Annotated in this window: 26 protein-coding genes (1 of these 26 running past the window's edge); 7 read left to right on the plus strand and 19 right to left on the minus strand. The window is 42.5% G+C overall.

Going from position 1 to position 41,091, the window contains the following annotated elements; all coding sequences use genetic code 11:
* The 16 genes from IFO66_RS11280 to IFO66_RS11360 form a co-directional block, all read right to left on the minus strand.
* Positions 1-537: the start of a hypothetical protein gene (locus tag IFO66_RS11280; RefSeq protein ID WP_192025238.1), read on the minus strand. The gene continues 894 nt to the left of window position 1, outside the view; the window shows 537 of its 1,431 coding nt (coding positions 1-537); it begins with the start codon at positions 535-537; its stop codon lies off the left edge, out of view.
* 56 nt (positions 538-593) lie between these two features.
* Positions 594-3,272 carry a PKD domain-containing protein gene (locus IFO66_RS11285; RefSeq protein WP_192025239.1) on the minus strand — a complete coding sequence of 893 codons (2,679 nt, stop codon included), beginning with the start codon at positions 3,270-3,272 and terminating at the stop codon, positions 594-596.
* Positions 3,273-3,287: 15 nt separating this feature from the next.
* Positions 3,288-3,674, minus strand: a complete 387-nt coding sequence (locus IFO66_RS11290) for a Low copy number virion structural protein (protein ID WP_192025240.1) — start codon at positions 3,672-3,674, stop codon at positions 3,288-3,290.
* Positions 3,675-3,677: 3 nt separating this feature from the next.
* Positions 3,678-4,097, minus strand: coding sequence for a hypothetical protein (locus tag IFO66_RS11295; protein WP_192025241.1), 420 nt, complete (start codon positions 4,095-4,097; stop codon positions 3,678-3,680).
* 93 nt (positions 4,098-4,190) lie between these two features.
* Complete coding sequence (locus IFO66_RS11300) at positions 4,191-7,664, minus strand: peptidoglycan DD-metalloendopeptidase family protein (protein ID WP_192025242.1); 3,474 nt, start codon at positions 7,662-7,664, stop codon at positions 4,191-4,193.
* Positions 7,665-7,676: 12 nt separating this feature from the next.
* Positions 7,677-8,720 (minus strand): hypothetical protein, encoded by a 1,044-nt coding sequence (locus IFO66_RS11305; RefSeq protein WP_192025243.1) that lies wholly within the window; start codon positions 8,718-8,720, stop codon positions 7,677-7,679.
* A 1-nt stretch (position 8,721) separates the two neighbouring features.
* Positions 8,722-9,339: an S-layer homology domain-containing protein gene (locus tag IFO66_RS11310; protein WP_192025244.1), complete on the minus strand. Its 618-nt coding sequence runs from the start codon at positions 9,337-9,339 to the stop codon at positions 8,722-8,724.
* 58 nt (positions 9,340-9,397) lie between these two features.
* Positions 9,398-14,548 (minus strand): hypothetical protein, encoded by a 5,151-nt coding sequence (locus IFO66_RS11315; RefSeq protein WP_192025245.1) that lies wholly within the window; start codon positions 14,546-14,548, stop codon positions 9,398-9,400.
* Between the two features lie 71 nt (positions 14,549-14,619).
* Entirely contained in the window at positions 14,620-14,841 is a 222-nt protein-coding gene (locus IFO66_RS11320) for a hypothetical protein (RefSeq protein WP_337912908.1), read from the minus strand.
* A 101-nt stretch (positions 14,842-14,942) separates the two neighbouring features.
* Positions 14,943-15,410, minus strand: coding sequence for a DNA polymerase III subunit gamma/tau (locus IFO66_RS11325; protein WP_192025247.1), 468 nt, complete (start codon positions 15,408-15,410; stop codon positions 14,943-14,945).
* A gap of 166 nt (positions 15,411-15,576) precedes the next feature.
* Entirely contained in the window at positions 15,577-16,629 is a 1,053-nt protein-coding gene (locus IFO66_RS11330) for a hypothetical protein (RefSeq protein ID WP_192025248.1), read from the minus strand.
* A 14-nt stretch (positions 16,630-16,643) separates the two neighbouring features.
* Positions 16,644-17,096, minus strand: a complete 453-nt coding sequence (locus tag IFO66_RS11335; RefSeq protein ID WP_192025249.1) for a hypothetical protein — start codon at positions 17,094-17,096, stop codon at positions 16,644-16,646.
* A 4-nt stretch (positions 17,097-17,100) separates the two neighbouring features.
* The gene (locus tag IFO66_RS11340; RefSeq protein ID WP_192025250.1) at positions 17,101-17,718 is read right to left on the minus strand and encodes a hypothetical protein; all 618 of its coding nucleotides are present in this window, start codon (positions 17,716-17,718) and stop codon (positions 17,101-17,103) included.
* Positions 17,719-17,722: 4 nt separating this feature from the next.
* Positions 17,723-18,028 (minus strand): hypothetical protein, encoded by a 306-nt coding sequence (locus IFO66_RS11345; protein WP_192025251.1) that lies wholly within the window; start codon positions 18,026-18,028, stop codon positions 17,723-17,725.
* 838 nt (positions 18,029-18,866) lie between these two features.
* Positions 18,867-19,103, minus strand: coding sequence for a hypothetical protein (locus tag IFO66_RS11355; protein ID WP_192025253.1), 237 nt, complete (start codon positions 19,101-19,103; stop codon positions 18,867-18,869).
* 145 nt (positions 19,104-19,248) lie between these two features.
* Positions 19,249-19,833 carry a hypothetical protein gene (locus IFO66_RS11360; protein ID WP_192025254.1) on the minus strand — a complete coding sequence of 195 codons (585 nt, stop codon included), beginning with the start codon at positions 19,831-19,833 and terminating at the stop codon, positions 19,249-19,251.
* Positions 19,834-20,296: 463 nt separating this feature from the next.
* On the opposite strand from IFO66_RS11360, the gene IFO66_RS11365 reads away from it, so the two are divergent.
* Positions 20,297-21,730, plus strand: coding sequence for an aldehyde dehydrogenase family protein (locus IFO66_RS11365; protein ID WP_225445679.1), 1,434 nt, complete (start codon positions 20,297-20,299; stop codon positions 21,728-21,730).
* Positions 21,731-21,773: 43 nt separating this feature from the next.
* A complete protein-coding gene (locus IFO66_RS11370; protein ID WP_192025256.1) occupies positions 21,774-22,508 on the plus strand; it encodes a pentapeptide repeat-containing protein in 735 nt (244 codons plus the stop codon).
* A gap of 69 nt (positions 22,509-22,577) precedes the next feature.
* Here IFO66_RS11370 and IFO66_RS11375 read toward each other — a convergent pair whose 3' ends face one another.
* From IFO66_RS11375 to IFO66_RS11385, 3 genes are all read right to left on the minus strand, one after another.
* Complete coding sequence (locus IFO66_RS11375) at positions 22,578-26,162, minus strand: FG-GAP-like repeat-containing protein (protein ID WP_192025257.1); 3,585 nt, start codon at positions 26,160-26,162, stop codon at positions 22,578-22,580.
* 339 nt (positions 26,163-26,501) lie between these two features.
* Positions 26,502-30,101, minus strand: a complete 3,600-nt coding sequence (locus IFO66_RS11380; RefSeq protein WP_192025258.1) for an FG-GAP-like repeat-containing protein — start codon at positions 30,099-30,101, stop codon at positions 26,502-26,504.
* A 297-nt stretch (positions 30,102-30,398) separates the two neighbouring features.
* Positions 30,399-33,917: an FG-GAP-like repeat-containing protein gene (locus IFO66_RS11385; RefSeq protein WP_192025259.1), complete on the minus strand. Its 3,519-nt coding sequence runs from the start codon at positions 33,915-33,917 to the stop codon at positions 30,399-30,401.
* A gap of 569 nt (positions 33,918-34,486) precedes the next feature.
* On the opposite strand from IFO66_RS11385, the gene IFO66_RS11390 reads away from it, so the two are divergent.
* The 5 genes from IFO66_RS11390 (at position 34,487) to IFO66_RS11410 (ending at position 40,198) form a co-directional block, all read left to right on the plus strand.
* Positions 34,487-36,187 (plus strand): peptide ABC transporter substrate-binding protein, encoded by a 1,701-nt coding sequence (locus tag IFO66_RS11390; protein WP_192025260.1) that lies wholly within the window; start codon positions 34,487-34,489, stop codon positions 36,185-36,187.
* A 124-nt stretch (positions 36,188-36,311) separates the two neighbouring features.
* Positions 36,312-37,250, plus strand: a complete 939-nt coding sequence (locus tag IFO66_RS11395; protein WP_192025276.1) for an ABC transporter permease — start codon at positions 36,312-36,314, stop codon at positions 37,248-37,250.
* Positions 37,247-38,197 (plus strand): ABC transporter permease, encoded by a 951-nt coding sequence (locus IFO66_RS11400; RefSeq protein WP_192025261.1) that lies wholly within the window; start codon positions 37,247-37,249, stop codon positions 38,195-38,197. Before IFO66_RS11395 ends, IFO66_RS11400 begins: the two co-directional genes overlap by 4 nt.
* A 16-nt stretch (positions 38,198-38,213) precedes the next feature.
* Positions 38,214-39,239 (plus strand): ABC transporter ATP-binding protein, encoded by a 1,026-nt coding sequence (locus IFO66_RS11405; RefSeq protein ID WP_192025262.1) that lies wholly within the window; start codon positions 38,214-38,216, stop codon positions 39,237-39,239.
* The gene (locus tag IFO66_RS11410) at positions 39,236-40,198 is read left to right on the plus strand and encodes an ABC transporter ATP-binding protein (RefSeq protein ID WP_192025263.1); all 963 of its coding nucleotides are present in this window, start codon (positions 39,236-39,238) and stop codon (positions 40,196-40,198) included. The genes IFO66_RS11405 and IFO66_RS11410 overlap by 4 nt, the downstream gene beginning before the upstream one ends.
* Positions 40,199-41,091: the final 893 nt, after the last annotated feature.

A 41,091-nucleotide genomic window follows, 5' to 3' on the forward strand; every position in this document is an offset into this window, starting at 1 on the left:
AGCTAATGTAAAGATAGGAGCTCCCGATCCTTTTTGCCACACGGACTCCTCCACTTCAATATCTAATGCGGCTCGTAACTGAGCATCTGGTGAATCATCCTCCCAAGCAAGTAGGATATCAGGATAATTAGGAGTGAGCCCCTTTAGTTCTTCTACCATATATACAAATAGTGTCTGCGGTGAACGATACTTACGAAATTCATTTGTGCACCATTCTGAAAATGGTTTCATAGAGTCTTTTTCAGGACGAGCACCGTACTCAAGAAGCTTTGGATTCCATGTGCCAGCAATAGCCAAACCAAACATTTTATTTTCTGTATTCGCATAAATAAAATGCTCAGCCACTGTAATACGATAATTACTAATTTCAATTTTAGGAGTATTCGGATTCGTTAGTCTTGCATCAAAAACCACCTTCTTAAAGTTAGCCACAACTTTCCAACCCTCTGTTTCTAGAAGATTACCTAAGCGCGGCTGCAAGTCCGCTTCCGTTACTTTCGGTGTATATGTTGCAGGTGTTGTATCAATAAACGGCATTTAATTCGCACCCCTTTTACTTTTCTATGAATTTGTCAGTTGAAATGAATCACCTTTTAAACAGGGCAATGAACTAGATACTCCCAAGCAGTATGCGATTCACTAGAAGTAACTGTGACTTTGATCTGCGTTTCACCACCAACTGGAATATAACGAAACGTAATTGACCCCTTATGCTGAACCTCACCATGTGTCGATCCAAGTAGTTGATTCTGATAGTAAACTTCTAGTCGATCAGGATAACCGTACATGTCATAATCGATGCGAACCATTCCGGCTTTAGATCCTAATTCATGATGTTTCTGTGTAAAACTTCCTCCGCCAGATTCCGTCATCTGACCGCACTGCATTGTATTTGGCGGCGGCGGCGGTGGTGGTGGCGGTGGTGGTGGTGGCGGCTGATTAACAACAATCGATGCTGTTGCTGAAGCTGACTGACCAAGCTCATTCCATATCGTTAGTTTCACTTGATAAATTCCAGCTGTCCGGAAAGTAAACATTGCCTCATCTACCGTATAATCACCTTTGTTAACTCCACTTTTCACCGACCAGCGGAAGTGGGCGATTGGAGAATGATTGCTATATGTTGATGTATATCTGATACTTGTTCCAGCATCTATCGTTGACGAACTAGGATCGATAGATAGCAACAACTCCGGTGGCGGTGGTGGCGGTGGCGGAATTTCGGGGAGTTCATACCCCACTTTCAAAATTCCTAGTCCAGCCGGCCGGAATGGAGTACCAGGTCGCTTCGTCAATGGCGAATTTCCTTCTACAAGGTAGTACGCGTACACCTCGTATTTATCCAACTCATTGCAATGGTTCTTTACTGCTTTTAGCTCGTCACCGTTCATTATAGATAAGGGACTAACCAAAATAACATTTCGCAGCGTACCGAACGTACCGTCTTCAGGATGAATGAGCAGCGCTCTAGATGAGTGTGCCTTATCGCTATAACGAGATGGATTGAACTGATATTTATAGGTCGCATGTTCATAGTTGTTCCATGCTCGTGGGTGCTTGTGACCATCTGCATTCTCTCTCCGTGGAGGCATCATATTAGGCGGCACATTCCACGAGAGATAATGAGCCTGATATTTAGCACCCTGTTTATTGCGCTTCACCATGACGGAATCGATACCATTACTCGGATAATGCGGATACTCTTTCATAATAGGTAGAAGGATTTCTTGCTTGATTTCCACATCGTCATAATCAAACTTTGCCGACTGCTTCAAAGCAGGCTCAAGATCGATGCCTTCTTTGTAATAAGCAGTGCCTGAAAATAAAGCAGCCGGATAATTACCAGTAGCTTGAGCCGTGTGGGCAGCAATTTCGACCCACATTCTTGACGATATCGGCGTATGACCATTAACTAAGGATGTACTCGATGCTTCAATATCAAATGAGATTTTTCCCTCAATACCCGTAAGAGGAAATTCACCCATAAGTTCAGCATCTTCTTTATGGAGAACAGGCGGCCCCGGACTAGCCGTTTTAAATTTACCAATGACTTGTCCAGCTATCGTAAGTGTTATGGCCTCATCTCCTGTATCGCTGTCGTTATCCCCTGAAAGCCACACTCGAACTTTGGAATTTTTATTCGTCATTGGCTTACTTGAGAGAATAGGTGCACTTCTTTTCTGGGCTCCTTGAAATTCAAACGGAATTAGTCGAGAAACTACTTCTTCTTCAACACCGTCTTCATCAAAATCTCCCATATATAACGGAACTGCGGGAACTGCATTCCTATCCCATACAGGTACTGTATCCGCAAGCAAAATAAGCATTAACGACTTGCCATCCACAAAGCCCTTTACATGTACTTTGCTGTCATTCCACCAGTTCGTGTACTTAATGTCTGTAAAGCCTTTGCGCTCAATATGTTCCAGCTGAGGAACTCTCATCCGTGATGTGACGATTGGAGACTGAAAGTTTTGCGGATATTTATGTGTAATCTTAGACTGCAGAGCATTTGTATCATTCTGCAGCCCCCACATCGTCGTCTGTATTTCTACATCCAATGCAAGCCGCTTGAATTCATCATAGTTATTCCAGCCCGCTAACCACTGACCACCATCGATAAACTTCTCCAATTGATAGAAATAAATCGTGCCTCGATCATACAAGTTATCTTCTTCCGCCTTCTGAATAGCCCATGAAAAAATACTCGTATCTTGAGGACGCAATTGAGTACCAAAATCATTGTGCGGCGGTGGATCAGGATCATAAATCGCAAATGGGACTTTACAACCTGTATTCGAAAGCTGCTCTCTAAACTGAGCTAACATCGCCATGCCATATAAATGCCCCGAAGTATTTTTTACAACATAATGCTTGGCTACAAAGAAAGGAAACTCGTTAGTACCTAACAAGTCACTGTAATAAATAGCTACCTGACCATGAACGGCAGGAGCAAATTCAATAATTGTCTTTCCCGTACTGTAGTCTTTTTCAGCCGTATAAAAAGTAGTCGGGCAAGGCTCGCCATTTAAATAAACGTAGAAATCCTCTTCATGCAGCATATAAGGTAGCTCAATAACTGGGTTGGCCAAAGGTAAATAGAATCTTTTAATAGACGGCCTAGTAAGTGTTTCTGCATATACTAGCTTTGTAAACTCTCCTACTTTCGTCCATCCATTGTTCGTACATATACCTACTAAATCTCCTAGTAAGTGCTCCTCATTAATGATGTTCTCGATCCAAGGCGTTGGCTGGTAAGAAGTATCCGCCATGCAATCACCTTCTTTCTATTTCAACATTTGGTAGTTTACCCATATGAATTTGGGCTTTCCTCCTTCGTTGAAGTACTCAAAGTTCAAAATAGTGCCTGCCGGACAGGGAATGATCGCTGTAAAATTCATACCCTCTGGCAAATCTTTCGTATAAATATTGCGACACACCAACGCATTGCCTACATATAGGTTCCAATAGTCTTTTGGTTCATAATCCGATACACCTACAGCTACAGATAGAAGCTCACAATCTTCCTGAATCTTAAGCTCATCCTTCCACTTTCCCGAACCGTTTGAAGGAACCATAACCCCTTCAATGTAAGGAGTCGTCTTGGTAGGCATGAACGGAGGATCAAATCTTCCTCCCACTACATAACTCGCGAAATTGGCTCCACTGGACAACCACTACACCGCCTTCGTATATTGGAGTACTACATTTTTGAACAACCCATTCTCTCGAATAATTGTTCCTTGAATGGATGAGAAAGATTGAATATCCGTCTCCTCCTCTATCTGTTCATTGACTTTGGAAGGATGTTCAATCTCAATAAGGAACCCTGTAACGATCAGTGACTCATCCCGTTCAAGCATTAGCCTCTCAATTGTTCCGCTATCATACGTATAAATAACAGAAGTAACTAACGTTGGCGAACTGGTTAGCTCTCGCAGAACTTCAACGTTAATGACATTCGGCTCTAGTCTACTCTTTAGCACAACAGATTGGTTATTGCCTGAGGAATACAATCCTTCGCGTGCCATTTCCCTTCGTATTAGATCGAGTACAGGGAACACGTCATTCACATTTAGAAAGTTACGATTATCCATGGATTTACTCACCTCCCCTTTCGAAGGCATTATAAGAAAAGAAAAAGGACAATTATCGTCATTAACGTAATTGTCCCTATTCGCTAAATCTTATTAAGTTAACAGCTGCCAGGTTAATTCAAGATAACTGACTATTCCTTTATTACTGCCGACAAGTCGATGCCCCTTCACAATATAGTGATTGGCCGTATACGTACTTTCATTATGTACATAGACCGTATCCAACAGTTCGATGAGAGGATTTCCTTTGACAACCACATTTTTCGTTCTAGCTTGGCGTTTAATATCAAAAAACACTTTATTTGCAATTTCCTGCTTCAATCCACGCATAGAGGCCCCATCTACTTCATCAAGCCAGTTTAGATTCATACCCGCTGTACGTATATTGCCTTTCGTGGCAATAATGAGTGACTTATCAAAAAAGTGTTCAACCAAACCGGATGTACCTGAAATCATCAAATGATTTCGAACACGCGAATAGTCCGTAGAGGAGTTCAGCTCAAATAAATTTTCATCACCGGTAAATTCCCACTTCGTCCCCTGCTTGACCAGCCAATCTGGATCATCCAAGAAATCCATCCGTTTCATCATAAACGTCCCGTAACGGTTACAGAACACTCGATAGGGCATGTCCTGAATCAATGAATGAATCGCATCAGAAGATCTAGTGCCGACCGGGAACGTTACCGATGCTACAAATGGATTTTCCCAACCACCAACCTTTTTTATCGCCTCTTGTGAAACAGCATCAAGCTCTCCCGTTGATTTATTAAACTTCATAAATGTGCCTTCACTCTTATTCACATCAATATAGACCGTGTCATCGATATCATAGTCAGGATAAGCAAAGTCTTCTGCATGCACCTTCCACGTCGTTATTCCTGACTCCACTGCAATATCTTCTACAATACTAGACTTAATCCATGCGAATGCCCCTCCATCGGAGCCAAGTGTATCTTCTGGCGGATAAGATTTAGGCCTGTAAAGTACATGCTCTTCAATCATGTCAAATCGATCTACACAGCTAAAGGATATCGTTCTCTCCTTGGCATTCTCTTCGATTTCGCCCTTGATCATTCCAGTGAATACCCTTACTAATTCATTGCCAAAGCCAGCATAGATTCGAATAGGCGTCCCTTCTGAAATAACATGGCATAGTTCCCCACCTTCCCAGAAGGATAGAGGTGGAGCTTTCTTTTTATACGTACTCGGAAAATCAGCATTCCGCTGCCACATAGGAGAGTAGATGCCTTCTCCGTTATCAAGCGTAATTCGAGCAGTCGATGACGAGGTATCCATATGCGCATTGACTTCCCACGAGATAACATCTTTATCGACCGTAAACATCTCTTCGAATTCAAAGTCGCCTACTTCATACCATTTCTCACTATACATATCTCCGATCCTCGTTGCGAACTGTTCGATTGCATAGTTATTAAATGCATATTTCACATCGTCAATAAACATCGTACCCTTACTAACGACCAGCAGTATCTGGTTCGCATTGTGCGAATAACTGGTACCTCTAACATCTGTGTTCACCCATTCCTCGTTACGCCTTACATACACATCCATGTCTGTGTCATCATGGCAAACAATCGTATACTCGACAAAGTCAGACTGGTTATCAATACTGTATGCTCCTCCACCCTGAGCAGAAATACCATCAGGCCGGATCGTCACCATAAATCCTTTTTTCCCGTTACTAAGATAAACACGCCCTATTGTGTCAGTAGCTACCTTCACTCGCAAGTTCATCGTAAATGGAAATTTGGTAATTTTCTTGGAACGCTCAATGCCTGCTTCTCCACCTTTTGTGGAGATTGCTTGATAATCGCCTTTATCCTTCAGGCTCACATTGCCGTTCGCGGTCCATTTACTTGAACTATTCATATTATCTACAAACGACCATAACTGCTTAGCCTCTATAGTCTCAACATCGAACTCTTTCGCCTTTAACCACAGTAAACCAAATCTTCCCGAAGAAGCATTTGCCGAGTTGGCAAATGAAAATACCACCTTATGCTTCCCTTTAGGTACTGGTATGGAAGGTGGATAAGCAACCCCATTTTTGGCACTAGCTCCACTGATTTGAACGATCGGATAATCATCAACCCTAACCGTGATAACATCATGAATACCAAGCTCAGCATTGTACGCCCAAGAGAGATTACCTGCATTGATCCATTCATGCTCAAACACAATTTTCTTCGTATGGCCAGCACTATTTGTTTTCCTGAATCCGAGAACATTGTGCATTTTACTCTTTGTCTCATTCATCAGAAATTGCTCTGCCCCTTCTAGTATTGGATATTTTTTAGGAGGCAAAGTCGTTCTTTTCGCCGTGAAATCTTTGGAGTAAGTCTGTTTCGACGTCGTCCGATTCACTTGATAAGTGACTATTTCTTTACCATAATCTCCTGTCAAGGTACGCTCCTTACCATCGCCCCATGATTGTACTCGGATCACTACATCTTTTCTACCAAATGTATATGCCTTCTGAGTCGTTTCCATAAGAATATCGATACGATTCCCCTTAATATCTCCCCCGATATCATCGGCATCATAAATGCCCCATGACACGCCTTCTACGATCAATTCAACTTTGCTTTTAAGTGGAATAAGAGAAGGATCTACCGCGATAATTTTCCATCCCTCCCACTTTCGAACATCGGTGCCACCCTTCGTTATGCCCGTACAACCTTTGCATGTTGCTGTATAGGCAGTAGCCTCCACATGATATTCCACGTAACCACCTGAAATTGGTGCAGGTGGAGGCGTAGTTGCTGTAGTTTTGGGTGTTTTAGAAGCCAACTGAATACTCTTCTGTCTCCTAAGGAAGGGCTCTGGGTTTAAATCTGTACCATTAAGTCTAACTTCGAAATGTAGATGAGTCCCATCTCCACCTTGACTTGAAATGGATAATCCCGTATTCCCCCCCAATCCGATGATATCTCCAGCTGACACCTGCTCACCTCGATTGACAGAAATACTGTTTAGATGGGCGTATCTTGTCTGCCAGCCATTCCCATGATCGATGTAGACTACCTTACCATATCCATTCATTGCTCTAGCTTCTGTAACTCTTCCTGCCCAGACCGCATGTACAGGGTCGTTCATAACCAAATCAAAATCGATGCCATTATGATTTTTGCGAGAGCATCTAGGATCACTATCATGCCAATCTGTAATGAACATTCCTTGTATTGTGCGAGAACTATTGCTCTTCCCTCGCAGCGTACTACTGAAAATGATAGGCATAGACATGGTGACATTCTGAAGCTCCGTCGGTGTGTTATTCCATACTTCAGGCGGAGGGGGAGTGCCTGGTACATGAGTACCGGGAATATATTCCGTCAACTTCTCGGCTTTATCTATGGATAACAAGTCAGAAACTACACTTTCTTGCACATACTTTACTGCATCATACTTCCTTCTAAGCCCACTAACATACGTCATTTTATCAAGTTCTATCACTACTCTAGGCTCATGGCCAGCAGCATCTATTTTATTCTGTATCCCTTCTAGCAATCGACTTGAAGGGTGATTATAGTCAGATACATACATGACATTCCCTCCTTATCTGAATTTCTCAATCGCCCATTCTATAAATCGATTCAAATAGGTTACGGCTTCTGCTCGTGTCACACACTCTTCTGGCTCAAATTTACCATCCTCGTAAAGAGGGAACACATAGCAGCCATCCATATATCTCTCATCTAGCGTTGCTGCTACATCAGCCCCATACCAGCGTCTAATCCATTCATCCTTATCTGTAATTGGTCGCTTCGGCGATGGATTATGCTGATAGCTGTGGTCCGTAAATCGATTATATAGATTTGCTCGCATTCTAGAGATCAAAGTGAAAAACTCCGATCTGCGCAATCTGGTAGATGGGAAAAACCTGTCATTGTATTTAACACAAGGAGATTCTACAATAACCGTTTCTACTGTATAACGAACCGCTCCCTTGCCGTAATAGTTGTATCCGATCTTAGCCGGGAAGCCATCGTACTTCGCAGGTAAATATACTCTTCCTTTATGAACGACAAATATATCCCGCTTGAAGCCGATAGCTTGTGTAATTTTTTTATCTGGATCTTCCCCTGCTTTCACTTCAACAAGCCTCTTCTTCAGTTTTACTCCTAGAACGGTACACGTCTCTGTACGGTATTTTAAGTTTGCTTGATAGTTAGCTTTATGCTTCAAATCAGCGTGAGGAGCTACATCTTGTGAACAACCTGTATCCGGTCTTTTCACACAACCCTCTTGTCTATAGGCGACTTTTCCATAAGCGATGCACACGACTTCCATTCCTGCAGACAATGGAGCAGATAGAATGACTTTTCCATCCTGAACCTCTTCTGGAACTACATCAATACCATTTATACACACATACATCGGATTATCAGCATGGTACTTATAATTAGGAATGAGAAACTCTTTTTGATTTTCTACCGTGATAAATCTCTTAACGATTCTTTCATATCCTCTTTCAAACATGTTGTAGCTAATGCCATCTACGATTGAATAGTTTTCCGTTTCATCTGTAAACAACCTGTCTATCTCCAGTACATCCCGATAAAACCAATCAAGCGGGTCAACATCAATCCAACGTTTCATCTTACTGCCCCCTCAATATTTTCTCTATATGTCGATACGTCCTCATCAAAAAGGAAACTCCTTCAGCTCGAACAAGCGCATCATCTGGTCGAAAGTTTGCAATGGCTTCCCCGTCCGAATAGTTGGTAGAAATCAAGCCTCTCTGCTCCATTTCGTTGATATATCCTTTTGCCCAATGATTATCTATATCAATAAATTGCGTGCGATATCGATATTCGAACTCTTGTTTACGTATAAGAGTCAGCCCAATCGAAACGATATATTTCGTCTCCATTTCAGCTGTAGAAACATTGGGTTCTCCTGTAACAATACCAACGTAAATCGTTCCTTTTTCATCGTAATACTTATGAGACGCTCCTATAAATTGCAGCCAATCTGCATACTCTTTTTTTGAATAGAACAATAGGGTTAATGTCGCACTGTAGTGAGAAGTACCATGTTGGACGAGTCCTGCTGAGGAAGCAATCGTTTGGTTCACGCTTGATTTCAACACAGGTGTTGGCGGTTTATATTCCGTAATGATCTTCGCCTTTACTTCCGTATAGCGAAGCCCGTTGTCATAAAACAATTTCTTCTTGTACACATGATCTTCTGAAAAAAACATATTTTGCTGGGTCATCTTTCAACCTCCTTATATAAAATTGCCCCACCTTATTATAAGGAGGGGCAATCGAAAACTAATATTTGCGACGGTAATTGCTTGGATTCATTAACATTTGATTGCGCCAGCCGCCTACACGACCGTTGGCCAACCCTTGTCCGAGCTGAGAACCAATCGTATGCAGCTGTGATTGCGTGACTCCATTTGTTACATTAGGAAGCGTAATATGGACTGAAACATCGCCCATTCCGAGCGTCGTAGATTGATGGGTTCCACCTCGCGTTAAATACTCATACCGAGACATTGGCGTAACGCCATCCGGTAAATTGAATGTACCAGCAGTCCCCTTCACTTCATCATAAATACCGAGCTGCGTCTGATACATCAGCTTCGTCAAATCACGTATTTCTTGCTGAATTTTCTCCGCTTCTTCCGCTTGAGCACCCGGCAATTTTTTACGCCAGATATCAATCAGCTCCTTTGTCTCCCTTACTTCTGTCTTGGCGTTCGCGATCTTTTTGTTTCTAACTACAGGAGACGAGTCATCTGGATTGCCCATGCGCACTTTAAGTGCCAGCAGCTCATTCTCTCGATCCGAGCTTCGCTCGTTCAGCTTTTCTCTAGGTATACCGATAGCAGCCAGCTTATACTCTTTTAACTTCATTTTTTCGGAGTCAATGGCGTTCTGCTGCGTTAGAATTTGATTTTTCAACTCTTCCGATTGATCGCCAGTAGCCTGAATACCTTTCAGTCTTCCAAGCTCGTCCCTCATCTGTTGAATGCGACCTTTCGTAATACCTTCCATCGCATCTAGATAAGCTTGTGAACCTGTATCCATCGTATAAGCTGCAGCTAGTTCTTTAGCTTGCGCAAGCAGATCAATACGTTGAAAATTACGTTGGGATTTACTCATGCTATTTTGGATATTAGTTTGTGCTTCGTTATTTCTCTCAGGTATAATAGCTGCATCCCTTGCAGATATGATCTTTTCACCTAATTTTGTATAACTGTTTAAATATTTCTGAGCATCCTGATGATCTTGAGAATCAGCAGGAACACTCTTAATCATCTCTTCCATTTTTGTTCTATATTTATTAATTTCACTAAGCTTTTCGTTGTAAACATTTTCTATTTTATCTATTTGAGTCTTTCTCAACTCTGCATAATCTACAGAATCTGTTGCCATTCCGCCAGCAATTGCTTCTGAGAGTGCAATATTATGTTTGCTCTTTAATGAATTCACTTCCGACTGGATGCCAGACATTGTCTCCTCGGTATCAAAATTAGCAAACTTGAGTTTACCCGCTGATCTTTCTTCCTCATAGGCTTGCTTTCCAATTTCTTGTAACGTTCTATTATCCAAGGATTTATTCTGGTTAGCTTTATAGTCTTCTATTGCAATTTCCTGCCTACTTTTCTGTACCGCTTCTGTTTGTCCTGTATCGTTAGCCCACTGAGCAACTAATTCTTCAGGATTAATATTATTATTTCTAAAATACACTGATAAATCTAAGAACGGGTTTACTTCATGTCCCTTGGATTTTAAATATTCCCTCAATTCACTTTCCATTTGCATAATCTGAGGATACCCAAGATACTGGGCATCAGTACCAATAAAGTTTCCACCCAAGAAATTCCCACCCGTAGCAAGAGTATGAGAAATTTCCCTTACCATGAGAAAATCAAGAACGTCAATTTCCTTTCTCTCTTGTAAGTGATTTGCAAACTTGGTTTTTAGCATCTCCGTATCGTCAAGTGTATTGAGCTTTTTTTGGTTATCCGTTAACGTATATTCTTCAGCAAGATTTTTAGTGATTTCACCTAGAGCCATTACACCAATAATTTCAGCCGCCAAACCAGCAATACCTTTGGCTAACCCCATTATGGACATACCCGTTCCTTTTACCAAATTCGGAATATCAGTCAAGAACTTTGTAAATCCATTCTTTAATTTATCGGTCCTTGATATTTCATCATTCATACCTCGTACTGCATGTGATAAACTCACAAAAGTAGGACTCGATTCTCTACTTGATTTGTCTGCATCATTCATTGCTTTATCATACTCATCTAATGCTCTCGAGAGTTCACCTAGAGTGTTAATTGCTGGTGAACCATTACGATTCATCTCTCCAAGGTGCTTTTCAAACCCATCGAATTCACTCTGTGTCATTCTAGACATTCTATCTGACACACTAGCAAATTCGGTGTTTGCTCGATACCCTTCAAAATCTGCACTACTATTCACCATATGCCCAATATTACCCATCAATGAAGCGTTCAGCATCTGGGGAGCCACAGTGGAGGTACTTAATCGATTGTTATAAGCTTTGAATTTATTGTATTTCTCGTCACTAGACAACTCTTTACGCTCTTCCCAAGACTTAGATTCTTCCATGGCAGAAAATAAGGTAGGAAGGTCTTTAATATTTATTTGCTTCTCAGCAACATACTTTCTAAAATGATCTTGCTGCTGCTGCGACATCCCATGCAATTCTTGAATATATCGGTCAACTTCAGGTAATTTCTGATATCTTCCAATTTCTTTTGGAGTCAATGCTCTAACTCCATTATCAATTAAATGACCAGTCTCACCTGTCCCAAAGGCTTTTACAGTATCTTGTAATGTTGTACGCCTGCGAAGTATTTCTGCATTTCCATTTATACTAGTAACGCCTCCTCTCATTCCCTTCCATACCAACATACCTAACAGTGCAGTAGATAGAACGTTAGCTAATTTAGCAAACAATTGTGCATTTTCAGAAATATAATTAGACATATTTAACAACGCATAAGATACCGTATTAATCGCTGGAGTCAGCTCTTGAATAACAGAATCAAGCGCAATCGTCCACCCTTGAGAGGCTCTATTTACATTAACTAGCGGATTATCAAGAGATTCTGTGATCATTTTTACGTATTCTGTTTCTTTAAAGCTTTCCAGTTTCTTTTCGAAATCTATCGCTCTATCCAAATAAATGTGCATATTGCCAACTTCTTTGTTGGTCATAGGCGTACCATCTTTAGAGGATTTTGTTCCAAAAATAGCTTGATTATAATCCCTAACTTTATCAGGGTCTTTTTCGTTGGCCATCTTTTTTACATAATCACTTAGTACGTCCTTTGCTTCTCGTTCTACTTCTTTATTATTGATCTTATCATTAACTTTTCTATTAATTTCTAACTCTTCTAGCTTCTTAGCTGCATTTGGAGACATGATTTTATCAAGAATTTTAAAGTAGGAGCCGTAATCTGCAGGCGGCTTCTCATTAGCGTGAAGTGCTGTACCTTGGAATACTAATGCTGATCGAAAATCTAGATTATCTATAGCCCCTCTATCGCTTGTGGGTGTAACAGCAGCTAACATAGCCTCAATTCCTATATCTGTCCCTTTGTTCATAGCAGCTACGGGAATCACTACTTCATCCCTTATTTTAGCCATATCAATACCATACTGCTCTTTGATATTCTCTAGATGATTTGCAACTTTTAAAGGATCAGCACCTGGATCAAGCACCTTAAGCTCAGCTACCAATTGAATGAACTCTTTCATCTCAGCCTCGGTATTCAGCATTGTTGTACTGAGACCAGCTACTTGATAAAGTTGATGATAGTCGGTACCGTAATACGTCGATTGCTGGCGAACAAAAGATTGCAGGTTTGACAACATCGCTTGCACCTTAGTCATGTCCGGACCCTTTGTCGGATCTTTTACATCTTTAAGATTATCTGACTTCGTCATCAGATTTTGCATCATCTTAATTTGTTCGAGCTGCACGACCTTAAACGTCTCCGTTGCCTGATAAAGAATGTTCATTGGGACATTTGATAAGGATCCAGCAAGTGCATTTCTTAATGAAGATTCAAGAGCTTCTTTAAATTGTCCTAGTTGAGTTTTAGCCGCTGCTGCTGCATCATTACCCGAATGAATTGTATTTACTTGATTGCTGTTTCCAACAGTATCCTGCCTGCCGACTCCATTAGTTGCTATATAGTTGCCGTTCAATCGTCCCGGTGTAGTCCGTATCTCAGCAATGTCTTGCAGTAAAGACTGGACTTGGACGTTAAGCTGCTCTCTGATTTTCTCTACTAATTTGTTGTTAATACGATTAATTTGATTAGCGATATGAACTTTAAGCCTCGGTGATAACCTAACCTCGACTTCAGAAATATGCCTTACAATCTCTGTTACCTCATCTTGAATACTTGTATTAAGTTTTTTGTCTAACACTTTAGATACGCGTTCAAATTCTGATTTCAATTGATAACTACGTATCGAGCCTGAGTCAATAGAGCCAAGCTGCTGCAAGTCTTTAACAGATGATCCGAGTTCTTTGGCAATGATTCGCTTCATCTCTCTACTAATTTGATCGAGAGGAATTTCTGCTTTTCCCTTCATAACACCATTGATGCCAGCTACCGTCTTAGTGATGTATTCGTGTAGACTTTCTTCTATTTCTTTAGGAATAAGCTTCAATTTATTACTTATTTCATTACCGTCCAGTTTGCCTGCATCACCTACATCTACTGATAAAGCTGCCAACAACCTGGATTTTATTGTCCCCATTGCTTTCTGCAAATCTTCATTCGTTATTTTAAGCTCAGATACTTCGGCGATGTCAGGTCTTTGAATCTTGGTAATGATCGCCTGCTTAATTTGCTTTACAATTTCCGTTATCGTGCTTTTCTCAATCTCTAATTCAATTCCATTCAGACCACCTGGGCGAATAAGATTACTACCGTTGAGAGAGGTCATCAATCCCTCTACCTGATTCTGAATCACATTCGCACATTGTTTGATCAGTTTGTTTATTGATTCATCATCAATCTCGATTCGCTGACCGTTCGCATAGTTGGGATTTACTTCGACATTCATGTTTCGTACAATTTTTTTCAATTCTACGTTCAATGCCATTTCTAATTTAGCAAGCAACTGCTGCATAGATTCTTTATCAATTTTAATAGACTTATCTCCTGATCCAGCTAGAGCGATCCCCTTTTGAGAGATTCCGGCATTGATTTCACGATCTAACTGCTGTTGAAGATTAGTACCTCCACCCTTGTTCATTTGTGTAAACAAAGCACTCATGGAAGAACGCAATGCATTAACACGTTGGTCCAAGCGTCCAAATCGATCATCAAGAGACTCCATCTCTTGACCAAAGCGAGTCATATTATCAATGGACTTTTGAAATTCTAAAATAATATCCGTTTGGATCTGATTCACGGTCTCACCGCCTCCATAAAATATAAAACCCCTGCCCCTCCAACACAGGAGCAGACAGGAGTTCGTATTCGTTACAAAATACTAGAAAGCCAATTCATATCTTCCTCAGTTGCTACTTGATAATCATCCTTGTTGGAACTACTCGACGAACTGCTAGACTCTGATCCTGTACCTGAAACAGCTCCTCCGAACAATCCTCCTAAGGACATACTGGAAACTTTGATCGTAAATTCAATATGCTCATGACACTGCTCTAAATAGTAACCTAGCTGAGGAAGCGTAAGTTGCCACACTCGGGTTTTATCTAGATTGCAATAATGCGCCAACTTGAAGAAGACATTCGCCCAATCTACCGGCGGCTTATTATCATATTCTTCTTCCTCTTCTTCAGTGGTTACAGTGACTTTTTTAAGCCGTTCAAACCAATCATGCTATCGATTATCTTCTTCGCCGTATCCAAGTCTACGTATTCTTCCAAATGACTTGCTGTTATTTCTTTGTAGTACGGCTTGAATGCCATAAGCAAGACATCCATAAGTTCATGGAATCGATCTTCGCCATCATCTCCATCAGGAATGAGATTCGCGATGATGACCCCAGAATCGATTGAGTTCAATTTCTTCATTAATTGGCGTGCATCTTTAAGTCCGAGCGGTGGAATGGAATACGTCTTGCCGTCACGAAGGCGTACTTTCTCATCTTCTTCAAAAAATACTTTTTCACGCACATCTGCTTCTTCTTGAGATAGCATCTGCTTAGGTGTCTCCGTATCTTTCGATTGCTCAGTCTGATCTTGCTTGACCTTCGCTTCATTTCCTTCTGTACCAGCAGCTCTTGGAATAGCTAGTTCTCGTTCACTCATTGATTACATCCCCCAATTATTAATTCCCCCCCAAGCAAAGTACCTTGCAAAGTGACAGCAAGCTGGGGGAGTATATTCTCACTGCCACTTCGATCTCATTCTAAGGAGAGCGAATATGTTTTTAACCATTGTTATGAAATAAGCCCCTCCGAAGAGGGGCCTTTGATTAGCACTTGATACCAGCGCTTTCAATTTCATAACGTTTAATGCTGCCAAGACGGTTATCTATACGCTCCGGATCGATAACAGTCAATGTTACACTGTGTGTGGATGCTGTTTGACGTTGAGCATCTAGCGTGAAGTTGGACTTCACTCGGCATTGGTACAACTCCACTTGATAGCCTTGAATGCTGCCGTCCTTCTGCTCGAACTGACCATCATGGACAACATGTACCGTCAATGGCATATCTTTTGTCGTAATATCAAGGATATCCACAACTTCATTACGCTTGTAGTTAACGTAGACAGATACATCTTTAAGTGCAGAGTTGAATTTCAACTTGCCACCAACAACGATATACTGCTCTTCGTTTGGTGTGCCTGTAGCAATACGTTTAAGAAGCTTATTACCTTTGATCGTACGAACAGAAATTTGAGGGTCTTTGTGCATGGAGGAGCCAAATACAAGATCCACTTCAAAGTCTGTGCCGTTTTGCTGTACCGCATGTTTCTCTTCCAATACCCATACAAAGCCATCCTCATCCTGGCTTACACCCGCAGCACCAATTGCGTATACGATAACAACTGTTCGGCCAGCAAGTGCCGCATCAAAAGCAGCATTATCACCAGTCACCACAACTTCTGTAGATAGGTCACGACCACCTACAACACCTTCAAATGCCTTAGGAGCTGGAGTGGTTAGAGGTGTATGAGCCAATTTATGTTGGAACGGTGCAACACCTGGTACGACTACGGATTCTTCAATCATCTTATAGGCCGCGCCAGATACACCTTCCCGAAGCTTAGCTCCCAACATAAGGCGAACGAGATTCAAATCAAACTTTGCATCCTCTGCTGTAATGTCGATCGTTTTCTTACGAAGCAAAGAGTCCAATGCTACAGAGCTGTCTCCACCCTCGATATCCTGCATATCAAGCTGAACATCCAGACGCATGTTATTCAACGTTCCGATTGTGATCAGATCATCACAGTTCGGAATTTTCGCCATAAACTTACCTGCACCTTTAATAATCATTTTCTTATTTTTCGTTGTTGCCATTTAGATAGCCTCCCTTAGCCATTTTCATCAATCCCAATTGTGAGACCGATTTGAGTAAAGTACTTGTACGTGTTTGCAAGATCTGTGTCATCCTCGGCACTCGTGATGTACTGGCCTTTGAACACACTGCCCTGCTTCAAACCCAAAAACTTGTCATCAAACAAGCTTACGACTCGATCTGCTATATTTGTCGCCAACTCCACATTACCTTGGGTATAGATATCAAAGTCCACGATAAATCTATATTCAAGATAGTTGTCGCCTCTAGAGCCTGGATTTTTGTAAAAAGATAGAATCGGAAAATGCTCGACAGCGAGCTTTTCAGGCTTCTTTCTTTTTTGAATCTTCAATTGCCAGTCTGCAGGAGTTGACTGCTGTGATAGCCCCAACATAGCCTGAATCTCAGAGTCATTACGAAGGGTCTGCTCAATACAAGCGTAGATAGCGGAAATATTTATTTTCCCCACTCCATCACATCCTCTTCGTCATGTCTCGTAGTTTAATATAAGAACCAGGTGGTACTTTCTTAACAGCAGCGCGTACAGCATCGTAGAACATTAAAATACTTTCAAGCATTACTCTTCTAAACCAAAACTGAGCCAGTATTTCTTCACCAAATGGCTTGGTCTGATTCTGCTTGGTAGATTGCCTCGCTCTCCCTAATGGAGCAGCATAAGCTTCACGATCTACCCACGATCCTGAAGATCTTACATAGACATCACGACCTTTACGTGCCATGTTCCAGTCGTCTCTACCTAAGGAACCAGCCAATTGATAAGTAGAAGAGTTCTTCATTTGCTTCGAACCATATTCATAATAAACAACGAGAAAGCTAGGTTCGTCCTTGCTCACTTCTCCACCTGCACCAAAGCTTGCAACGAACCGCGTAGCACTTTCAACAATTGAGCTTCGAATAGACTCCTGCATGATTGTTCTATACTTCGCATCTGTTTTGCGCAACTGCAGTGTATCAAAGCTGTTATTTAGGTTTTGTAAAATGATAGGTTCCATCAGAAGTAACTGTACGGTAATCGCCTTTTGCACCTCTCGCATGTACTGCTTCTGATCGAATTGTATAAACCGCCCCATCGTCTTATTTGACCTCTAAAATAGATACAACCGGCTCACTCCCGGTCGCGAAGAAAAGTTTTGCAACCCCATTAAAGATACGCTGTTCTTTAAAGAGCAACCGCTGCTGTTCATTTCCAATTTCGACGTTCGGCGCATCACTTACATACACATCGCCAAATCCTAGATTCTCGACAACAACTGCTGCATCTGCATGAAAAATGCTATAGATAAGCTGTGAATGACTTAACAATTGATGTGTCGTCTCTCGCACAACTTCGCTAGGCTGCACAATTGCAGAGGTTTTTTCTTTCTTTTTACGAGCTGCCATTTCCCCTTCTCCCTTCGCTTTAACTTTCAATCAATAGCGTTCATCTCTATGAAACGAAGTAACGCTGGAGCTATTATAAGCAGGGAGTATAGCATTTTTAACAAATGCTTTTTACATGCGTAGAATAAAAGAGTTACCGATTCTTTTTCATACACGGCCTGCAATTTGCTATTGTTCGAGGCATAGCAGCCATTCTCTTATTAGATGCTTCTAGCTCAGCTGGATAGACTAAGTAACCGTAATCATTTATAACTTTTTGAGTAAGTTCACCAATACAAGTGAGGCAGATAACTGACTCCCCGGGCAGGCCTTCCACTTCGAAGTTCTCCTTGGCTTTCTTCGTTACATACCTAAACCCGCATCTCACACATTTCATTGCGTCAATCATTCATATCCCACCTAATCTCTTCACTTGGATTTTTACTGTGATAATCCTAGCAAACGCGCCCTTAGCTCTCGTTTTTTATTATGTTGTGCACATGTTCTACAATCATAAATCCCCATATATCTATCCAATAATTCCTGATAGGATACATTCGTACTTGCAGCTAAACAATGAATGCATTGCCCCGTTTCGGCACGATAGACGGCTGCTAATGCCCTTGCTTGCTTTGTTATGTATTTCCCACATATACATTTCATAAAGATCACCTCATCTTGAATATAGGGAATGTACGGCGCACCGGAACAAAAAATACGAACCATACGATTTTTTCGAGAAAAATACATCACATATATAAATAGTTGTTACTTAAATAGAATAAAGACATAAAAAAAGATCGCCTATACCGATATAAGCGATCTTCTTTCACTATTGTTTTATCAACTATATTTGACATTAAAAAGCCACTTCCTCAAGAAATACCCGAAGTTCTTCCATGTTATGAAGTAGCACGGTCACTGGCAACTCGTTATCAAGATAACTGGTAAACACAACTAAAAAACCATTTTTTACATTTTTATCCTCATAATTATCAATCATTACAATGCCACGACTACACTTAAAAGATAGTCCCATAAAACATACGCTATTCCCATACTGCTCATTCATTTTGAAAATAAGCTCATCCAGCATTATGTTTACCTCCTATTCCTACATTCCTAGCTCAATATAAGAACAAAAGATGAGAAATTAACATTTGCAGGAATAAAAACGAAGTTAACGAACTATTATTAGGATTTGTCAATCGACCCACTTATTAATTAGCTAGGACATACTTCTATTGCAAAGCTTTATTTAAACGAGTTACCTGATAATTCACATATGCCTCGTATTTCTTTATATCTTTCGTTAATTTATCTCGTTCCGCTTCAACCACACGAAGACGCTCTTCCAGATTGAATTGCAGTACTTCGATTTCTTGTTCATAGCGTTTAATTTGGTTGGACATCTCATCAAATTGCTGCTGCTGCGCATTGTATTTTCGATACATCTCTAAAAACAACTGCATCGCATCATGCATTACATATTCTCCACAAGCTTGCTTGTCCTTTTCCGTTGAATCCAACGATTTCCCCTGACTTACAAATGATGGATTGACTGCTCGGCCTGCTTTAAGCGTATCTAGACTTGCCAACACATAGTTATACAAAGAACCTTCTTCACGCTGTACCGACTGAGACAAACTACGGTCGCTATCCGGCATACGTTTCGCAACAAATTGTTGAATAGGATTCAGATCGTATTCAGACACGTTCTTTTCAACGAATTGTTGAATCACTTGTGATAGGGTTGCATCATACTGCATTTCTCCAAATGATTGACTATTCAGTTCCAATGTTTTTTTATTCAATCTCAGCTCCATAGACAAAATCCTCCCCGCTCCCGATGTACTTCTCGATGCATTTGCATAGTAACTGAAATTTTTATTTGTTGTATGGTCTCCCAAACGATGTAAACAGACCTCCTCCAAGGCTGCTTACTTTTTAAAACCTACTAAATCCCTTGCTTCATTTATAAAATTTTGAAAAAGTTATATGGATAACTCGATAGGTATCTACTTGAAAATAGAAATTAATAGGTTGACACTCGCTCTATCCATTTGAGATACACTATAAGTTAAATCAAAAAGTGTGACTTTTGTCCTATTAATCAATATCTTATTACCCATTTATTAATGTTATCATGAACTTTCAAATATGTAATGTTTATTTTTGTATTTTTTTAATTTTTCTTTCGTTATATTTAACCATCAACGCTTGATTGCCATGAAGAGCAAACGATATGATAAACATAATTTCAATTAATAGATGAAGGAGGCTTTCACCTTGACCCATTTGACGAAGCACCTCTGGATCAACGGACAATGGAAAGAAACGAAAGCGTACTATGAACTTCATGCACCCTATGATCAAAAGTTAATTGCCAAGGTAGCTAAAGCGACTCCCTCACATGTGAAGGAAGCAATGGATGGCGCACATACTGCTGCATCTATAATGCGGGCAATGCCTGCCTTTGAGCGTGCGGGCATTTTAGCGAAAGTCGCGCTGCTGCTGCAAGACCGCAGAGAAGAACTGGCGAAGCTATGCGCCACAGAAGCTGGCAAGCCTATACGCGCAGCGCGTGCGGAAATTGATCGCACAGTTACGACATATCAGTTCGCCGCCGAGGAAGCGAAGCGCATCTACGGCGAGACGATTCCGATGGATGCAGCGCCTGGCGGCAGCAATCGGCTTGGCATGACGTGGCGCGAGCCGCTCGGGATTGTTGTGGCGATTACGCCATTCAATTTCCCGTTCAATCTTGTCGCGCATAAGCTTGGCCCTGCTTTTGCGGCAGGCAATACAGTGGTGCTTAAGCCTGCCAATCAGACTCCGCTCAGCGCGCTCGCTATCGCGGAGCTGTTTCACGAAGCGGGCCTGCCTGCTGGTGCATTGCAAGTACTCACTGGTAGCGGCCGTGAGCTAAGTGATGAGCTGCTGCGTGATGAACGAGTGCGCAAAGTGACCTTTACAGGCAGCCCCGAGGTAGGCAAGGCAATTAAAGCAAAAGCTGGCTTGCGCAAAGTTACGCTTGAACTTGGTTCCAATTCGGCCCTCATTGTAGAGCCTGATACGAACATCCCTAACCTTATCGAGCGTTGTGTCGAAGGGGCCTTTTCTTATGCAGGGCAAGTTTGCATTTCACTTCAACGCATCTATGTGCACGAGCAGGTATATGAGGCGTTCTGCGAGCTATTTATTACGCAAACAGCGAAGCTTCGTGTCGGGAATCCACTAGAGGAGCAAACAGATATTAGCGCGATGATACATGCTGATGAATTAGAGCGCATCGAAGCGTGGGTACAGGAAGCGGTTGCTCAAGGCGCTCGAATCGGTTATGGCGGTCAGCGGGACGGTTCGACATGGGAACCAACCGTTCTGCTCAATGTTACCCCAGATATGAATGTATCCTGCAAGGAGACATTTGCTCCAGTTGTATCGATTGTGAAGTACCGTGATCTGGATGAAGCCATAGCGCTGACCAACAACTCAGCCTTTGGACTTAATATCGGTATTTATACGAACAATATCGACCGTGCTTTCTATGCAGCAAGAGCATTAGAGGCGGGCGCTGTTATTATTAACGACATCCCTACCTTTAGGCTGGATCATATGCCTTATGGCGGTGTCAAGGATAGTGGTTATGGTCGGGAAGGCGTAAAATACGCGGTCGAGGAAATGACTGAGCTTAAATTTGTCTCTATTCGTCTAAACACGTAGACCACTTTTACATCAATGCGGAGATAGGGAGGAAACACGAAGTATGGCTTCCAAACCTGATAATTATAAGCTCAACACGACCGGAACAATTAAAAACCAAGACAAGAACAAACTCAAAAATAAAGTTAAGGGTAGTACTCAGCATAAACGCACAGTGCCAAAGCTACCTCAGGTGCTTGATTGCCTGCCCGCTTCTGACCTATGGCTGGACGATGAGCAAACACACTCTTATGCACTTTATCAAGACGGGATCATTGAACACCAGAACGCTACCAGCGTTTCTTTTGATAAGGTCATTTTTCAAAATGTGACGTTCCGTGATGTGTCACTGCCCAAGCTTGAGCTGACAGATGTTCGCTTCGATAACTGCGACTTATCCAATGTTGACTTTAACGGTGTCATCGCCCATCGCGTCGAATTCCGCAATTGCAAGTTGATGGGTATCGACTTATTAAGCTCTACGCTGCGCCATCTATCTTTTCAACGATGTTTAGGCGACTATGCTACCTTTCGTTTCGCCAACATCAAGCATACCGAATTCATTGAGAGTTCTCTCGTGAAGTCAGATTTCTACCACTGCGTATTATCTGATATTTATTTCCGGGAAACAAATATCGATCAGTCCCAGTTTTCTAGCACCAGATTAGAAGGAATTGATATTAGCGGCTGTCACTTCTATAACTTAGGCGTCACCTTGGAAGATTTAAAGGGGTGCGTCATCTCTCCTGCACAAGCGATAGCACTCTCGAAAATATTTGGCTTACTTATTAAAGAATAAGCCTATAAACATAAAAAACGGCAGCCCTTCCCCTTCTAATTAGGGAACGAGCTGCCGTTCTAAAACTTATCATTCGGTAATTGTAATTCGCTTCGTGTTACTCCACTTCTCATCATCAATCCACTGAGGACGGACAACAGGCAGATCTTTCAATGGTGGTTTTACAAGTAATTCCATAGGTATTACTATAATCGTTTCAATAGGTTCGTCGGCGTTAAACGGCTGCGGCAGCTTCACACAAGTCTGTACTGTCACACAAGTCTGCAAAGGCCAACTTACCAGACCTTTCTTATCCTTTGCTCTTACTTGTAAGCGGTACGACTTGCCTGGAGTCAGCCCAACCGACCACGTATAGGAATTAATATTTCCTGCAACCGTTACAGAAGCTAAGGCCCCACTCCGCTCCACGATTTCATAAGACTCAATGCCGTCCAAGTCAATTGCACTCGGCCACGAAAGGGTAAATGAATGGTACGTTACATCGCTCACGGACAACTGTGCTCCAACAGGCCATGTAGGAGCTACCTTATCATCGTCACGAATGGTAATTTCCAACTGACGATGAGTACCTAACGTAGCACCCCGAGTTGGGGATTTCAGCTTCACTTTAAACAAACGCTCCTGATCCGACTTGTCATTATTAAGTAGTGGAATCAAAACAGTCTTCTCCGTTTCTCCGTCTACGAATGTCAACGTGCCCGTCGAAGCCACATAATCTACCCCAGCCAGCCCAGTTCCGTCTTCCGTTCCATATACAACACTTGTGACTCCACTGCGATCACCGACACGTTTCACTTTCACTTGTGCATAGCCCGAATGCTCCCACACTTGCTGTGAAGCATGATTGAACTGTAAGCTTCCAGACACGAGAAGATTATCATAGATCGTTATGCCTCCTCTATCTTGATACCTGTTCGCAAGATCGTCTTTTCCGTCGCCATTGAAGTCACCAATTAAATATTGCGAAAGGAACCAGAACATGTCGCCATCATACGATCCTTGTAGTTGGAAGCCACCGCTCCCGTCATTCACAACTGCTTCTACCCCTAGCCAATAAACAAACACGAAGTCTTTATAGTTATCACCATTCAAATCGGCAAGATGAATCTCTCGTATCCACTCTGCCGTGGGAATACGATGAGTTCCATTGAAAATTCCTTGCGCGTCACCATGATAAACGACAACTTCTTGCTGCGTATTAGATCCATGAAATACCACAAGATCCGTATAGCCATCACCATTAAAATCTGCTGCCTGCGGGTGCCATGCATGTTCAATAACTTTCAGCTTCTCAAACGTTCGGTTTCCGTTGTTTTTGTACACATGCAATTTCATATTTTGTTCTGTTCCCTCATAAGCAGCGATATCTAAGTGACCATCACCATTCCAATCTCCACTTAATAAACGGTAAGCAGTGTGAGTCAACGGTTGTCTCATTACTTCAGTAAACGTGTAATTCCCGCTGCCTTGTAAAATTATGAGTTGATTACCACTTTCATAAGCAATATCGTTAATCCCATCCTTTGTGAAATCACCGACTTGATAGTCATAATGCGACCCTAGATGGATTTGTGCTACTTGCTCATAGCCACCATGCGCATTCTCGCTGGTGACACAAATTCCACCACCTCCTGGTCCCAACCACTCTTCTTTCCCATCCTGATTCAAATCAACACGATATCGAACTTGCCCACAGCCTTCTATCGGTAGTCTACCATGTAACTGCCACGTATTATCAGACAGAAGCTTGACAACATTGGCTCGTCCCGATCCATCACGCACGATAAATTCATCAAAGCCATCACCATTGCCGTCCCCCTTATACAGGACGTGTTTTCCCGCCGGCAAATCCCTAAAGCTCACACTATTTTTCTGATAAGAAGAAATAACGGGCGCTTCACCTACCTTCGGCAGCGTTACATACCCGGACAAAGCTTTGCTTCGTTCGCCGGTGGCATTTTTCGCGGTTACCTGAACCTGATAGGTTTTCCCTGGTGTAAGCCCAGTCAACGTCTGACTATAAACGTCCTTCGTCACCGTAACAGGAGTAAACGCTTGATTCGTTTCCTTAATCTCATACGATTCAATTCCTGCATGGTCTTGAGCTTTTGGCCAAGCTACAGTCATCGAGTATGGTGTAGCATCTGCAATATCCACAACTGCACCAGTTGGCCAATGTGGAACGGATGGATTAGATCTAATATGGATATCCATTTTCCGATTGTGGCCTAACGCGACACCACTGGTCGGGTATTTTAATCGAACCGAAAATGTACGAGCGCCTTCAAAGCCACCTATTGTTGTTATTGGCACCGTTATCGTTTTAACAGTTTCGCCGTCGTGAAATGTTAAAAAGCCTGCTGTTCTCTTATAATCAGTTCCAGCCTTAGCTGTTCCATCCTGAGTATCGTAATCCACAACGGTGTAACCAGAACTCCCTCCTGTACGGTGTACTTCCACTTGCACCGTATCTGCATGCGAAGCTGCTTCTTGTTCTGTTTGCTTAAAATGCACCTCTCCGGTCACAGGGACGTTTATCGCTACTCTTAACGCATTATAATGATAGCTAGGATAGGAAACCGCGTCCTCTCTTCCATCTCCATTAAAGTCCACCTTTTGATCAGGTAAGACAATGTCGTTCATTTCTTCAGGCATGCTGAACTTCCCTTTTCGATTCCATAATACATATCTAAAATAAGTATCCCAATCGTCGTAGAGAATGAGTTCAGGAAACCCGTCCGCATTCACATCCGTAGTGAGCATTTTATAACCCTGGGTGACAAAATCAATCTCGGATTTGCGAGTAAATTGCGTTCCTTCGTCACCATAGTGAACTTCAATTTTCCCACCTCTACCAATAATGTCTGTAAATCCGTCTTGATTGACGTCTGCAACTTCAAAGCCACTTCCCAACGCAAGTGTCTTTGCCTGTGTGAATCCTAACTGTCCGTTCCCATTAAATAAAATAATTGGTTGCTGGTATAACTGATACGCGAAATCCAAATGCCCATCCTTATTCCAATCGCCTGTCCTAACATTAGCGTGGCGGTACAGTGCATCCGACTGATGGGTATAGCTGCCTACTTCCGTATACGTTAAATTTGCTGATCCACGTAGGAAGTGTACCTTTGTCGAGGTAACAAGAATGATATCCTTTACTCCGTCCTTATCAAAATCAGCAATGGCCTGTTCCAAATAGGGGGCTAGCGGAATTGTACTTTTCAATTCATAGGAGCCTGCTGTATTGCGGCCGAATATTTCGACCTGAGATGAGCCAAATGCCAGTACCTCACCAAATTGGTCGCCATCCAAATCTTCAATATGTACTCGCTCTAAGGTTGAATCTGCTTGCTTGGCCGCTATCGGTTGACGAGTAAGTGTACCATCTGAAGCGATAAAATAAAGGACAAGTAAATACTTATCTGTTATCACGGCAAGATCGGCGTTTCCTTCGTTGTTCAAATTCCCAACATAGTTATGGCGTGTGTGATCACTAAGTGTAAACTCATTCCACCTGTAGTTGCTGTTTCTTTTATTGTCCACTGGTGGAGCTGCCTGTGCAACGAACGAAGTAGGAAACATAGAAACAACCAACAATACAGTAAGCATTCGCGCAATACTCTGTTTAACAGAAATACCCCATTTGATTTTCATACAAAATTCTCCTCTACCAGATTAGTAAAAGCGTCTGCATGACAAGGATGGTTTGATGTTCATTTGTGTAGGAAGTGTGGCGTAGTACGGTAATTCATGTCGAATACGAGGGAGTGACAATGGAGTAGTACACCTGCAATAAAGGTTCTATTTTGCAAAAATGAAGAAATATGTCTATCTGTCTGTATCGTAGCACATTTATGAGCCCAAACAACTGATCTGGCAAAACTAGTGAAATTGTTACAGCAACCTCCATTTTCTCTACCGTTTCGAGCTTGCCTCTCCTATTTGCACAAAAAAAAGAAGCCTGCTCCATTACAGAAGCAAGGCTGTCTCTATTCATGATACGTTTATGAAATTACGCGATCTATTCCGTACCGCTAAACTCAGTCTTTCATCGCCTAGCCACTGAGGAAGTACGTATGGAAGATCGATCAAAGACGGCTCAATAGGTAGTTCACTTGGTAATTCTATCGGCACATCAATGGGTTCTGTAGAATGTAACAGCTTCGGCAGCTTCACGCAAGTCTGCACAGTCACACATGTCTGAAGCGGCCAACTAGTCAGTCCCTTCTTGTCCCTCGCCCTTACTTGCAGCCGATACGACTTGCCTGGGGTCAACCCTGATGACCACGTATAAGCATTTACATGCCCAGCCACACTCACAGGAGCTAACGCTCCATCTCGCTCTACAATTTCATAAGATGCGATGCCATCCAAGTCAATTGCGTTCGGCCATGTTATCGTAAAGGAACGATACGTTACATCGCTTACAGTCAGCTTCGCACTAACAGGCCATGTAGGTGAAATATTGACGTCCTTAGTAATGTTTACTTCTAACTCATGATGTTGTCCTAGCTTGGCACCGCGAGTTGGTGATTCCAGCTTCACTTTAAACGTCCGATTTGCATGCGACGTGCTGTTCTTGATTAGTGGAATCTTCACCGTTTTCTCCGTCTCACCATCTGCAAATCTCAGTGTTCCCGTAGAGGCAGCGTAATCTACACCTGCCAAAGCGGTTCCATCTTCCGTTCCGTAAACAACACTCGTAACTCCGTGACGATCACCTACGCGTTTCACCTTCACTTGTACGAACTCCGCTGTCTCTTGAACATTTTGTGAAGCATTGCTGAACTGCAAAGATCCCGAAGTCAACATGTTATCGTACAAAGTGAACCCGCTATAATCTTCTCGCCTGTAACCAATATCATCTTTGCCATCGCCATTGAAGTCACCCATTAAATAACGAGAACCTAGCCACATCATCTCATCATATAGTCCTTGCGGTTGGAAAGTGCCCTTCCCTTGATTCACAACTGCTTCTACTCCAGAAAAATAGACGAGCACGAAATCTTTATTGGAATCATTGTTCAAATCTGCCAGATGAATTTCATACACTCCATACGGAGGAGTGTAACGATAAGGCGTATTATCAAAGGATCCCTGCGCATCTCCATAATAAACAAACACATCTGATCCCCAATGAGAAGTAACGATGTCATCATACCCGTCCCCATTGAAGTCTGCTGCTTGAGGGGTTGTCGGGTTGTAAATTTCTTTTATTTTCTCAAACGTGTTATTCCCTTTATTTTTGTACAGATGCAAATGCCCATCATAAGCAGCTACATCCGTCAAACCATCACCGTTCCAATCCCCCGTTAACAACTTCACCCCGTGATGAGAAAGTTGTTGTCTGGACAGTTCTGTATACTTATAATCACCCGTGCCTTTAAGAATGATTAGCTTCGCATTTTGATTCATGTACACGATATCGACAATGCCATCATTGGTGAAGTCAGCGACCTTATAGTCGTAGTGTGGCTCCAGCAACACTTCAGCTGCTTGTTCATAATCTAAAGTCGCACCTTCGCCTATAATGCGGATACCTGTTCCACTTGGGGCTAGCCACTCTTCTTTGCGATCCCCATTCAAATCAGCACGATAATTGACTTCTCCCCATTGTCCAGTAGGCAGTTTTCCGTTGAACAGCCACGCCTGATTGGAAATGGGTTTCATCATCATCGTGACAGCAGAGTCATACACAATCAATTCATCGACCCCATCGCCGTTACTATCGACTGCATTCATATTGTACTGCCTTGGAAGATTATTGAAATTAACGGCATTCACTCGAAAAGATGGATCGGTCGGTACGGTGTTGTGAATCGGAATCGTAATATGTCCCGCCAACGTCTGACTTAGCTTGTCGTTCACATTTTTCGCAGTCACTTGAATCTGATACGTTTTCCCAGGTACAAGACCCGAATTCCAGGTGTAGCTGTACACATCATTTGTAACGGAAATAGGGGCAAACGCTTGATTTTTTTCACTAATTTCATAAGCTTTAACGCCCGCGCCATCTCTTGCTTGCGGCCAAGCGACGGTCATTGAACTTGATGTAACATCCGAAATATCTACAACTGCTCCATTTGGCCACTGCGGAACAGAAGAATTGGAACGAATATGAACCGTAAGCGTCCGATTAGATCCTAGATCAACGCCGTTAGTTGGATTCTTCAATCGAATCGAAAATGTTCGCGAGCCATTAATCTGATCCACAGATGTAATTGGAACAGTCAACGTTTTAACCGTCTCACCATGGTTGAACTCCAAAATGCCTACTGTCCTCGTGTAATCCGTGCCAGCCTTAGCCGTACCCTCATTCGTTTCATATTCGACTACCGAACGCCCCGAGCTTCCTCCTGCACGCTGAACCTGTACTTGAATGAATTTCTGATGTGCATCTACTTCCTGTTCAGTCTGACTAAACTGAATTTGGCCAGAAAAATCTCCGTTTCGCTTAATGATGATTTCATTCGTATTAAAGTCCTGATTCGAAATAAAATCTTCTTTTCCATCTCGATCAAAGTCCAACTTTTGCTCAATATAAGACGGATTGACGAAAAAGACAATTTGTTCAGGGAAGCTGTACGTCCCTTCACGATTCCAAATAACGTACGAAATATAATCCATAGAATCATAGAGTACGAGCTCAGGATAACGATCCCCATTTACATCCGTGCTATAAATTCCATAGCCTCCTTCAGCAAACCCAATCGGAGACTTGCGAGCGAACTGCCCCCCAGCATCACCATAATGCACGGCATAGTTTCTTTGATAGCCCACACGATTGTAGCCGATGATGTCGGTATATCCATCCTGATTCATATCATCCACTACAAAGGAATCAATATCTAAATCCTTTACGTAGCTAAATCCTAACTGTCCATTCCCTTTAAACAAAATAGCGTGCTGTTCATACAACTGATAGACGAAATCGATATGGCCATCTTTGTTCCAGTCACCAGTTTGTATGTCTGCGATGGCATGCAAAGCTGCTGTTTTATGTGTGTAGCTGCCTACTTCCTGATAGGTGAGATTCGTTGTTCCTCGTAAAAAATGTAGTTTCGTAGACGACACAATAATAAGATCTTGAATACCGTCTTTATTAAAATCAGCTATCGCCTGATCTGAATAAGATGCTATCGGGATCGTGCTTTTTAATACATAGGAGTTAGATGCAGTGTCCCTACCAAAAATCTCAATTTTAGTGCTGCCAAATACCAACACTTCTCCAAACTGATCTCCGTTTAAATCAGCAATATGTAGTCGCTTTACGTTTGGGTCAGCTTGTTTAGCAGTCACCTGCTGGCGTGTAAGCGTTCCATCTGACGATACGTAGTATAAGACGAGCAAATCATCTGCCGTGATGACAGCCAAATCTGCATGTCCCGTATTGTCTAGATTACCTGCAACTTGACTGTAAACTCGATCGTTCAATTTAAGCGCTCTCCAATCGTAATAATTACCGCTCCATGACTTGTCGATAACCGTGGCCGCTTCAACAACATAAGAAGTTGGAAATAAGGATACAAACATGAAGACGGCAAGAGCTACTGCCAGATGGCGCCGAGCAGCGATTAACCATTTCCTTTGCATGCAGAATTCTCCTTTACTTATTTGATACATTGCTGATCCGACGACGGTTGTAAATAACATTTTAGTATGTAAAGCACAAGAGAATAATAGCTTTCGTCAGTATAGTAGCATATAAGAAGTCTCAAATTAGGATATTGGCAAAACTAGTGAAAATGTTACAACGAACCTCTTTTTCTCTATCTTTTCGCACCTGTACCTGTGTGTCGTACCACTAGTTTAAACACAGAAAAAGGCACCTCGCTCCCATACTGCTACTAGGAACAAGATACCTTGATAATAGATATTTATTTTATTGCATTAGTGTATTGTATTTATGCCCTTACCCTTATGATTGCCTGTCTGAGATACAGGAGTTAGATACGGGATTTGTATGGTAGCTGTCAACGATGCGGTACTTACTACTCCCTTCTTATCTCGTGCGCGCAATAGGAACGTATACGTTCTCCCTGCTATTAACCCGCTATTCCAAGTATAGGAATACTTATCACCTGATACGGTTACCGTATCTAACGCTGCATTTGACTCCACAATTTCATATGTCGAAATGCCATCCACATCCAGCGCTGCTGGCCACGAGAGGGTCAACGTTTGATAGGTAGCTTCCGTTACACCAAGTACCGCGCCCTTACTCCAGCTTGGCGATAACCGATCATCAATATCATCACCGTCATGGATCGTAATAGCTACTTCCTGATGGTCACCTAATTGAGTACCACGAGTAGGCGCTTCAAGTTTAATGCTAAATGTTCGCTCCGCGTTTGCCTCTTCCTCTTGATCAATAATCGGAATGCTTATCGTCTTCTCTGTCTCACCATCGGCAAATAGAAGCGTGCCAGAAGATGCTACATAATCAATTCCAGCAGTTGCCGTGCCATTATGCGTACCATAGACGACACTCGTCACCCCAGAACGATGACCTGCTCGCTTCACTTTGACTTTTACATGGCCATCATCTTCTTCTACCGTGGTAGTCGGGTACTGGAATTGCAGTTGCCCATAAGCTTGCTCATTTATATAGGTTATATGCTGCTCCTGATACCCAGGATTGTAAATCGATATATCTGTCTTTCCATCACCTGAAAAATCACCAAATACGATGGTACTGGAGTATTTCAATTCTTTATTAAGCAGTTCCTCAGCGGCTTTGAATGAACCTTTCCTATCATTGAAACTAATCATAGGTTTCGAATACCGTGGCAGTAGCACAATGTCAACATAACCATCGTGATTCATATCTAGTAGTTCATATGGATCAAACAATCTCAGGCTTGGAGAGTTCTCGATACGTTTTGGCACGAAACCTTGTTCACTTCCATAGTAGATGACAAACCCCTGTTCGGAATGAGCGACAATATCATCATATCCGTCAGCATTCATATCGTTGGAACGACCAACTACTCGATAGCCAGGAAATTGGGTTACATATTCAAAATGACCATTATCATTTCCCTCATACACACTAATCTGATTCGAAATAATCGCCATATCTCGGACTCCATCTTTGTTCCAATCACCACTAATAATGCCTTCAATGGTGGAGCCCGCATTACGTACGCGGCTTAGCTCAGTAAAGGTATAGTTTTCTCCTCCCTTTAATAGAATGAGCTCATTATTATGGGTCACATATAAAATATCTGCGATGTTATCTTGTGTGAAGTCCGCTACATGGTATGCATGGTAGGCACGCATAGACTTAAGCGAAATATACGCTACATATCCAAACTTCCCATTCTTGTCTAATCCATTTACACACAAGCTTTGATTGGAGTTATTTGTAACTATCTCCTCTTTACCATCTCCATTCATATCTATACTTTTGCCCGCTTGCGAGTCACAAAAATTGGTTTCTGATTTGATTCGAAACCCCTCAGCAAAGTTCTTAATCAACATGCTTTGAGCAGGACTCGTAATAATAAGATCATCAATCCCGTTTCCATCCATATCTGCGGAACTGACTGCTCCTTGATCAACAGTCGTACCATGTATTAAAGGAGAGAAGGCTGGAGCTTTGATTGGATCATACCCTTCTTGTGGAACGGTAACAGACGCAGACAAGGGCAGACTAGCCACTCCTTTTTTCGTCTTAGCAGTAACCTCAAGTTTGTATTTCTTTCCCGCAACTAGCTTTGTTAGCCATGAATGACTGTACACATCTGCCGTTACACTGACTGGCTCAAGAGCCTGATTGGCTTCTTTAATCTCATATGAAACGATGCTGTCTCTTTCATTCGTCGCAGCCTTCGGCCATTCAACCGTTAAGCCTGACAAGCTAACATCTGCAATGGTAAGAGAGGCGTCCTTTGGCCATTTAGGTGCTGCACCTGCATGTGGAATTTCATTACCGTCATCATCAGCAATAAAAATATCCACCTTTGAAACTTGTCCTAGTCCAGCTCCACGAGTAGGGTTGCTAAGCTGCACCGAGAAACTACGCTTTTTATTATTGCGCTCATCGTTATCAATGAGTGGAATGGTCAGCCACTGTTCTATCACACCGTGAGGAAACTGGATAATACCATGAGAATGTATATAATCCACACCAGCCTTTGCCGTCCCATCAACCGTCATATATTCCGCGTACGCAAGGTTGTCGTTCCCATCCGTACGTGTCACTTTTACTCTCACGGCACCGCTATTCTCAATAACCGGAAGCTGCGAAACTGCAAATTGAATATAGCCATTAGCTACCGTATTAAAATAAAAGGTAACTTTATTTCTATACGAATCGTAGTAGTACGTATCTCTCTTTCCATCACCATTCAGATCAATGAAATTAGGTCTCAATGTGTAAGTAAAATTTTCACGCTCAGAAAAAGATTGTCCACCCTTGTTCCAAAGTAATTGCGTTTGTTTATATTCAGAATCATTCCAGTCTATAATAAGATCCGGATACCCATCACTATTCATATCTTCAGCGGTAACGGTATAAATTCCATCTATCCTGGTATTCATATAATTACGGAAAGTAGCGCTCGCATCGCCATAGAAAATACCAATGCTCCCTCCCGTCTGATCTCGCGCATCCGGCAATACATTTAATATGTCGTCGTAGCCATCTGCGTTCATATCCGCTACTTCAAAATCAAACCAATCATCATAGAAACTCGACACAGTTGCCACAAAATCAAAGCTCAAATTCCCATTATTTTTGTAGACATAAGTGTCTCTCCATTTTCCTATAAAAGCAAAATCTAGGTAATTATCATTATTCCAGTCACCGCTCTTAATAGAAGTCGCATCACCCCTAGGAATCGTACCTACTTCTAGATAAGATCCCCCTCTACTTCCTTGCATAACATGCATAGCCTTCGGAGTAGCTAATATCAAGTCAACAAAACTATCATTATTAAAGTCCCTTGCCAAATACTCTGTAACACCACCAATTAGAATTTGCTGTTTAAATGCGTATTTCCCCATCGAATTAACCCCGTAAATTTGAACCGTTTTTTGGTTAAACACTAACAATTCGGCCTGTTTATCACCTGTTAGCTCGACAATTTCAGCCTTGTGAGGGAGTAGACTTTCGTAAATGGGAACACACTCTTTTACAAATGTGCCATCTAACTTTGTTTTATACAGTACAAGCCTGCATTTGTCCGTAACGACAACGAAATCCCCGCCACCTTGATTGTCCAAATTCCCTGCGCTCAAATATCGTACCGATTCTGTCGGCACAAACTCCCCCGCTTTACTAAATAAATCGCTAGGCTCTTGCGAAGCTTGTGCCTGTGCAGCAGAAAATGGAGCAATCAAGCTTACAACCATAGCAATCGTTAGCAAAGCACAAAAAATACGACGAAAATGATACCTTCTCATGTTTAATTCCCCTTTATTTTTGTTTTTGTTACTTTTTTCTTGCCTATTACATGCGAGTTGAACAGAGAAGTTACGAGCTTACCATCCGTCTGTGAATGCTTGTTGTCGAGGAAAGAATCTCACATTTTGCGTGGTGATGTAAAATCGTGGGGTAGGTTAGAACAGCAGTATCGTAGCATACTCATGTGTACTTCTTGTGTTTTTTTCAAACTAGTGTACTAGATTCAAATATCCCCCCTAATCTTCCAAAATAACTTCATAGGCTGTTCAATGACTAACTTTAATTGTGCAGCGAGTAGGGGCTCTCTATTCTGCTACATTGAAAGTGTCGTGAACCTCGCTGTAAACAACCTCTTTTAAAAAATGTCGATTTCATATACTAACAACTCGATTTCGTTGTCACATATCCTCGATCTATATTTCATTTCCTATATTAAATAAATTTCAAACATGTAGATGAACGTTTGTACATATGATAGGGACTAACCAAGCGTCAATTTGTTCTACAGCGCCTACAAACGACAGTTTGAACTTGGTTCACTATTTAAAAGGATGAAAGGGGATTAACGATGAAGAGACGAACAATGTTCGTATTGCTCGCACTAATGCTTTCAGTAAGCACGCTTCTAAGCGCGTGCGCAAGCTCCACAACTCCTGAGGCGAATAAACCTACCGAAACGCAGAAGCCAAATAACGAAACAAAGACCGATCCTCCAACTGAGACGGCTGTCAAACAAGAATTTCGCTTCAACATAGGTACCGAGCCCCCTTCGTTAGACCCCGGTCTAGCTCAGGATGTTACTTCATCGACGATTCTCTCTGCCACATTTGAAGGTCTCACGAGCACCGATAAAGATAGTAAAGTAATACCCGGCGTTGCAGAAAAATGGGACATCTCACCTGACGGCAAAAAATATACATTTACGCTTAGACAAAATGCCAAATGGTCTAATGGCGATCCCGTGACCGCGCATGATTTTGAATATGCATGGAAACGAGTACTCGACCCGACTCTCCCGCAAACGTCACCTTATAACTACCAACTGTACTACATTAAAAATGGTGAAGCTTACTTCACAAAAAAAATAACCGATCCCAATCAAATTGGTGTCAAAGCAACGAGCGACTACACGCTTGAAGTCGAACTGGAAGATCCAACACCTTATTTCCTTGATTTAACTGCCTTTGCAACCTATTTCCCCATACACAAGTCTGCTAAGAACAACCCGGCATGGGCAAATGAGGCAAATACGCTCATCTCGAATGGACCATTCAAGGTATCATCTTGGGCGCATTCCTCACAGATCGAGTTTGTGCCAAATGAGCACTATCATAAACGTGATGAGATTAAACTGACAAAAGTGACAGCAGTCATGATCGAAGACACGAATGCCATATTGAATATGTACGAGACAAATGCGCTCGATTATATTGGACCACCGACCAATGGAGGTATTCCAAGTGAACAAATTCCGATCCTGCAGCAAACGAAGAAAGATGAGATTGCCATTAAACCACTAGCAGCATCCTATTATTATTTATTCAACAACAAGCAGAAGCCATTTGATAATAAAAAGATTCGTAAAGCGTTGGCTCTGTCCATTAACCGCCAACTGATAACTGAAAAAATTACACTTAGTGGTCAGAAACCGGCATTCGGAATCGTTCCTCCAGGCATCAACATTGTTAATGATGAGTACCGCAACCAAGTAGATGGCAACTTCTTCAAGGAAGATGTAGCAGAGGCCCAGAAACTACTCGCAGAAGGACTCAAAGAGTCTGGCCTCGATAAAATGCCTGAATTCACTCTCATTTACAACACCAATGATCTTCATAAAAAAGTAGGTCAAGCGGTAGCTGATATGTGGAAACAAAACTTAAACATCGATGTAAAACTGCAAAATATAGAATGGACGGTATTCCTAGATCAGCGCTCAGCACTTGACTATGAGGTTGCTCGTGCTGGATGGAATCCAGACTACAATGACCCGGTGACATTCCTCGATCTATATACAACCGGAAGCGGCAACAATGATATTGGCTTTAGTAACAAAAAATACGATGATCTCGTGAAGGCTGCAAAAAAAGAAGTAGATTTAGTAAAACGAAGAGACTTGCTTGCAAGTGCTGAAAAAATTCTTATTGAAGAAGAGATGGCGATACTTCCAATCTATTACAACGCTACTGCTCAGCTGCTCAAACCTAACATCAAGAACATATATGTAGATCCACTTGCTAATTTCCACTTTGCTCGCGGCTACGTCGAGTAATTCGCTTATAAGATTACCCGCAAGTCGGGATACAGGCAGCCCGCTGTTTGTATCCCGCTTTTACACATGAATACAAGCGTCTTAACACGAACTACTTGATAACGCGAGGGAGTGATCTCATGTGATGGTTCGATATATGTTGAATAAATTCGTATTTTTTTTCTTAGCTATGTTCGTTCTGTCTTCCATTACGTTTATCTTGATGAAAGCAATTCCTGGTGATCCTTTCATATCGGAGAAAGCTGTTCCTCCTGACGTGAAAGCTCGCTTGCTAGCTCAGTACGGTTTGGATAAACCATTATTTATCCAGTACACGACCTATTTAACGAATTTGCTATCTGGTGATTTAGGCATCTCGATGAAACTTGCTAATCGCGCTGTCGTTGATTTCATTCGGGATTCATTCCCACTGTCTCTCAGACTGGGTATTGCAGCTATTTTCACTTCCGTCATTATCGGCGTTACGTTAGGCATGACGGCCGCCTTTCGTCACCGAAAGCTTATGGATTCAACCGCCATGGTCATCGCTGTGCTCGGGGTATCCGTTCCAAGCTTTGTTATGGCTGCTATTTTACAATGGCTATTCGCCGTTCGTATCCCGATGTTCAATGTTGTCGGACTCGTACAAGCCAAAGATTACGTCCTTCCAACACTGGCGCTTTCCGCCATGCCTATTGCCTATATCGCAAGACTAACACGATCGAACATGCTCGAAGTGCTGCATTCTGACTATATTAAGACAGCACGCGCAAAAGGACTTAACAGTTGGACGATAATGCGGCGTCATGTGCTCCGCAACGGTATATTGCCGGTGGTCACCTTTTTGGGTCCACTTACCGCTAACGTTATTACGGGCTCTTTCATTATCGAGCAAATATTCGGAATCGGTGGATTAGGCAAAATTTATGTTCAAAGTATCGGCAATCGCGACTACTCGCTCATTATGGGCATTACGATATTTTACGGTCTTATATTAATGACCGCTCGCCTTCTCACAGATATCGCTTACGGATTTATCGATCCTCGAATTAAGCTCGGCAAGCGAAAGGAGGGTGCAGCATGACCCTTCACAATCGAAATTCTGATGCAGCAGAGCTTACGTTAACTACCGAACACTTTCAAAAGGCAGTGGTTGATCATCATGAAGCGGAAGCCATCGAACGTGTCAGTACATCAGCATGGAAAGATGTATGGTACAGGCTAAGCCGCAATTGGACAGCCATGACAGGGCTATGTATTTTAACAGCTCTCATTGTTATGGCAATTATCGGACCGTGGCTAACTCCTTATGACTTTTCAAAAAATGATCTGATGTCTACCAGCCTTGCTCCATCTGATAAGCACTGGTTTGGAACCGATGATCTCGGACGAGATATGTTTGCTCGTACATGGATGGGCGCACGCATTTCACTCATAGTCGGATTCGCTGCGGCATTCATTAACTTGATTATCGGCGTCATCTACGGCGGAATCATGGGCTACGTCGGCGGTCGCATCGGCGATATTATGAATAAAATATCAGAAATTATCTACTCGATACCAGATCTGTTAGTAGCAATTCTGCTCGTTGTCGTATTTGAGCCAAGCCTACTTACGATTATATTGGCATTTTGCCTTACAGGGTGGATCAACATGTCTTGGATTGTTCGAGGTCAAATCATTCAGCTTAAAAATCAAGAATATGTACTTGCCTCACGCTCGTTGGGAGCATCAGGTATGCGCATTTTATTCCGTCACCTGCTGCCTAACGCCCTTGGTCCCATTATTGTCATGCTCACGATGGCGGTTCCAGCCGCAATCTTCGGCGAAGCTGTCCTCAGTTTTCTCGGCTTAGGCGTCCAGTTACCGGCTGCCTCTTGGGGAACAATGATCAACGATGGAACTAAGGTTATGCTGCTCTACCCATGGCGTATGCTGTTCCCTGCGATCATGATCAGCTTGACGATGCTCGCCTTCAATATGTTCGGTGACGGCCTGCGCGATGCACTTGATCCTAAACTGAAAAAATGATGGAGGTGAGCCGTATATGCAGCAAACTGCCCCACAAGTAGACCCATTGAAAGAAGCTCTCCTAGAGGTACAGGATTTGCAAGTCTCCTTCAAAGTAAGGGATGGAGAAGTACAAGCAGTCCGCGGCGTATCATTTCATGTCCATGCTGGCGAGGCGGTAGCTATTGTAGGTGAATCGGGATGTGGAAAAAGTGTAACAGCGCAAAGTATTATGAGACTGCTTCCTACTCCGCCCTCTATTGTTAAGCAAGGGAAGCTGCTATTTAAAGGACGAGATTTGCTCGGGTTGAAAGAAAAAGAAATGCAATCGATTCGCGGCAAGGAAATCGGTATGATTTTTCAAGATCCGATGACTTCGCTGAATCCGACAATGACAGTAGGCAAGCAAATCTCAGAAGTAATCCGTCGTCATCAGAAAGTTGGATTACGCCAAGCCAAGCAGCAAGCAATCGAGATGCTTCAACTTGTCGGCATTCCAAATGCGGCTTCTCGATATGCACAGTACCCGCATGAATTCTCAGGCGGGATGCGGCAGCGGGCAATGATCGCGATTGCACTTGCCTGCCAGCCTTCGTTACTCATAGCGGACGAGCCGACAACAGCACTCGACGTTACCATTCAAGCTCAAATTCTTTGTGTCATGAAAGATTTGCAGCAGAAGTTCAACACTTCCATCATCCTTATAACCCATGACCTCGGCATTGTCGCCGACTTATGCGATCGGGTAATCGTCATGTACGCCGGGAAGATCGTTGAGACAGGAACGAAGTGGGAAATATTCAAAAATCCTCAGCACCCCTATACAAAAGGATTACTGCGCTCGCTGCCACGACTCGATCAGGCGAAGGATGAGCCACTAGTCGCCATTCATGGCACGCCACCTGATTTGCTAAAACCACCCGCTGGCTGCGGATTCTTCGCCCGCTGCGAGCATGCTATGCAAATTTGTAACGAAGTTGATCCACATCCAACAGTGCTTAGTGAGTCGCATGTATCTCGATGCTGGCAGTTGCACCCCTTAGCAAAGGAGGTCGTCGGATGACAGAGATCTCACCTTTGCTGCAAGTCAACGGACTGAAAAAATATTTTCACGTGAAGCGAAAAGGAGTGTTACGAGCCGTTAATGATGTGACTTTCTCCATTTGGAAAGGAGAAACATTAGGCTTAGTTGGTGAATCTGGCTGTGGAAAATCTACGGTTGGCCGCACACTGCTGCGGCTGTACGAGCCATCAGCGGGAAGCGTTACCTTCAACGGCACCGACATTTACAAATTGAATCATAAGAAACTGAAAGCTGCCCGGCGCCAGATGCAAATGATATTTCAAGATCCATACGCTTCACTCAACCCGCGAATGACCATCTCAGAAATTATTGGTGAAGCGATTGATATTCATCAGTTGGCAAGCAGTAAGGTGCAGCGCAAGCACCGCATTGAACAGCTGCTGGATCAAGTCGGATTGTGTCCTGAACATGCATGCCGCTATCCGCATGAGTTTTCAGGTGGCCAGCGGCAGCGCATTGGCATTGCCCGCGCATTAGCTGTCGACCCGCAGTTCATTGTATGCGATGAGCCTATTTCCGCACTGGATGTATCCATACAGGCACAGGTCGTCAATCTATTGAAAGATCTGCAAGGACGACTCGGCCTGACTTACTTATTCATTGCCCATGATCTATCGATGGTCAAACATATTAGTGACCGCGTGGCCGTCATGTATTTAGGAAAAATAGTGGAGCTTGCCGACAGCGAGTGCTTATATTCCGAGCCGCTTCATCCATATACGAAGGCACTCATGTCCGCCATTCCTGTGCCTGATCCCGATGTAGAGGCTGCGAAAGAACGCATCGTGCTCCAAGGCGAGATTCCGAGCCCGCTCTCCCCACCTTCAGGCTGCCATTTTCGCACCCGCTGCCCAGTGGCCACGGAACGCTGCTCAAGCGAAGAGCCAGAGTATCGCGAAGTACTTCCGCGACACTACGTGGCGTGCCACCAGGTGTAGCTGTTTGGTACAGCGATTGGGTGCAACGTTTAAGAGCTGTTAGGTGCAGCGATTAGATGTAGCTATCAGGTGCAGCTATCAGATTTAGTTATCAGGTCTAGCTATTAGGTATTAGGTACAGCTACTAGGACTAACTTTTCAGATGTGAGCTTTCAGAATCAGTTATCGGGTCTAGCTAGCTATTAATATGTAGATGTTAGATATAGATATAGATATAGATATAGATATAGATATAGATATAAGTGTAGGTGCAGATATTTGATGTAGCAACTAAGTGTAGCAACAGGTGCAGCACTTTCGGTTGTAATGGACGTTTAGGTGAAGAGTAAATGAAAGGCTTGTGAAACTAGTCCATGCTGGGATTCACAAGCCTTTTGCTGTATGCATGCATCCGATATAAGGCAGGTCGACTTTACTTAAGCTCATTTGTCGAAAATCAAGCCAATCAAGTAACGGCACTAACCACGTCTCATAAAATTCTCAATCTTCACACTACAAACTTCTAATTTTAATCATCAACCTACAATTTACAAACTTCAAACTCCAGACTTCAAACTTCAAACTTCGAATTTCAGGCTTCAGGCTTCAGGCTTCAAAACACATTCTGCGCCTTGAACACTCTTATTTGGACAAAAGTGCAGGTATTTTTTCAAAAACACTCTCTTTTTCAAACCATTTGCGCAAAAATTCATCTATTTTCGGCTTAAACCTAGTAATTAAAGTTTTTCGCTCAATTTAACTGCACTTTTGTCCATTTTGGCCCTAAAATGAGTTGAGTCCGTATAATTGTGTAAAATGGTGAACAAAAAAAAGAGCCATGAAATAGAGCCTCGTCTAGAATGAAGTTATGCAGACCCATTCAGAGGAGGTACTATTTATGACTCAATATCATA

This window comes from Paenibacillus arenosi (assembly GCF_014841135.1).
In the GTDB taxonomy this organism is placed as follows: Bacteria; Bacillota; Bacilli; order Paenibacillales; family Paenibacillaceae; genus Paenibacillus_B; species Paenibacillus_B arenosi.

What these genes read in the sequence shown, in the direction of transcription:
- IFO66_RS11285 (WP_192025239.1), bottom strand. Translation starts at nt 3,272, where the DNA reads ATGGCGGATACTTCTTACCAGCCAACGCCTTGGATCGAGAACATCATT.
- IFO66_RS11295 (WP_192025241.1), bottom strand. Translation starts at nt 4,097, where the DNA reads ATGGATAATCGTAACTTTCTAAATGTGAATGACGTGTTCCCTGTACTC.
- IFO66_RS11300 (WP_192025242.1), bottom strand. Translation starts at nt 7,664, where the DNA reads ATGTATGTATCTGACTATAATCACCCTTCAAGTCGATTGCTAGAAGGG.
- IFO66_RS11305 (WP_192025243.1), bottom strand. Translation starts at nt 8,720, where the DNA reads ATGAAACGTTGGATTGATGTTGACCCGCTTGATTGGTTTTATCGGGAT.
- IFO66_RS11310 (WP_192025244.1), bottom strand. Translation starts at nt 9,339, where the DNA reads ATGACCCAGCAAAATATGTTTTTTTCAGAAGATCATGTGTACAAGAAG.
- IFO66_RS11325 (WP_192025247.1), bottom strand. Translation starts at nt 15,410, where the DNA reads ATGAGTGAACGAGAACTAGCTATTCCAAGAGCTGCTGGTACAGAAGGA.
- IFO66_RS11330 (WP_192025248.1), bottom strand. Translation starts at nt 16,629, where the DNA reads ATGGCAACAACGAAAAATAAGAAAATGATTATTAAAGGTGCAGGTAAG.
- IFO66_RS11340 (WP_192025250.1), bottom strand. Translation starts at nt 17,718, where the DNA reads ATGGGGCGGTTTATACAATTCGATCAGAAGCAGTACATGCGAGAGGTG.
- IFO66_RS11345 (WP_192025251.1), bottom strand. Translation starts at nt 18,028, where the DNA reads ATGGCAGCTCGTAAAAAGAAAGAAAAAACCTCTGCAATTGTGCAGCCT.
- IFO66_RS11355 (WP_192025253.1), bottom strand. Translation starts at nt 19,103, where the DNA reads ATGCTGGATGAGCTTATTTTCAAAATGAATGAGCAGTATGGGAATAGC.
- IFO66_RS11360 (WP_192025254.1), bottom strand. Translation starts at nt 19,833, where the DNA reads ATGGAGCTGAGATTGAATAAAAAAACATTGGAACTGAATAGTCAATCA.
- IFO66_RS11370 (WP_192025256.1), top strand. Translation starts at nt 21,774, where the DNA reads ATGGCTTCCAAACCTGATAATTATAAGCTCAACACGACCGGAACAATT.
- IFO66_RS11375 (WP_192025257.1), bottom strand. Translation starts at nt 26,162, where the DNA reads ATGAAAATCAAATGGGGTATTTCTGTTAAACAGAGTATTGCGCGAATG.
- IFO66_RS11380 (WP_192025258.1), bottom strand. Translation starts at nt 30,101, where the DNA reads ATGCAAAGGAAATGGTTAATCGCTGCTCGGCGCCATCTGGCAGTAGCT.
- IFO66_RS11385 (WP_192025259.1), bottom strand. Translation starts at nt 33,917, where the DNA reads ATGAGAAGGTATCATTTTCGTCGTATTTTTTGTGCTTTGCTAACGATT.
- IFO66_RS11390 (WP_192025260.1), top strand. Translation starts at nt 34,487, where the DNA reads ATGAAGAGACGAACAATGTTCGTATTGCTCGCACTAATGCTTTCAGTA.
- IFO66_RS11395 (WP_192025276.1), top strand. Translation starts at nt 36,312, where the DNA reads ATGGTTCGATATATGTTGAATAAATTCGTATTTTTTTTCTTAGCTATG.
- IFO66_RS11400 (WP_192025261.1), top strand. Translation starts at nt 37,247, where the DNA reads ATGACCCTTCACAATCGAAATTCTGATGCAGCAGAGCTTACGTTAACT.
- IFO66_RS11405 (WP_192025262.1), top strand. Translation starts at nt 38,214, where the DNA reads ATGCAGCAAACTGCCCCACAAGTAGACCCATTGAAAGAAGCTCTCCTA.
- IFO66_RS11410 (WP_192025263.1), top strand. Translation starts at nt 39,236, where the DNA reads ATGACAGAGATCTCACCTTTGCTGCAAGTCAACGGACTGAAAAAATAT.